Here is a 41,848-nt window from a genome sequence, read left to right as displayed (position 1 = left end):
CAGCCGCTTCAACATATATATCAAGGCTCCAACCCGATCCCGCGCAAAATCACACTGGTCACCGTCTGCACCGCCCGCTCGAACTGCATGTCCGACAGCGGCTGGTGCTCGTTCAGAATATTCACCTGATGATCGAAGTCGGCGTAGTGCTGGGTCGAGGCCCAGATCATGTACAGCAGGCTCGACGGCTCCACCGGCAGAATCCGCTGGTCCTCCACCCACTGGCGGATCTTCGCCTCCTTCATCTTTGCCCAGTCGTACAGGCTGACGTCCAGCGCCTCGCCCAGGGTCGGCGCACCGTGGATGATTTCGTTGGCCCAGACTTTCGAACCATAAGGCCGGCTGCGCGAGTGGTTCATCTTGGCGCGGATGTAGCTGCTGAGCACCACCCGTGGATCGTCGAACATCTCAAAGCACAGCGCGTCCTGTTTCCACACCTCCAGCAGGTCGAACAGCACCGCGCTGTACAGTTCGCTCTTGGTGGAAAAGTAGTAATGCAGGTTGGAGCGCGGCAGTTGCACTTCGGCGGCGATATCGGCCATGGCGGTGCCGCCGAAGCCTTTTTCGGCGAACACCTTTTCCGCCGCCAGCAGGATTTTCTCGACGTTACTGCGACGGATCTCGATCTTGTGATTGCCCATGAGGGCTCCCTGACAACGACGTTGTTGAAGACTAGCATCCGCTCTGGCCTCGGGGCGACCGCTGCAAACAAAACTTCGTATGAAGGCCGGCGCATGGCTAAACTGGCGCTTCTTTGTCCTGCCTCAGAGGTATACGCGATGCTGTTCAAGAAGGTCCTGAAAACCACTGCCCTGCTCGCTTCGCTGTGCGCCGCATCCTCCGTTTTTGCCCACGCCCACTTGAAAAGCCAGACCCCGGCCGCCGACAGCACCGTCACCGCTCCGGCCGATCTGCGCCTGACCTTTTCCGAAGGCGTCGAGGCCAGTTTCACCAAAGTCAGCCTGACCCACGACGGCGCCCCGGTCGCAATCAAACCGCTGACCACCGAAGGCGACAAGAAAACCCTGATCGTCACCCCCGCTGCGCCACTCAGTGCCGGGGAATACAAAGTTGAATGGCATGCGGTGTCGGTGGACACGCACAAGAGCGAAGGCGCCTATCAGTTCAAGGTCGGCCAGTAATTCATGAGTGAAGCGCTGGTGCTGTGCCGCTTCGTGCATTTCAGCGCGGTGTTGATGCTGTTCGGCGCCTGGCTGTTTCGGCCACTGCTGCTCAAGGCGCCAGTGCCGACACTGGATCGGCATCTGGCGCGCCGGGCGCGCTGGCTGACGGCAATTGCGCTGGTCAGCGGTGTCACCTGGGCGCTGCTGATCACCGCGAGCATGGCCGGTTCGGCGGCGGCCGCGTTCGATCCGGACACGATTGGCCTGGTGCTGGGCAATACGTTTTTCGGTCAGGTCTGGTGTTGGCATCTGCTGATCAACGCGCTGTTGCTGGCGTTGCTGTTTACGCCATGGCGATCGAGCCTGCCGCTGCGTCTGGGGTTGAGCGCGCTGCTCCTGGCGACCCTGGCGCCGGTCGGTCACGGCGCGATGCTCGACGGTCTGAATGGGCAACTGCTGATCCTCAACCAGATCGTTCACCTGACCTGCGTCGCCGCATGGCTCGGCGGGCTGTTGCTGCTGGTATTGATCCTGCGTCAACCCGGCGAAACGATGAGCCGGACCCTGCAACGCTTCAGCGGTGTCGGTTACGCCATTGTTGGCGGGCTGCTGATCACCGGCATGATCAACGTGCGCGTGCTGACCGGGCAATGGTGGCCGACGCCGCTGTTCAGTGGCTTTGCCCTGATCCTGCTGATCAAGGCGTTGCTGGTGCTGGGCATGCTTGCACTGGCGTTGTTCAACCGCTTGCGGATTGATGATTGCGAACAGCGGATAGGCGCGCTCAAGCGCAGTGTGCTGCTGGAGTGGTTGTTGGGGATGGGTGCGGTGGCGGCGGTCTCCCTGCTCGGTACCTTGCCGCCGATGATTGCGGCCTGAAAAGCAAAAGATCGCAGCCTTCGGCAGCTCCTACATTGGAATGCGATTCCCTGTAGGAGCTGCCGAAGGCTGCGATCTTTTTGCTCTTAATGCGGTTGTGTGTCGCCCGCCGCGGTGTCGATGCTGACCACCACCGACATCCCCGGGCGCAAGCGTTCCTCTTCCTGCTGATCCGGATCGATGGTGATCCGCACCGGCACGCGCTGGGCGATTTTCACGAAGTTGCCCGTGGCGTTATCCGCCTGCAACAGGGCGAACTCCGAACCGGTGCCGGGCGAAATGTGCTGCACATGCCCGGTGAACTGACGGTGGTTCAGCGCGTCGACGGTGAAGCGCACCGGCTGCCCGACGCGCACGTTGTTCATCTGGGTTTCCTTCATGTTGGCGATCACCCATTTCTGGTTCGGCACCAACGCCATCAGCTGCGCCCCGGAGTTGACGTAGGCGCCCAGGCGCACGCCGATCTGCCCGAGCTGGCCGTCTCGCGGGGCGACGATGCGCGTATTCGACAAATCGATCCGCGCCAGTTGCACCGCCGCTTCAGCGCTGGCCACCGAGGCTTCCAGCGAACCGCGATTGACGATCACCGTCTGCAGATCCTGCCGGGCGATCTCCAGATTGGCCTTGGCCTGCGCCACCGCCGCAATGCTCTGCGCATTGGCCGCGAGCGCCACGTCCATCTCGCGTTTCGACACCGAGCCGTCACTCACCAGCTCCTTGTTACGGCGCAGATCCGCCTCGCTTTTACGCAACTGCGCCTCGCTGTCGGCCACCACCGCCTGACGCAGTTTGATCGTCGCTTCGGCGCTGTTGCGTTGCTGCACCACATTGGCCAGCGCGGCCTTCTGCACCGCCAGTTGCGCCAGCGACTGGTCGAGGCGCTGCTGATAAATCCGGTCATCCAGGCGCACCAGCAAGTCGCCGGCCTTCACGTACTGGAAGTCCTGCACCGGCACCTCGAACACGTAGCCACTGAGCTGCGGGCCGATGATCGTCACCTGACCGCGCACCAGGGCGTTTTCCGTGGTTTCGACGGCGCTGCTGAACGGCGGCAGCTGCCAGGCGTAGAGCACGATCAACACGCCGACGATGGCAATCGCGGCAAAGCCCAGTGACGAGATGATCCTCACCCGCAACGAGCGCGGCTCGGTGTTCGGTGATGACGGCGGTGCCACGCCTTCCGGGGTGGCGGCGATGGCATTGGTGGTTGTGGTGGTCGGTTCGGTCATGAATGGGAGGCACCGTCAGGAGGTACGGAAGGCGCTGGGTCGACGGCTTTGGTGGTGCTCATCAGCCACAGCGCACGAATGGACAGCCAGATCATGGTCAGCACCGCAATCACGGCGATCAGCATGAACACATCGTTATAGGCCAGCACGTTGGCTTCGCGCGTGGCTGCGTTGGACAGGCTGCGAATCCCGGCGAGGTTGCGCAGACTCGGGTCGGCCAGCAAGCTGCCATAAGCCGAACCACCGCTTTGTACGCGCGCGGCCACCAGCGGATCGGACAGCGTCAGGTGCTCGACCAGATGACTGGAATGGAATTTCTCGCGCACGATCTGGAACGTGCCCAGCAACGCCGCGCCAAGCAGGCCGCCGAGGTTGTTGCAGATCCCGAACAACACCGAAAAACTCACCAGATTGCGCGGGTTGGTCAGCACGTTGCGGGTGCCGAACACCATGGTCGGTCCCAGAAAAAACGTGCTGCCGAAGGCCAGCAGGAACTGGCTGAAATACAGGTTTTGCGGGCGGGTCAGGTTGTTGGAGAAACTGTCCATCACCGAGCCGGTGGCCATCAGCGCCAGCGAGATGATCAGCGGCATCAGCAGGTGCTTGGGGTCGATGGTCAGCGCACTGGTCGCCAGCCCGGCGATGCTGCCGATCAGCATCACCACGTAGAGGCTGTGCAGTTGCTCATAACCCATGTTGAGGTTCTGCATGAAACCGACGGCGCCGGTGGACTGCTCCGAGGTGACCATGCGGATCAGGGTCACCGCCAACGCCAGGCGGATCATCGTGCCGCTGCCGAGCCAGCGGGTCATCAGCATCGGGTTGCTGCGGTTGTGCTCGATGGCCAGGCCCGCGAGGATCAGGGCAATCGAGGCCGCCAGCGCATAGCCGATCCAGTCGGCCTCCAGCCACCAGTCGATGCGCCCCAGCGACAGCACCGCGCAAAGCAGTGCCACGCCGCTGGCGAGAATGGCGAAGGTGAGAAAGTCCAACGGCTCGAAGGTTTTGAAGCGATCACCGGGCGGCAACTTGAGCAGCAGCACGCAGCCCAGCGACAGCAAGGCCATGCCCAATTCGAACAAGTACAAGCCGCGCCATTCGGCAATCTGCAGCAAGTCTTCGGAGAACAGGCGCGCCAGCGGCAGCGCCAGTTGCGAGGCACCGAGACCCAGCACCAGCGCCTTCAACCGCCACTTGGCGGGAAATGCCTGGATCATGTAATACAGGCCCAACGAACTCAAGGCCGCACCCACCATCCCGTGCGCCGCCCGCACCGCTATCGCCGAACTCAAGTCGTTGACGAACAGGTGGCCGAAGGTCACCAGCGCATACAACACCAGAAACACTTCGGTGAATGCGCGCAGGCCGAACTGCTGACGAAACTTCACCAGCAGCAGGTTCATCGACACGTTGGTCATCACGTAAGCAGCTGGCAGCCAGGCCATCTCCGCCGTGGTCGCACCCAACGCGCCTTGCAGGTAAGGCAGGTTGGCAACCACCAGCGAGTTACCCAAACCACCGGTCACCGCCACCAGCAGCCCGACCAGCGCATAGGCCAGGCGCTTGGGGTTGGAGTGCAGCGGCGTCGAGGGGGAACCGGGCAGACTGGGCTTCTCGTGCGGCTGCCAGTTGCGCGGGGCGTATCGATCCATTGAAAGACCTTGTGCTTATGTTGCCGGAAGTTTGCCGCAAATGTTGCGGCAAACCCACAATCCTCTGGGAGCTGGCTTGCCAGCGATGGCGGCAGTCGGCTCGGCAACAGGGTGACCGGCAGCCCGCTCCCACAGGTTCGCGGTGGATTCGTAAATTCTGTTTAAAGGTCTTCTCGCCCGCAACGGATTTTTCCCGCACCGGGCAACTGCCACCCTTGCAGCCCTTCTCAACCTGCAAGGTGCCCGTTATGACCACGCCCCACCGGCAACGCTCCCCACGCTTTTTAAAAAACCTTGTGGCGGCCGCCCTGCTGCTGCCGGCCCTCGCCTTCGCTCAGGAACGCCCGTGGCCGGACGGTTCGCAACTGGTGATCTCAGTGTCGATGCAATTCGAAACCGGCGGTCAGCCCGAAGGCGCGGAAAGTCCGTTCTCCGGCACGCCGCTGCCCAAGGGTTATCCGGATCTGCCGGCGCAGACCTGGTTTGATTATGGCTACAAGGAAGGCTTGTGGCGGATGCTCGACCTGTGGGATCGCACCGGCATCAAGGTCACCTCGCATGTGGTCGGCGAAGCGGCGCTCAAACACCCGGAACTGGCGAAAGCGATTGCCGAGCGTGGCCACGAACTGGCAGCCCACGGCATGCGTTGGGCCGATTCGTACAACATGAGCTACGACCAGGAAAAACAGTTCATCGGCGACGGTGTCAACGCGGTGGAAAAACTTACCGGCCAGCGCTCAGTGGGCTACAACGCCAATTGGCTGCGGCGCAGCCCCAATACGCTGAAGGTTCTGCAAGACCTGAATTTCACCTATCACATCGATGACGTCAGCCGCGACGAACCGTTCGTGACCATGGTCCGTGGACGCAAATTTGCCGTGGTGCCGTACACCCTGCGCAATAACGACATCGTGCTGATCGAGGGCCGGCATTTCTCCGCCGAGCAGTTCTATCAGCAACTGGTGCTGGAATTTGATCGCCTGTACGCCGAAGGCGCGAGCCAGCGGCGGATGATGTCGGTGAGTCTGCACGACCGCATCGGCGGCACACCGGCAATGGTCGAGGCGATGGAACGTTTTATCCGCTATGCGCAGTCCCATCCAAAAGTGACATTCATGCGCAAGGACCAGATCGCCCGGATCGTCCTGACCGAGAAAAACCCGCTGATCGACAACACAGAGGCGCTCTATAACCGGTAAACCCGCCGAAAACAGCCCTCTTTGCAGCATTTGGAGGGCTGCCAACTCGCGCAAACTCATCGTAAAAAGCCCTGTTGACTTTTGCGGAAAACCTCGCAACTATCCGCAACCATGTTGTACGACGACGTATAACAATAATAAAAACAACAAATGCAACAGGGAGCGTCACCGTGAGCACACTCGTCTGCAATTCCGTTCGCACGTCCCGTATTTCCATCCCCCGCCCGTGTTCCACCCTGAGTTTGATCGGCTGCAGCAGCCTCGCCCTGGTTTTGCCCGTGAGCGCAGACGCCGAAGGCTTCCTCGAAGACAGCAAAGCCACGCTGAACCTGCGCAACGCCTACTTCAATCGCAACTTCGTCAACCCGAACTACCCGCAGGGCAAGGCCGAAGAGTGGACGCAAAACTTCATCCTTGATGCCAAATCCGGCTTCACCCAAGGCACGGTCGGTTTCGGTCTCGATGTGCTGGGGATGTATTCGCAAAAACTCGATGGCGGCAAAGGCACCGGCGGTACGCAACTGTTGCCGATCCACGATGACGGGCGTCCGGCGGACAACTTCGGTCGCCTCGGCGTGGCGCTGAAGGCCAAGGTGTCGAAGACCGAATTGAAGGTTGGCGAATGGATGCCGGTGCTGCCGATTCTGCGCTCGGACGATGGTCGCTCGTTGCCGCAGACCTTTCGCGGTGGCCAGATCACCTCCACCGAAATCAACGGCCTGACCCTCTACGGTGGGCAGTTCCGTGGCAACAGCCCGCGTAACGACGCCAGCATGGAAGACATGTCGATGAACGGCCGCGGCGCCTTCACCTCCGACCGTTTCAACTTCGGCGGCGGCGAATACACCTTCAACGACAAGCGCACCCTGGTCGGCGTGTGGTACGCCGAGCTCAGCGACATCTACCAGCAGCAGTATTTCAACCTCAGCCACAGCCAGCCGCTGGGCGACTGGACGCTGGGCGCCAACCTCGGTTTCTTCACCGGCAAGGAAGACGGCAGCGCCCAGGCCGGTGACCTCGATAACAAGACTGCATTTGCCATGCTGTCGGCCCGCTACGGCGGCAACACCTTCTATGTCGGCCTGCAAAAACTCAGCGGCGACGACGCGTGGATGCGGGTCAACGGCACCAGCGGCGGCACCCTGGCCAACGACAGCTACAACGCCAGTTATGACAACGCCAAAGAGCGCTCCTGGCAATTGCGTCATGACTACAACTTCGTCGCCCTCGGCATTCCCGGCCTGACCCTGATGAACCGCTACATCAGCGGCGACAACGTGCACACCGGCACCATCACCGACGGCAAGGAATGGGGCCGCGAATCGGAACTGGGCTACACCGTGCAGAGCGGGCCGCTGAAAAACCTCAATGTGAGATGGCGCAACGCGACGATACGCCGGGACTTCAGCACCAATGAGTTCGATGAGAACCGGATCTTTATCAGCTATCCGATTTCATTGTTGTAACCAGATCTCTTTTTACCCTGTGGGAGCGAGCCTGCTCGCGAAGGCGCCTTGTCAGTCGATGCAAGAATTGCCTGGATCGGCCTCATCGCTGGCAAGCCAGCTCCCACAGAATTTTGTGGTGAACGCGGTCATTGAAAACAACGCTGATACCGGTGGGAGCTGGCTTGCCAGCGATGGCGGCGGCAGATTCACCATTGATGTTCATTGACGCACCGCTTTCGCGAGCAGGCTCGCTCCCACAAGGAAATTGCAGTGCAACGAAGGCCTCGCGGTGATTGAAAAGTAAATGAGCCCCTTCCGTCATTTACACCAAAAGTCGCGTTGACAAGTTCCGGAAAGCCTACCGATACTTCAGCGCAGTCATACGACAACCTACAACAAACCTAATAACAACGTGTAAGGGATTGCCATGACGTCCACCTCTACTCCCCGCACCCCGTTCAATCGTCTGCTGCTGACCGGCGCCGCCGGTGGCCTGGGCAAAGTCCTGCGTGAACGTATGCGCCCTTATGCCCACATCCTGCGCCTGTCAGACATCGCTGCTCTCGCCCCGGCCGTTGATGAACGCGAAGAAATCGTCCCCTGCGATCTGGCCGACAAACACGCCGTGCACCAACTGGTCGAAGGCGTCGACGCGATCCTGCATTTCGGCGGTGTCTCCGTCGAGCGGCCGTTCGAAGAAATTCTCGGCGCCAACATCTGCGGCGTATTTCACATCTACGAAGCTGCGCGCCGCCATGGTGTCAAGCGAGTGATCTTCGCCAGTTCCAACCATGTCATCGGCTTCTACAAACAGGATGAGCCGCTCGACGCCAGCTGCGCCCGCCGCCCCGACGGCTACTATGGATTGTCCAAGTCCTACGGCGAAGACATGGCCAGTTTCTACTTTGATCGCTACGGCATCGAGACCGTCAGCATCCGCATCGGCTCCTCATTTCCCGAGCCGCAGAACCGCCGAATGATGCACACCTGGCTGAGCTTCGACGACCTCACCCAATTGCTCGAACGCGCGCTGTACACGCCCAACGTTGGCCATACAGTGGTCTATGGCATGTCCGCCAACAAGGACGTCTGGTGGGACAACCGCTTCGCCAGCCACCTCGGTTTTGAAGCCAGGGACAGCTCCGAAGTGTTCCGCGAAAAAGTCGAAGCGCAACCCATGCCCGCCGCCGATGACCCGGCGCGGATCTATCAGGGTGGCGCGTTCGTCGCGGCCGGCCCCTTCGGCGACTGAACACCCTGACAACGACGCAAAGGAATGAGTATGCAAGCCGAATTGATCGTCGATGCTCGCAACGCCGTGGGCGAAAGCCCGGTCTGGGTGCCGCAGGAAAACGCACTGTATTGGGTCGATATTCCCAACGGCGGGCTGCAACGCTGGAGCGCTGACACCGGCCATGTGCATGCCTGGGAAACCCCTGAAATGCTCGCCTGCATTGCCCGTCACAGCGGTGGCGGCTGGGTTGCCGGTATGGAGAGCGGCTTTTTTCATCTGCATCCGCACAGCGATGGCAGCCTCGACAGCGAACGACTCGCCACCGTCGAGCACAGCCGGGCAGACATGCGCCTCAACGATGGTCGCTGCGACCGCCAGGGCCGTTTCTGGGCCGGCAGCATGGTGCTGAACATGGGCCTGAACGCGCCTGCAGGCCGACTCTACCGCTACGGCGCCGTCTCGTCAGGCGTGATCGAAGCGCAGCTCGACGGGTTCATCGTGCCGAACGGCCTCGGCTTCAGCCCCGACGGCAAGACGATGTACCTGTCGGACTCACATCCGCACGTGCAATTGATCTGGGCCTTCGATTACGACACCGAGACCGGCACGCCATCGAACCGCCGCGTTTTCGTCGACATGAACCACTTCCCCGGCCGACCGGATGGCGCTGCCGTGGATGCCGAGGGCTGCTACTGGATCTGCGCCAACGACGCCGGACTGATTCACCGTTTTGCTCCGGACGGGCGCCTCGATTTCTCACTGCAAGTGCCGGTGCAGAAACCGACGATGTGTGCCTTCGGCGGCAGCGACATGGACACGTTGTTTGTCGCCTCGATTCGTCCCGGCGACGACCGCGATCCGCAATCCGTGGCCGGCGGCGTGTTCGCGTTGAAGCCCAACGTCAAAGGCCTTGCCGAACCCTTGTTCAACGATCTGCTTTAAACCCCTCTGCTGCACCGCTGCGCCTTGAACACAACAATAACAAGACTGGAGACTCACCCCCATGAACTTCAAACGCACCTTGCTGGCCGCTGCACTCCCACTGATGTTTACCTTCATTGGCGCCGCCCAGGCCCTGCAACTCAAATTCGCTGACATCCACCCCGCCGGTTATCCAACGGTGGTGGCCGAAGAAAACATGGGCAAGACCCTGACCAAGGAGACCAACGGCGAACTGACCTTCCAATACTTCCCCGGCGGCGTGCTGGGCTCTGAAAAGGAAGTCATCGAGCAGATGCAAGTCGGCGCGGTGCAGCTGTCTCGCGTCAGCCTGGGTATTGTCGGCCCCGTGGTCCCGGACGTGAACGTGTTCAACATGCCGTTCATCTTCCGCGACCATCAACACATGCGTAACGTCATCGACGGCCCGGTGGGCGACGAGATCCTGGACAAAATCACCAACTCCGAATTCGGCTTGGTGGCGCTGGCCTGGATGGACGGCGGCACGCGCAACGTCTACACCAAGAAACCGGTACGCAAGCTCGAAGACCTCAAAGGTATGAAGATTCGCGTGCAAGGCAACCCGATGTTCATCGACATGATGAACGCCATGGGCGGTAACGGTATCGCCATGGACACCGGGGAAATCTTCAGCGCCTTGCAGACCGGCGTGATCGACGGCGCGGAAAACAACCCGCCGACCCTGCTCGAACACAACCACTTCCAGAACGCCAAGTTCTATAGCCTGACCGGTCACCTGATTCTGCCGGAGCCGATTGTGATGTCGAAAATCACCTGGGAAAAACTGAGCCCGGAACAACAGGCGCTGGTCAAGACCGCCGCCAAGGCTGCCCAGGCTGAAGAGCGCGTGCTGTGGGACAAGAAGTCCGCTGCCAGCGAAGAAAAACTCAAAGCCGCGGGCGTCGAGTTCATCCAGGTCGACAAGAAACCCTTCTACGACGCCACCGCTCCAGTGCGGGAAAAGTATGGTGCGGCGTACGCCGACCTGATCAAGAAAATCGAAGCTGTCCAGTAACGCCGCCCGCTCCGTACTCATTAACCAGGCCCGGCGTACCTGATGACTCAGGTGCGCCCGGTTACGGTGGAACCCGATGAAGAATCTGCTGCTGCGTATCAACGACAAGATCTACATGACGTGCATCTGGGTCGCTGGCCTTGCCGTCCTGGCGATTTCCCTGATGATTCCCTGGGGCGTGTTCGCCCGCTACGTCCTGGGCACCGGTTCGAGCTGGCCAGAGCCCACGGCGATCCTGCTGATGATGGTGTTTACCTTCATCGGTGCCGCCGCCAGTTACCGCGCCGGTGCGCACATGGCCGTGGCCATGCTCACCGATCGCATGCCACCGCACGCAAGATCCGCCGCGGCGATTATTTCCCAGCTGCTCATGGCGGCGATCTGCATCTTTATGACGATCTGGGGCGCCAAGCTGTGCATGTCCACCTGGAACCAGTTCATGGCAGCCCTGCCCGATCTGCGGGTTGGCGTGACCTACTTGCCGATTCCCGTGGGCGGCTTGCTGACGCTGGTTTTCGTTCTGGAAAAACTCTTGCTCGGTGACCAGAGCAAACGGCGGGTCGTGCAGTTCGATCTGGTTGAAGAAAGCGAAGGTGCCGCTTAATGGACGCTCTGATTCTGCTGGGCAGTTTTATCGTATTGATCCTGATCGGCATGCCAGTCGCCTACGCGCTGGGCGCCGCCGCACTGATCGGTGCATGGTGGATCGACATCCCGTTCCAGGCGGTGATGATTCAGGTCGCGTCGGGGGTGAACAAATTCTCGCTGCTGGCCATTCCGTTCTTCGTCCTGGCCGGTGCGATCATGGCCGAGGGCGGCATGTCCCGCCGGCTGGTGGCATGTGCCGGAGTGCTGGTGGGTTTCGTGCGCGGTGGTCTGTCGCTGGTCAACATCGTCGCCTCGACCTTCTTCGGCGCGATCTCCGGTTCCTCGGTGGCCGACACCGCGTCGGTGGGTTCAGTGCTGATTCCGGAAATGGAACGCAAGGGCTATCCACGAGACTTCTCCACCGCGGTGACCGTCAGCGGCTCGGTGCAAGCCCTGCTCACGCCGCCAAGCCATAACTCGGTGCTCTATTCTCTGGCTGCCGGTGGTACGGTTTCGATTGCCTCGCTGTTCATGGCGGGCATCGTGCCGGGGTTGCTGATGAGCGCCTGCCTGATGGTGCTGTGCCTGATTTTCGCGAAAAAACGGGACTACCCCAAAGGTGAAGTCATCCCGATGCGCCAGGCGTTGAAAATCGTCGGCGAAGCCCTCTGGGGCCTGATGGCGATGGTGATCATCCTCGGCGGCATCCTCTCGGGGATCTTCACCGCGACCGAATCGGCGGCCATCGCCGTGTTGTGGTCGTTCTTCGTGACCATGTTCATCTACCGCGACTACAAGTGGCGTGAACTGCCGAAGCTGATGCACCGCACTGTGCGGACGATTTCGATCGTGATGATCCTGATCGGTTTCGCCGCAAGCTTCGGCTACATCATGACCCTGATGCAGATCCCGGCGAAGATCACCACGCTGTTCCTGACCCTGTCGGACAACCGCTACGTGATCCTGATGTGCATCAACGTCATGCTGCTGTTGCTCGGCACGGTGATGGACATGGCGCCGTTGATCCTGATCCTCACGCCGATTCTGATGCCGGTGATTCTCGGCATCGGTGTCGACCCGGTGCAATTCGGCATGATCATGCTGGTCAACCTCGGGATCGGGCTGATAACACCGCCGGTGGGCGCGGTGCTGTTTGTCGGTTCGGCGGTGGGCAAGGTCAGTATCGAGAGCACCGTGAAGGCGCTGCTGCCGTTTTATGCGGTGCTTTTTCTGGTGCTGATGCTGGTCACTTACATCCCCGCCATTTCCCTGTGGCTACCGCACTTGGTGTTGTAACAGCCTGAAAGATCGCAGCCTCGTTTCACTCGACAGCTCCTACATGGGAATGCGATTCCTGTAGGAGCTGCCGAAGGTTGCGATCTTTTGATCTGCCAACATTCAGGCACGCAACAACATATACCCCGCCACCACCAGACACACGCTGGCAAACCCCACCTGCAACGTCCGCGCTGGCACCCGCGCACAAAGCTTGCGGCCGATGATCATGCCGACGATGCTGGCGACGATAAACGCCGTGCCCTGTGCGTCAATCCGCACGCCTGCGTGAAACGATCCGATCACGCCAATCGCCGAAATCAGGCTGATCACCATCAGCGACGTCGCCACGATCCCGCGCATCTGCACATCGGTCAGTTGCTTGAACGCCGGCACGATCAGGAACCCTCCGCCGACGCCGAGCAAGCCCGAAACCACACCCGTCACCGCGCCCAGCGCCGCAAGAGTCGCGGTGCATTTGGCGGTCCAGTCGAAGCGCCCGGTCTGTTCATTGAGCATGCAGTTCTTCTGCCCCCAGCTCGCATGGCCGTGGTCGCTCGGCCCCTCTTGCGCACGCTCGCGGCGCAACATCCGCCACGCGACCATGACCATCAGCAGACTGAAGAGGATCATCAGGATCTTCTCCGGCAACTGGTGCGCAAAATAGATACCCAGCGGCGAAAACACCGCACCGAGCGCGGCAATCAGCAGCGCCGCGCGATAACGCACCAGACCATGACGCAAACCGTCGATGGCGCCCACTGCCGCCGCACTGCCCACGGCGAACAACGCCACGGGCGCGGCCTGAGTCATGCTCCAGCCGAGGCCGAGCACCAGCGCCGGCACCGCGAGAATCCCGCCGCCCGCCCCGGTCAGTCCGAGAATCAGCCCCATCAACACGCCAAACAGACTTGCCAGCAACATAGGGAGTTCTCAGTCGACTTTGGACAAACCGGTCAGCCACTCGCGGCCCTTGAGCATGCCGTTCCAGTAGAACCACGGCAGCAGCGTCGCCTTGAGAAACCACGCCGAGCGGCGCGGCACGGTCGCATCGAGGGCGAAGGTCGGCAGCAACTTCCCGCCGTAGCCGAACTCGGCGAGGATCACCTTGCCCTTCTCCACCGTCAGCGGGCAGGAACCGTAGCCGTCGTACTTCAGTGGCAGCGGCTGCCGCTTGCGCAGCGCCAGAAGGTTTTCGGCGACGACCACGATCTGCTTGCGCACGGCCGCAGCGGTTTTTGCGTTAGTGGTGCCGCAGATGTCACCGAGGCCAAACACTTCGGGGTATCGCGGATGTTGCAGGCTGTGCGGATTGACTTCGCACCAGCCAGCAGCGTCGGCCAGCGGGCTCTGGGCGATGAACTCCGGCGCGACTTGCGGCGGCACAACATGCAGCAGGTCAAAGGTTTTCGCCTGTGTGGTGACGTTGCCGTCAGCGTCCTTGATCTCGAACCAGGCGGTTTTCGCCGGGCCGTCGACCTTGACCAAATTGCTGTTGAAAGCCAGTTGCGCGTTGTACTTTTCGATGTACTTCATCAGCGGCGGCACGAAGGTCGCGACACCGAACAGCGCGGCGCCGGCGAGGTTGAACTCGACGTTAACGTTGTTCAGCACAGCGGTTTTGCGCCAGTGATCGCACGACAGGTACAACGCCTTCTGCGGCGCGCCGGCGCATTTGATCGGCATCGCCGGCTGAGTAAACAGGGCCTTGCCGCCGTGCAGTTTCTGCACCTGATCCCAGGTGTACTGCGCATGCTGGTAGCTGTAGTTGGACGTCACGCCATGCTGGCCGAGGCTTTCCTGCAGGCCTTCGATTTTCTCCCAGGCCAGACGCAGGCCGGGGCAGACGATCAGGTTCTGGTAGTTGACGCGGCGTCGATCGTTGAGCGTGAGTTGACGGGTGTCGGGATCCACCGCTGTCACCGCCGCCTGAATCCAGGTGGCCTGACGCGGCATCACTTTGCTCATCGGCCGCGCGGTGTCCTTGACGTCATAGGCGCCACCGCCGACCAGCGTCCACGCCGGTTGGTAGTAGTGCTGAGCACTCGGCTCAATGACCGTAATGTTCAGAGTGGGATCACGCTTGAGCAGACTGGCGACGAAACCGATGCCGGCGGTGCCGCCGCCGATGACCACGATGTCTGCACTGATGGATGGGCCCCAGTGTTGATCGTTCATTGCTTGTTCCTTATTGCTGCACGCAAGGATTTTCCGGCCAATCTACAAATGCCCTGTGGGAGCGAGCCTGCTCGCGAAGGCGATGTGTCAGTAGGTCAAAGTATTGACTGATACACCGCTTTCGCGAGCAGGCTCGCTCCCACAGGGAATGTAGGGGTTGGCTGACATTTATGGGTGGCCCCAGCTCTTGAGCACCGCCCCGCAATACAGTCCGGACAGGGTCTTCATCACCTGAATCACTTCAGGGCTGGCCAGGCCGTAAAAGATGTATTTGCCTTCGCGGCGGGTCGCCACCAGGCCTTCATCGCGCAGGATGCCCAACTGCTGGGACAGCGTCGGCTGGCGCACGCCGGTGATTTTTTCCAGCTCGCCGACGTTGCGTTCGCCCTGAGTCAGCTGGCACAGGATCAACAGGCGATCCTCATTGGCCAACGCCTTGAGCAGCGCGCAGGCCTTGGAGGCGGACGCCCGCAGTTGGGCGACTTCACATTCGGTCAGACTGGATTGCATTTGCACGATGCCTTCAACGTCACTTAAGCTGCGAACATTATGTTTTTAGATAAAGTGTTGCAACCCATTTCCCTGATTCAGGTTGGTGTCCATGCCCGCGCAGATTGAAGCTTTCCTCGACCCCGCCTCCTCGACCTACAGCTACGTGGTCTATGAAGCCGATGGCGGGCAATGTGCAATCGTCGATCCGGTGCTCGATTACGACGGCGCCGCCGGTCGCACCAGCACCGTACAGGCCGACAAAATCATCGCCTTCGTCCGTGACCATCACCTGCAGGTGCAATGGCTGCTGGAAACCCACGCCCACGCCGACCACCTGTCCGCCGCGCCGTACCTGCGCCGCGAACTGGGCGGCAAGATCGCCATCGGTCAGTCGATCAGCAAAGTGCAGAATGTGTTCAAGGCGCTGTTCAATCTGGAGCCGGAATTCTGCGTCGACGGCTCGCAGTTCGATCACCTGTTCGCGCCGAACGAGTCGTTCAGGATCGGCAACCTCAAAGCCACCGCCCTGCACGTCCCCGGCCACACCCCGGCAGACATGGCTTACCTGATCGACGGCGAACAGATTCTGGTCGGCGACACGCTGTTCATGCCCGACGTCGGCACCGCCCGCTGCGACTTCCCCGGCGGCGACGCGCATCAGCTGTTCAACTCGATCCACAAACTGCTGGCCTTCCCCGCCAGCGTCAAACTCTACGTCTGCCACGACTACCCGCCCGACGGCCGCGCCGCGCACTGTCAGACCACGGTCGGTGAGCAGCGCAAGAGCAATATTCATGTGCATGACGGGATCGACGAGGCGGCGTTTGTCGAGATGCGCACCAAGCGTGACGCCGGGTTGGGCATGCCGACGCTGTTGCTGCCGGCGATTCAGGTGAATGTGCGGGCGGGGAATTTTCCGCCAGCCGAGGATAACGGCGTCGTGTATCTGAAGGTGCCGATCAACAAGCTTTAAAAGCAAAAGATCGCAGCCTTCGGCAGCTCCTACGCAGGGCACGCATCAGCGGTATACCTGTAGGAGCTGCCGCAGGCTGCGATCTTTTGATCTTCAGGACCCGAGGGTCAATCCATTCGCTGGCAACGGCAACGCCGTCTTGTAGCGCACCTGCTTCAAGGCAAAACTCGACCGAATGTTCGCCACCCCCGGCACCTTGGTCAGAAAGTCCATCATGAAGCGCTCCAGCGCCTGAATCGTCGGCACCAGCACGCGGATCAGATAGTCCGGGTCGCCGGCCATCAGGTAGCACTCCATCACCTCGGGGCGGTCGGAAATCGCCTCTTCGAAATGCTGCAACGCCTCCTCGACCTGCTTCTCCAGACTGACGTGAATGAACACGTTCACATGCAGCCCCAGCAGATCGGCATCCAGCAGCGTCACCTGCTCGCGAATCAGTCCTAATTCCTCCATTGCCTTGACCCGGTTGAAACACGGCGTCGGCGACAGGTTCACCGAGCGTGCGAGGTCGGCGTTGGTGATGCGCGCATTCTCCTGAAGGCTGTTGAGAATGCCGATGTCGGTACGGTCCAGTTTGCGCATGAGACAAAACCACCTGTTTTTTATGTTTATGCAGAATTTCTATCTGCAAATCGTCTCCAGCGCAACGAAACAGAGAGAAATATTCTTCTGGCCCGGGCCTATGATTGTTGTAGGACAAGATTTCTTTCACCCAAGAATGATTGCCAGCTCACTACAAGAAATTCACAAGATCGAGCGTAGAAGCCATGACCCAAGCGTATGAACCGCTGCGTCTGCACGTCCCTGAACCCTCGGGCCGCCCAGGCTGCAAAACCGACTTCTCCTACCTGCATCTGACCGATGCCGGCACGGTGCGCAAACCTTCCATTGACGTAGAACCCGCCGACACCGCCGACTTGGCGCGCGGGCTGATTCGGGTGCTCGACGATCAGGGCAACGCCCTCGGCCCCTGGGCTGAAAATGTGCCGGTCGAGATCCTGCGCAAGGGCATGCGCGCCATGCTCAAGACGCGGATCTACGACAACCGCATGGTGGTCGCCCAGCGCCAGAAAAAAATGTCGTTCTACATGCAAAGCCTTGGCGAAGAAGCCATCGGCAGCGCCCAGGCCCTGGCCTTGAACATCGACGACATGTGCTTCCCGACGTACCGCCAGCAAAGCATCCTGATGGCCCGCGAAGTGCCGCTGGTCGACCTGATCTGCCAACTGCTGTCCAACGAGCGCGATCCGCTCAAGGGCCGGCAGTTGCCAATCATGTACTCGGTCAAGGACGCCGGTTTCTTCACCATCTCCGGCAACCTCGCGACTCAATTCATTCAGGCCGTCGGCTGGGGCATGGCCTCGGCAATCAAGGGCGACACCAAAATCGCCTCGGCGTGGATCGGTGACGGTGCCACCGCCGAATCGGACTTCCACACCGCCCTCACCTTCGCCCACGTTTACCGCGCGCCGGTGATTCTCAACGTGGTCAACAACCAATGGGCAATCTCGACCTTCCAGGCCATCGCCGGAGGTGAAGCCACCACCTTCGCCGGACGTGGCGTCGGTTGCGGCATCGCCTCGTTGCGCGTCGATGGCAACGACTTCTACGCAGTCTACGCCGCCTCCGCCTGGGCGGCTGAACGCGCCCGGCGCAACCTCGGCCCGACCATGATCGAGTGGGTCACCTACCGCGCCGGCCCGCACTCGACCTCCGACGATCCGTCGAAATACCGTCCTGCCGACGACTGGAGCCACTTCCCGCTGGGCGATCCGATTGCCCGCCTGAAGCAGCACCTGATCAAGGTCGGCCACTGGTCGGAAGAAGAGCACGCCGCCGTCAGCGCCGAACTAGAAGCCGAGGTGATTGCCGCGCAGAAACAGGCCGAACAGTACGGCACCCTCGCCGGCGGCCAGATTCCAAGCGCCGCGACCATGTTCGAAGACGTCTACAAAGAGATGCCGGAGCACTTGAAGCGCCAGCGTCAGCAGTTGGGGATCTGACATGAACGATCACAACAACAATATTCAGTTGGAAACCGCCATGACCACGACCACCATGACCATGATCCAGGCCCTGCGCTCGGCCATGGATGTGATGCTTGAGCGTGACGACAATGTGGTGGTGTTCGGGCAGGACGTCGGCTACTTCGGCGGCGTGTTCCGTTGCACCGAAGGCTTGCAGACCAAGTACGGCACCTCGCGGGTATTCGACGCACCAATCTCCGAAAGCGGCATCGTCGGTGTGGCGGTGGGCATGGGCGCCTACGGCTTGCGTCCGGTGGCCGAGATTCAGTTCGCCGACTATGTCTACCCCGCTTCCGATCAGATCATTTCCGAAGCCGCCCGTCTGCGTTATCGCTCGGCCGGCGAGTTCACCGCGCCGATGACCCTGCGCATGCCCTGCGGCGGCGGTATTTACGGCGGCCAGACCCACAGCCAGAGCATCGAGGCGATGTTCACTCAGGTCTGCGGCCTGCGCACCGTGATGCCCTCCAACCCGTACGACGCCAAAGGCCTGCTGATCGCCTCCATCGAAAACGATGACCCGGTGATCTTCCTCGAGCCTAAGCGCCTGTATAACGGCCCGTTCGACGGCCACCACGACCGCCCGGTAACCCCGTGGTCGAAACACCCGCAAGCTCAGGTGCCGGACGGCTACTACACCGTGCCGCTGGATGTTGCCGCCATCACCCGTCCGGGCAAGGACGTGACGGTGCTGACCTACGGCACCACCGTTTACGTCTCGCAAGTTGCCGCAGAAGAAAGTGGCGTGGATGCCGAAGTCATCGACCTGCGCAGCCTGTGGCCGCTGGACCTGGACACCATCGTCAAATCGGTGAAAAAAACCGGTCGTTGCGTGGTGGTGCACGAAGCCACCCGCACCTGCGGTTTCGGCGCCGAGCTGGTAGCGCTGGTTCAAGAGCATTGCTTCCATCACCTGGAAGCGCCGATCGAACGCGTCACCGGTTGGGACACACCTTACCCGCACGCGCAAGAGTGGGCGTATTTCCCAGGGCCGTCCCGAGTGGGCGCGGCGTTGAAACGGGTCATGGAGGTCTGAATGGGCACGCACGTTATCAAGATGCCGGACATCGGCGAAGGCATCGCAGAAGTAGAGCTGTCGCAGTGGCACGTCAAGGTCGGTGATCTGGTGGTTGAAGACCAAGTGCTGGCGGACGTGATGACCGACAAGGCAATGGTCGATATTCCGTCACCGGTACACGGCAAAGTGATTGCCCTCGGCGGTCAGCCGGGGGAAGTGATGGCGGTCGGCAGTGTGCTGATCAGCATCGAAGTGGAAGGTGCCGGCAATCTGAAGGAGTCGGACAAACCGGCGCCTGTTGCGGCGAAAGAAGCGCCAGTCGCACCCAAAGTTGAAGCTGTCGTTGAAAGCAAACCTGCCGCCGCTGCCGCACCGCGTCCGGCGGCTGCCGTTTGCCAGGGCCCGATGGTTGCCCGCGAAGCCGATGAACGTCCGCTGGCCTCGCCGGCGGTGCGCAAACATGCGCTGGATCTGGGCATTCAGTTGCGTCTGGTGCGCGGTTCCGGCCCGGCCGGCCGTGTGCTGCACGAAGACCTCGAAGCCTATCTGGCGCAGGGGCAGTCGAACGCTTCGGCACCGCTCGCCGCCGCTTACGCCCAGCGCAACGACGAAGAACAGATTCAAGTAATCGGCATGCGCCGCAAGATCGCCCAACGCATGCAGGACGCCACGCAGCGTGCCGCGCACTTCAGCTACGTCGAGGAAATCGACGTCACCGCCATCGAAGAGCTGCGTGCGCACCTCAACGAAAAACACGGCGCCAGCCGGGGCAAGTTGACCTTGCTGCCGTTCCTGGTGCGCGCGTTGGTCGTGGCCCTGCGCGACTTCCCGCAGATGAACGCCCGTTACGACGATGAAGCCCAGGTCATCACCCGCCTTGGCGCGGTGCATGTCGGCGTCGCCACGCAAAGCGACGTCGGCCTGATGGTGCCGGTGGTGCGTCACGCCGAAGCACGCAGCCTGTGGGACAGCGCCGCAGAAATCTCGCGTCTGGCCAACGCCGCCCGCAATGGCAAGGCCAGCCGCGACGAATTGTCCGGCTCGACCATCACCCTGACCAGCCTTGGTGCGCTGGGCGGCATCGTCAGCACGCCGGTGCTGAACCTGCCGGAAGTGGCCATCGTCGGCGTGAACAAAATCGTCGAACGGCCGATGGTCGTCAAAGGCCAGGTGGTGATCCGCAAGATGATGAACCTCTCCAGCTCCTTCGATCACCGCGTGGTCGACGGCATGGACGCGGCGCTCTTCATCCAGGCCATTCGTGGTCTGCTCGAACAACCCGCGACCCTGTTTGTGGAGTGACGCCATGCAAACCTTGAACACCACGCTGCTGATCATTGGCGGCGGCCCCGGCGGCTACGTCACGGCGATTCGCGCCGGGCAACTGGGCATTTCGACGATTCTGGTCGAGGGCCAATCGCTGGGCGGCACCTGCTTGAACATCGGCTGCATTCCGTCGAAAGCGCTGATTCATGTAGCCGAGCAGTTTCACCAGACTCAACACCACAACCAGCATTCGGCGCTGGGCATCAGCGTTTCCGCGCCGACCCTCGACATCACTAAAAGCGTCGAGTGGAAGGACGGCATCGTCGATCGCCTGACCACCGGTGTCGCCGCGCTGCTGAAAAAGAACAAGGTCCAGGTCATCCATGGCTGGGCCAAAGTCATCGACGGCAAAACCGTCGAGGTCGGCGATACACGCATCCAGTGCGAGCATCTGGTGCTGGCCACCGGTTCGACCAGCGTCAACCTGCCGATCCTGCCGATTGGCGGGCCGATCATCTCCTCCACCGAAGCGCTGGCACCGAAGTCCGTGCCCAAACGTCTGGTGGTGGTCGGCGGCGGTTATATCGGTCTGGAGCTGGGCATTGCTTACCGCAAGCTCGGCGCCGAAGTCAGCGTGGTCGAGGCGCAGGATCGCATCCTGCCGGCCTACGACGCCGAGCTGACGCAACCGGTGCACGAAGCGCTGAAACAACTGGGCGTGAAGCTCTATCTCAAACACAGCGTGCTGGGTTTCGACGGCACCTTGCAGGTGCGTGACCCGAACGGCGACACCCTCAATCTGGAAACCGATCAGGTGCTTGTGGCCGTCGGTCGCAAGCCGAATACGCAGGGCTGGAACCTTGAAGCGCTGAACCTGGACATGAACGGCTCGGCGATCAAGATCGACAGCCGCTGCCAGACCAGCATGCGCAACGTCTACGCCATCGGCGATCTCAGCGGCGAGCCGATGCTCGCCCATCGCGCCATGGCTCAGGGCGAAATGGTTGCCGAGCTGATCAGCGGCAAATCCCGCGAATTCAACCCGACCGCCATCGCCGCCGTGTGCTTCACCGACCCGGAACTGGTGGTGGTCGGCCAGACCCCGGACGAGGCCAAGGCTGCCGGGCTGGACTGCGTCGTTTCCAGCTTCCCGTTCGCCGCCAATGGCCGGGCGATGACCCTGGAATCGAAAAGCGGCTTCGTGCGCGTAGTCGCGCGTCGCGACAATCATGTGATTGTCGGCTGGCAGGCAGTCGGAGCAGGTGTTTCCGAATTGTCGACCGCGTTTGCGCAAAGCCTGGAAATGGGCGCGCGCCTGGAGGATATCGGCGGCACCATTCATGCGCATCCAACTTTGGGTGAAGCGGTGCAGGAAGCAGCGCTGCGGGCTTTGGGGCATGCGTTGCACCTGTGATGGTGGGTGGCTGTAATGGCCCCTTCGCGAGCAGGCTCGCTCCCACAATGGGAATGCATTTCAAATGTGGGAGCGAGCCTGCTCGCGAATTCTCAGGCGCAACCGGAATTATCTGTCTGTCATCCGATAGTCCGGGCTGCGAAACCGCTCCAGAATGAAGTATTGTTGTGCCCATCCAAAAAAACGTCAGAAGCCTTGAACCGTTTCGACGGTTGTTCAGTGATAGAGGGTGTCATGGGTAACGAAAGCATCAATTGGGACAAGCTGGGTTTTGACTACATCAAGACCGACAAACGCTATCTGTCGTACTTTCGCAATGGCGAGTGGGACAAAGGCACCCTGACCGAAGACAACGTGCTGCACATCAGCGAAGGCTCGACGGCCCTTCACTATGGCCAGCAGTGCTTCGAAGGCCTGAAGGCTTATCGTTGCAAGGACGGCTCGATCAACCTGTTCCGTCCCGACCAGAACGCCGCGCGCATGCAGCGCAGCTGCGCCCGCCTGCTGATGCCGCACGTATCGACCGAGCAGTTCATCGAAGCGTGCAAAGAAGTGGTTCGCGCCAACGAGCGCTTCATCCCGCCATACGGCACCGGCGGCGCGCTGTACCTACGTCCGTTCGTGATCGGCGTGGGTGACAACATCGGCGTGCGCACCGCGCCAGAGTTCATCTTCTCGGTATTCGCGATCCCGGTCGGCGCCTACTTCAAGGGCGGCCTGACCCCGCACAACTTCCAGATCTCCAGCTTCGACCGCGCCGCGCCACAAGGCACTGGTGCGGCCAAGGTCGGTGGCAACTACGCCGCCAGCCTGATGCCGGGCTCCCAGGCCAAGAAGGCGCACTTCGCTGACGCCATCTACCTGGATCCGCTGACCCACAAGAAAATCGAGGAAGTCGGTTCGGCCAACTTCTTCGGGATCACCCACGACAACAAATTCGTCACCCCGAACTCGCCCTCCGTACTGCCAGGCATCACCCGCCTGTCGCTGATCGAACTGGCGAAAACCCGTCTGGGCCTGGAAGTGGTGGAAGGCGACGTGCTGATCGACAAACTGTCGGACTTCAAGGAAGCCGGCGCCTGCGGTACCGCTGCGGTGATCACCCCGATCGGCGGCATCAGCTACAACGACCACCTGCACGTGTTCCACAGCGAAACCGAAGTCGGCCCGGTCACCCAGAAGCTCTACAAAGAGCTGACTGGCGTGCAGACCGGCGACATCGAAGCGCCAGCGGGCTGGATCGTCAAGGTTTGATCTGACGGCTGCAGATGCACAAAAGCCCCCCATCGAGTGATCGATGGGGGGCTTTTTATTGGAAGCAAGATCAAAAGATCCCAGCCTGCGGCAGCTCCTACACAGATCTCCTGTAGGAGCTGCCGCAGGCTGCGATCTTTTGATTTTCTATTTCAGCGCAATCCGTTTGCCGGCTCGCGCAGCAATCCCGCTGGCCTGACCGTTCTGTTGCTTGCCCGTGCGCGCCTGGGTAATCAATCCGGGAATCAACTCCCCTTCCGGCAGATTCTTCCAGAAACGCACCGGCAAGTGCCCTTGCATGACCTTCTCGTTCAACCGCGCCGGGTTGAAGATGTGGCTGTAGTACGTCAGCCACAACTCGCCGTGCGGGTCATCGACGTTCTGCGCCAGTTGCTGCCATTCCAGCGGGCATTGGCGTTGATGGATCAATTGCTCGCCATCGTAATAAACCCCGTCACGCGGGGTGGCGATCAACCAGCGATGCCGGCCCATGCGCCCGATGAAATGCTCGCTGGCGCTGTGCAGGATGTCGTGGGCCGGCTCGTGCCATGCGACGTATTGCGGGCCCGGCTGATCCTGCGGGCGTTCGATGAAACGCACGAACGCATGCAAATGGTGGGCTTCGCGGTGTACCTGCTTGATGCGCCGCTGCAACTCGCTGCCGAGTTTATCGCCGGCCATCATCGCTGTGCGGTCGCCGTGGCTGACTCGCCACAGCACTTCATACAACAGACTCCAGCGCTGGTCGCCCCGGTAGCGTGCGGCTTGCTCCAGGGTGTCAAGCAGTGCGCGGGGGATGCGTGCCTGAAAAGGCCCCTGCCCCTCCGGCACATGTACGTCACTGGCAAACAGATCGCTCACCCCTTCCGACGCCCAACTCACCAGACTCGGGTCGACTTCATGGCTGAGCAGCCAGCGCGCCTGTTGGCGCCAGGTGTCGAACAGGTCGTCGCAATCGAGATTGATCATCCCCACAATCCCATCTGCTGCGGCTGCGGCCGGTCGCGCAGTTGCTGATAGAGCATGTGGCTGGTGACTTCAGCCTGCTGCGGGTGGTAGTCGCTGGTGATGATGAAGGGCTTGGCCTTGGCCAGCACACAGCGCATGCGTGCCACGTCTTCGTAGCGAATGCGCCGTTGCTGGCGCAATTGCACCAGACGTTCGGTGGTACGCAGGCCAATGCCCGGGATGCGCGCGATCAGCGACGGCTCGGCGCGGTTCAGGTCCAGCGGAAACACTTCGCGATTCTGCAGCGCCCAAGCCAGTTTGGGGTCGATGTCCAGCGCCAGATTACCCGGGCCCTTGAGCAACTCATCAGCGTTGTAGCCGTAGCTGCGCAGGAGGAAATCGGCTTGATACAGACGGTGTTCGCGCATCAGCGGTGGCGCGGCCAGCGGCACGCTTTTCGGGCTGTCGGGAATCGGACTGAAGGCCGAGTAGTAGACGCGGCGCAAGCGGTAGTTGCCATACAGCGACTGAGCGCTGTGCAGGATCGTGCTGTCGTCGGTGTCATCGGCGCCGACGATCATTTGCGTGCTCTGCCCGGCGGGAGCGAATTTCGCCGAACGCGGTTCGTTGAGCACCGTTTGCACGCCGGTGTAAATGGTGTTCATCGCTTGCTTGATCGAACCGATCTGTTTCTCCGGCGCCAGGGTTTGCAGGCTGGCATCGGTGGGCAGTTCGATATTGACGCTGAGGCGATCGGCATAACGCCCGGCCTCCTCGATCAATGCCGGATCGGCCTCGGGAATGGTCTTGAGGTGAATGTAGCCGCGAAACTCATGCTGTTCGCGCAACAGTTTTGCCACGCGTACCAGTTGCTCCATGGTGTAATCCGCCGAACGGATGATCCCGGAACTGAGAAACAGTCCGCTGACGCAGTTGCGCCGGTAGAAATCCAGGGTCAGCGTGACCACTTCCTCGGGGGTGAATCGTGCACGCGGCACATCGCTGGAGCGGCGGTTGACGCAGTACTGGCAATCGTAGAGACAGAAGTTGGTCAGGAGAATTTTCAGCAACGACACACAACGACCGTCCGGCGTGTAGCTGTGGCAGATGCCCATGCCATCGGTCGAGCCCAACCCGCTCTTGCCTTCGGAGCTGCGCTTGGGCGCACCGCTGCTGGCGCAGGAAGCGTCGTACTTGGCGGCGTCGGCGAGAATGCTGAGCTTGTCGATGATTTGCATGGCGGAGACTCGATACTGGTTATGCGTACAGTATCGAGTCTATTGGATTGACACAAGGTGCAAAACGGGATCGAAAGATCGCAGCCTTCGGCAGCTCCTACAGGGACTGGGCAGGGCCGAGAATTATCGGGTGTACGCGATTACTGCAGGAGCTGCCGCAGGCTGCGATCTGTTGACCTTCGCGTCGAACGGCAACTCAAGACCAAACCGCGTACCCATTGCCTTGCGCCCCGCCACGGTCAGTGCCAACGCCCGACTATCAAGATCCTGCGTCACCCACTTGCGTTTCAACGCCATCTGCAACAACGCCGCGCCCAACGAACCGCCCAGATGCGGCCGACGCATGCTCCAGTCCAGGCACGGGCAAGCGAACTTGCGGCGCAAGGTACTCAAGTCCTGCACCTCAATACTCAAACCCACGAACAGCGCCTCGCCACTCTCGCTCAAGCGATAAGCCCGCTCGTCGGTTTCCACCAGCCATCCCGCCGTGAGCAAACGGTCATGCAGCAATACCGCCAGCGTGCCAGCCATATGGTCATAGCAGGTGCGCGCGAATTGCAGACGATCTGGAGTGTGCGGCTTGAAGCTCGGCGCGGCGTTCTGGCCGATCACCATCAACGCTTCCAGCGCCTGCGCCACCCGTTGATCGGCGAGGCTGTAATAACGATGGCGGCCCTGTACGTGCAAGCGCACCAGCGACAGACCCTTGAGTTTGGCCAGGTGCGCGCTGGCAGTGGACGCGCTGACCTCGGCAACGGCGGCCAATTCAGTGCTGGTGCGGGCGTGGCCGTCCATCAGCGAGCAGAGGATTTTGGTGCGTGCCGGTTCGGCGATGGCGGCTGCCACCTGCGAAACGCCGATGTCTTGATGTTCTGCGTGCATATTTCGCTCCCCGACGAATCGTCCTCGCTGCGAACTGAAGATACTCGCATCACTTTCCCGACGACAAGGTTGTGAACCATGGACCCGATCATCGCTGCGACGCATGCCGATCCCTACCCTTACTACGCCAAACTGCGCGCCGAGGGCGGACTGACCTTTGATCATGGATTGAAACTGTGGGTCGCCAGCAGCGCCCGAGCGGTGCGTGCGGTGCTGACGCATGCCGATTGTCGGGTGCGGCCGCTGCAGGAACCGGTGCCCAAGGCGATTGCTTCGGGGACGGCCGGCCAGGTATTCGGGCAGTTGATACGGATGAACGACGGCGAACGTCAGCGCTGCCCACGCTCTGCGGTGGAACCGGCGCTGCAGTTGATCGATGACGATCAGGTACGCGCATTGGTGGCAGCACGGCTGATGACCGCGGACGCCGACGGCTTGTATAAGGCGATGTTTCGCGGCCCGGTGTGCGTGGTCGCGACGCTGCTCGGCTTCACCCCGGCGCAAAGCCGGGCGATCAGTGAGCTGACGGCGGATTTCGTCGCCTGCCTGTCGCCGTTGAGCAATGACCTGCAACTGGCGGCGGCGCATGTGGCGGCTGAGCAATTGCGCGGTTATTTCATCGAGTTGCTGGCTGAAGCCAACAGCGACTTGCTCCAGGCTATCGAGCAGCGATTCGCAGGGGACAAAGAAACCCTGATCGCCAACCTGATCGGTCTCTGCTCGCAGACATTTGAGGCGACTGCCGGGCTGATCGGCAATGCACTGATAGCGCTGCAACGTCAGCCCGAGTTGCGTGACGCCTCTGTGGACGCACTGTTGGCCGAGGTTCAGCGCTTTGATCCGCCGGTGCAGAACACTCGGCGCTTTGTCGCACAGACTTGCGAGATCGATGGCGTGCGGCTCGAGGCTGGCGAGGTGATTCTGGTGCTGCTGGCCTCGGCCAACCGCGATCCTTTGTTAAATGCAGAGCCCGAGCGGTTTCTGCTGGATCGTCCTGACCGGCGCAGTTTCAGCTTTGGCAGCGGCCGGCATCAGTGTCCGGGGCAGACACTGGCGCTGAGCATTGCCGCTGCGACTGTCAGAAAAATCCTTGATCAGGGTATGAATCTGCAACAACTGACGTGGCATTACCGCCCTTCCCTCAACGGGCGGATTCCACTGTTCAGCGCAGTGCGACCTTAAGCGCTGCGCAACTCAATGGTCAGGTGCGACAACTCATGCACTGGCGCCAGCCGTTCGCGGATCGCCTCCGCCGTCACGCCCGCCGCCGCGACCACACTGACAATCGCCGCCCGCGCCTGCGGGCCGACCTGCCAGACATGCAGATCGCTGATGCGCACATCGTCGGAGGTTTCCAGCAACTCGCGGATCTCCGCTGCCACCGGTTCGTCGGTGGTGTCGAGCAGCACCGCGGCGCTGTCGCGCATCAGGTTGTACGCCCATTTCGCGATGACAATCGAACCGACAATCCCCATCGCCGGGTCCAGCCATACCCAACCGAGATAGCGCCCGGCCAGCAACGCGGCAATCGCCAGCACCGAGGTCAGGGCGTCGGCCAGCACATGGACGTAGGCCGAGCGCAGATTGTTGTCGTGATGGTGATGATGATCATGACCGTGGTCATGCTGATGGCCGTGGTCATGGCCGTGATGGCCCATCAACAGGAAGGCGCTGAGGACGTTTACGCCCAACCCGACAATCGCAATAACAGTGGCTTCGCCAAACGCCACGGTGGTCGGTTCGAACAAACGAAAAATCGACTCGCCGGCAATGCCCAGCGACACCAGCCCCAACACCATCGCCGAAGCAAATCCGGCCAGATCGCCGACTTTGCCGGTGCCGAAACTGTAGCGGCGGTTGTTGGCATTGCGCCGGGCAAAACCATAGGCTGCCGCGGCGATACCCAACGCGCCGGCATGGGTCGCCATGTGGAAACCATCGGCCAGCAGGGCCATGGAGCCGGTGATGTAGCCGGCGGCGATCTCGCCGATCATCATCACGAACGTCAGCGCCACCACCCACAAGGTGCGGCGGGCGTTTTCGTCGTGAGATGCGCCGAGAAACTGGTGATCGTGGCTGAAACGCTCAGCGCTTGGGGTCAGGCTCATGATGCTGATGCTCTATTTGGAATAACGGCGGATGGCTTGCAACAGATCTTCGGCGCCCTGGGCGCGCTGTTCGTCGGTGAGGTCGGGATGCGCCACGTGCTCACGGGTGTGGGCCTCGATGAACTGCTCCATCAACCCGTTGACCGCCCCGCGAATCGCCGCCACCAGGTGCAAGGTCTTGGCGCAATCGGCATCGCCTTCCAGCGCTTTCTCCACCGCCTGCACCTGCCCGGCAATCCGCCGCACGCGGTTGAGCAACTCGCCTTTGTGTTCGTGAATGTGCGACATACCTATACCCCCTACCCCTATATGGCGCGCATAATCGCCGATGGCTTGGGCAATCGCAAGTTCGGTGAGCATTCAAGGGATGAACGGGAAACGGAAAGTGACTTCACTCCCACTGCGGGAGCAAGCCTGCTCGCGCAGGAGCCCTCTCTACTATCGAATATCCGAAGGTCAAACCCGGGAAAAAAGGCTGATCCATGAAGAGTTACTCACCCGAATCCAAGCGCTTTTTCAAGCGTCTGCTTGCCTAACTGATGCGCACACTTACTCAGTCAAGCCTCGACGATTTACTTAACGGTTGGATGGGTTAATTAAGCTGCGATACCACAAACTTGATTTTTTACATTTGTAACAATCACTTGGATTTCAGACCCTTCCTACAGCTATAAAAAGCACCTTCATATAGCGTCCGCATCGCTTTCAAAAACGATGTAACAAGGACGCTGATGGTGCGTAAAAAAGATATGCCCCGTGTTCAAAACCCACCGGCTGGTGACGGTCACCACATTACCAGCCGCTACATGACAACCAGCGAACTGGCGGAGCGGGAGGCAAGACAATCTGCTTATGACGATATGCTGGCCAGGCAGCAGGCGTATGAGGATCGATTGATCAAACAACCGCTAAAGTATCAGCGCGATGTTAAAGGCTGTGTGTTTACCAAAAGCTGCAAACTCCCTGATGGTGTTATCAATCACACAAGCCCCGCCGGGTTTATACCGGTAGAGAGGCTGGCCGACTTTGGAGAGTTTTCCCTGCTAGGCGGCCGCGAACGAGACGCCGTCGGAAACATACCACTGAAAAAAATCCACGGCAGGCACTTGCCCAACTCAGCAGGAACGCTTGCTCTAGGGCTGACTGCCGTAGCAGGCACAAGTGGTAGCGCAGTGAACGGTGCAGCCTTGGCGACGGGAGGTTTAGGTGCTGGAGCATTACTCGGAATAGTCGCACTGCTGTGGCCATCGAGTTTGGGCGACAGTTCTCTGTACACAGAAGAACAACTCAAATCACTCGACAAAGGCCGAACTCGTGTCCGACTGCACGTAGAACAACAGCCTGACGGCACTCTGAAAGGGTACGGATATAACACCCAGACGCGCAGTGATTGGGAGATGATTCCTGTCGTAAAGTTCGTCGAGCAAGGAACGCAACAAGTTGCGGACTTCGGTAATGGGGCAGCACTGATCTGGACTCCCGTTGTTGACCCTTCCAGTACCACGGGAATCCCGCCACTGGAAAGCGCGCCGCAAGCGCCACAGATATGGATTTATCCGCCGACAGAACAGGCGGACAAAATCATCGTCAACCCGATTTATCCGCCGCAATATCAGGACTTCATTCTGGTGTTCCCGGCCAACTCAGGGATCAAACCGCTTTATATTGTCCTGGCGCTTGAATTCGACGCGGCGAGTTACCACGGAAAAAAAGATACACCCGTCAAAAGTAAGGGGCCTACCAATGGTCAGGAAGCATTGGAAAACTCTGTTCAGGTAAAGCCCACATCGCCCCGCCGAATTGGTGTCGATCCGGATACAAATGAGCTAGTTGTCTTTGACCGCACGGGCGGAGATATCTACCACGGCCACGTACGGGCATGGGATAAACTTCATCAAGATATGAAAAATGCACTGATCAAAGCCAAAAAAGTAGACAACAAAGGCAATATCCTCGGAGCAAAAAAATGAGCCTCATTTATCAAGACCCATCACTCAGCCATGATGAAGCCATAAGACGCCTCGCCAGCGACTTGGACGAAAGTGTCGTTTCCGCTCTGGTGTCTATCGGTCTGAACGAAACCGACAGAGCCTGGGCTCAAGACACCTGCCTGAAATATCTCACCAACAAAACTGAAGCGATTGTGGCATCTGCGATTACCGCTCTCGGCCACATCGCTCGCCGCCATGGCGAAATGAATACCGAAACCGTCCTGCCCGCGCTCGAAACCGTTCAGAGGAGGTTCCCCGCTCTGAAGGGCATCATTGAGGACACGCTTGACGATATCGACACATTCACCTGACCCGCCGGACGAGTGCTCAAATTACAGAGATTGGGATGAGGGTCCCCCCTCATCCGGACAGTTTCGACACTCGCTACCCTCAATCCTCCCGCGTCAAAACCTCCAGCAACTCAATCTCAAACACCAGATTCGAATTCGGCGGAATCTTGCCCATCGTTCGTTCGCCGTACCCCAGATGCGCCGGCACCAGCAGTTTGCGCTTGCCGCCGACCTGCATGCCCATCAGCCCCTGATCCCAGCCCTTGATCACCCGGCCCGTGCCAATCACGCACTGGAAAGGTTTGCCTCGGCTGTGGGAGGAATCAAACTCGCTGCCGTCTTCCAGCCAGCCGGTGTAATGGGTGGTGATCAGTGCGCCTTTGACGGCGGCCTTGCCCTCGCCCACCTGGAGATCGATTACCTGCAGTTCATCATTCATGCCATTCACTCTATTGTTCAGCTGGCCGCCGTTTTCCCAGAAATGGCGGCTGTTCGCAACTCATTAACGAAGATTGGCGCTGTATCCGAAGTGACTGACAACCCATTAAGATAGCCAACCGCCATTACTTCACGGATCGATTGTTCATGCTGGCAGTTCCCGAATGACTGACCTCTGGATCAGCCTTGCCCTTGGCGTTGTCATGCTTGGATTGATCGTCGTGCTGATCTGGCGCGAGCGCGGTTTGCGCAAGCAACTGGACGAATACCGCGAGCTGCTGACCCGCGCCGCCGAACGCCAGAACATCCACCAGGACGGTGACGCCGAGCGTTTCAAACGCAGCCAGTACTTTGCCCGCATCGGCACTTGGGATTGGGAAGTCGACACCGACCGGCTGTACTGGTCGGACGCGATCTACGGCATGTTCGGGTTCAAGATCGGCGAGATCACCCCGTCTTATGCGCTGTTCTGCGCCTGCGTGCACCCGGACGACCGCGTCAGGGTGCGCGAGGGTGAATTGCGTTGCCTGGAGACCGGTGAAAACCACGACGAGGAATACCGCGTGGTCTGGCCCGACGGTACGATTCGCTGGCTGCGGGAAACCGGCAATGTGGTGCGCAACGACCACGATGCGGTGATCAAGATGATGGGTGTGGTGCGCGACATCACTGAGGAAAAAGCCTCGGCGAGTTACCTTCAGCACCTCGCCCACTTCGACCCGTTGACCGGTCTGCCCAATCGTCTGGTGCTTGAAGAGCGTTTATCCGAAGCACTGGAACAGGCGCGCCGCAGCCTGACCCGCGTGGCACTGGTGTTTATCGATCTCAATGGCTTCAAGGCGATCAACGACCATTACGGTCACGCCGCCGGCGACCGCGTGCTGATCACCACTGCGACGCGTCTGAAACGCATCCTGCGCGCCACCGACACCGTCGCACGGATTGGCGGCGACGAATTCGTGGTGATCCTGCAAGGCCTGGCCCCGAGCCTCAACCTGCAGGAGGAAGCCCGCAGCATCTGTCAGAAGATTTTCATCGAACTGTCGCCGCCGATCAGCATCGGCAACGACCAGCGCCACATCGGCACCAGCCTTGGCGTCGCGGTATTTCCCGACCATGCGCCAACCATGGACCGACTGCTGCACATTGCCGACCTGGCGATGTATGAGGCCAAGCGCAGTGGGAACAATCAGTATCGGTTGGGGGGTGGGCAGGTATTAAATCAGGGTCGAGTGGATTTGCTCAGTCAGGAGGCAAGCCAAACACAACGCCATTGAAAGTATGGGTACAACAATGGCAATAGGGTTTCATCTCCTCGGCCTTCAAACCCGGGTTGACGATTTGCAGACGTTTTTGCTCATCGACGTACAGGCCATTGAAGTAACTCGACTCACCCAGTCGCACGATCTCCTCGCGATCGTCGTCATGGATGGACACTATCCAGAACACTGGCTCCGGACGATCCAGGCGCGCCACCGCCTCACTGAAAATCTCATCCCAGTTGCCTCCGACACGAGAAAGCAGAAAGCGAAATAGTGGGGTGTAATCGTAGCCGTGATGCTTGATCCCGTGCATCGAACCCCGCGTTGCCTCGCTGCGCCTCTCGGCTTTGGTATTGCGCTCATACCGATAGTGGCTGCCCTGATTGTTGCGCCAGACGTTGTGGGCAGTGGTATTTACCTTGCGATAAAGCGGTTTCTTTTCCAACGATTGCTCCTGACATCCAGTCACTCGAAACGCCTTTCGGGTTTTACTCGAATGGTGCCCGAATGCAATCGACCGTCCATGGCCAATTGTTGCCGAAGTGCTTAACGCTCGACAGGCTGCATCTCGACAATGGTGCCGTTGGTGATCATGACCATCACGTACTTGTCGTTGATCTGCACCCACTGCGCCTGGTCGACCGGTGCTTTCAAGCCTTTCTGTTTCCAGTTTTTCAAAGCTTTGTCGCTGCGCTGATAAATGTCTGGAGCGCGGTCGTTGACCTTCAATTCACGGTCGCTGGTCGGTGACTGGACGGTGGGTTCGCTTGAGGTTTGCGCCGCTTGAACAAGTGGGCTGATCCCGGCAATGCCGGCGACGAGGGCCAGGCTGGCGATTAGGGTTTTGCTGTTCATCGGTGAACCTCCTTCAGGTGTGTGATGCCTGTACTCCGACTGCGGAGGACTGGAATCATTCCTTGTTTTTTGCGTGGACTGGCCGGGGATTGTAGTTGTCCGTGAGGCCGCTATCGCTGGCAAGCCAGTTCCCACAGTTTTTCTTGGTGTTGCAGGAACAGCGGGTACACCAAAAAATTGTGGGAGCTGGCTTGCCAGCGATGGCGTCGGCACATTCAGCCTCTTCATGACCTGACACACCGCTTTCGCGAGCAGGCTCGCTCCCACAGGTTAGACGGTGTTTTCAGGATTGATCCGCTTTGCGCATCAATCCATGCCAACAATGCAATTAACATCCTGTTACAGCTGCGCGACCATCCGCCGCAATAACAACCGTGCGCCGCTTCCACGTCGCGCACGTCATAAAAGCGGTGGAGATCTTTTCTATGACAGCCTCAATCCCACACGGCGGCTCGCGGGCCGGCGCCATTTTCCGGGTGACCTCGGGCAACTTCCTCGAACAGTTCGACTTCTTTCTGTTCGGCTTCTACGCCACGCAGATCGCGGCGGTGTTCTTCCCGGCGAGCAGTGAATTCGCTTCCCTGATGATGACCTTTGCCGTATTCGGCGCAGGCTTTCTGATGCGTCCGCTGGGCGCTATTGTGCTTGGCGCCTATATCGACGACGTCGGTCGTCGCAAGGGGTTGATCGTTACGCTGTCGATCATGGCCAGTGGCACGATCCTGATTGTGCTGGTGCCCGGATACGAGACCATTGGTCTGTTTGCGCCAGCGCTGGTGTTGGTCGGACGGCTGTTGCAGGGCTTCTCCGCCGGTGCGGAATTGGGCGGTGTTTCGGTGTACTTGTCGGAAATCGCCACACCGGGCCGCAAAGGTTTTTTCACCGCCTGGCAGTCGGCCAGTCAACAGGTGGCGATCATCGTCGCGGCGGCGCTGGGCTACGCGTTGAACGCTTGGATGGCGCCGAGCGTGGTGGCCGATGGGGGCTGGCGGATTCCGTTTTTCGTCGGCTGCCTGATCGTGCCGTTCATCTTCCTGCTGCGCCGTAACCTGGCGGAAACCGAAGAATTCGCCGCACGCAAACACCGTCCGAGCATGAAGGAAGTGTTCCGCACCCTCGGCCAGAACTGGGGCGTGGTACTCGGTGGCATGTTGATGGTCGCGTTGACCACCACCGCGTTCTACCTGATCACCGTGTACGCGCCGACCTTCGGCAAAACCGTGCTGCACCTGAGCACCTCCGATGCGTTGCTGGTGACCTTGCTGGTGGGCGTGTCTAACTTCTTCTGGCTGCCGATTGGCGGCATGTTGTCCGACCGCATCGGCCGGCGTCCGGTGTTGATTGCGATGTCGCTGCTGGCGCTGGCCAGCACCTACCCGGCGCTGTCGTACCTGGTGCAGGCGCCGAGCTTCAGTCACATGTTGCTGTCGCTGTTGTGGCTGTCGTTCATCTACGGCATGTACAACGGCGCGATGATTCCGGCGCTGACCGAGATCATGCCGGTGGAAGTGCGGGTGGCCGGCTTCTCCCTCGCCTACAGTCTGGCGACCGCGATTTTCGGTGGTTTCACCCCGGCGATGTCGACCTTCCTGATCCAGTACACCGGCGACAAAGCGGCGCCGGGTTACTGGATGAGCGTCGGCGCACTGTGTGCGTTGGGCGCCACGCTGTACCTCTATCGCCGCGCAGGCGGCCGTCTGCAACCGGTTGCCGCATAAGGAGCAACACCTTGAAAAAACTGATCAATCTCAGCGCCATCGCCCTCTTCGCGTTCAGCGCCCTGGCCCATGCTGAACAGCTGAACGTGATGACGTCGGGCGGCTTCACCGCGGCCTACAAAATCCTCGGCCCGAAATTCGCGGCGGCCACCGGCAACACCCTCGACACCCAGCTCGGCCCGTCGATGGGCAAGGCGCCGGAAGCGATCCCCAACCGCCTCGCCCGTGGCGAACACGCCGACGTGGTGATCATGGTCGGCTACGCCCTCGATGACCTGATCAAACAGGGCAAGGTCGACCCGGCCTCGCGGGTCGAACTGGCCGATTCACGGATCGGTCTGGTAGTGCGTGAGGGCGCGCCGAAGCCGGACATCAGCAGCGTCGAAAACCTGAAGAAAACCCTGCTCGACGCAACATCGGTGGCCTATTCCGACAGTGCCAGCGGCGTGTACATCGAGAAGGAGTTGTTCAACAAACTCGGCGTAGAAGATCAGCTGAAACCTAAGGCGAAAATGATCCCGAAAGTCCCGGTCGGTTCGGTGGTTGCCACCGGCGATTATCAACTGGGCTTCCAGCAGGTCAGCGAATTGCTGCCGGTGCCGGGGGTCAGTTTTGTCGGCAAGATTCCGGAATCGGTGCAGTCGGTGACGCGTTTTGCCGCCGGCATCCCGGTCGGTGCGCAACATCCAAAAGAGGCCAAGGCCCTGCTCGACTACCTCGCCGCGCCTGCCGCTCAGGCTGACGTGCAGGCCACCGGGCTGGATTCGGTCAAGCGCTGATCGTTGGCGGCTGGACTTTCATTTCCACCACCAGCCGTTCCAGCTCCAGTGCTGCCGGGGTCAACGTGCGACCCCGGCGCTTGATGATGCCGACACTGCGCATCACTTGCGGATCGGTCAGCGGCACCCGGGTCAGGATCGGATGATCCGGCCCGGGCATCGCCATCAGCGGCACCGCCGCCACGCCAAGCCCCGCTTCCACCAGACCAATCATCGTCGTCACATGCCGCGTCTCGCAGATGCTCTGGCGTTGCGGCACCACTCGGCTCAAGGCCTGATCGAGCAGAAACCGGTTGCCGGACGTCTTGTCCAGCGAGATGTAATCCTGCTGATAGAACTCGTCCCAGCTCACGCTGCTGCGCCCGGCCAACGGATGATCACGGCGACAGGCGACAACGTAGCACTCCTGCACAAGCGGTTCGAAATCGACTTTGGCATCCTGTGTGCCGATAAAGCTCAAACCGAAATCCGCCTCGCCATTGACCACCGCACTGAGCACGTCGTGGGCGCTGGAATCGAGGACTTTGACCTTGATGCGGGGGAATTGCCGGTGATAGCGGGCGACCACGCGCGGCATGAAGTAGTACGCCGCCGACGGCACGCAGGCCACGGTGACGTGGCCCATTCGCGTCGAAGCGACTTCGCTGATGCCCAGCAACGCCACATCCAGATCATCCAGCAAACGCTCGACGCTGGGCATGAAGCCGCGCCCGGCCTGAGTCAGGCTGACTTTGCGCGTGGTGCGCTCGAACAGTTTTACGCCGAGGGCGTCCTCGAGCTTTTCGATGCGTCGGCTCAAGGCCGGTTGTGACAGGCGCACGGTGTCGGCGGCCTTGCGGAAGCTGCCCTGCTCGACCACCGCGCGAAAAGCCTGCAGGTCGTTGAGATCGAAGTTGATGGCCATGGCGGACTCGGAAAGACTGATTCGCGAAGGCTATCAATGTAACCATTTGATGCAAATAATTACAGATTTACACTGGCTCACTGTAGGAGCTGCCGAAGGCTGCGATCTTTTGATCTTGTTTTTGAAGATCAAAAGATCGCAGCCTTCGGCAGCTCCTGCACGGGATCTTCGGTGGATCTTGAATCGTTTCAGCCTTTATCCTTGTCACCCCCCGCCGTACCGCTGTCAGGAGTCAACCCATGCCCCATGAAGGCAACCTGTTACAAGCCGCTGTCGTGTTTCTGTTCGCCGCAGTGCTCACCGTGCCCTTGGCCAAACGTCTGCAACTGGGCGCAGTGCTCGGTTATCTGTTGGCGGGGGTGATCATTGGCCCGTCGGTACTCGGTCTGATCGGTAATCCGCAAAGTGTCGCGCATATTTCCGAACTGGGCGTGGTGCTGCTGTTGTTCATCATCGGCCTAGAACTGTCGCCGCGGCGCTTGTGGGTGATGCGCAAGTCGGTGTTCGGCGTCGGTCTGGCGCAGGTGCTGCTGACAGCGGCGGTGATCGGCGTCCTGGCGTTGTATGTGTTCGGTCAGCCGCTGAACAGTGCAATTGTGCTCGGCCTTGGCCTGGCGCTGTCGTCCACCGCATTCGGCCTGCAGAGCCTGGCCGAGCGCAAGGAACTCACCAGCCCGCATGGGCGGCTGGCGTTTGCGATTCTGCTGTTTCAGGACATCGCCGCGATCCCGTTGATCGCGCTGGTGCCGATGCTCGCCGGCAGCGCGCATGCCACCAGCAACGCGGAAAGCCTGAATCACGGTTTGCAAGTACTCGGCGGGATCGCCGTGGTGGTGGTCGGCGGGCGTTATCTGTTGCGTCCGGTGTTCCGCGTGGTGGCAAAAACCGGTCTACCGGAAGTGTCTACCGCCACCGCATTGCTGGTGGTGATCGGTACGGCGTGGCTGATGGATCTGGTCGGCGTGTCGATGGCCCTCGGGGCTTTCCTTGCCGGCCTGCTGCTGGCGGACTCCGAATATCGGCATGAGCTGGAAGCGCAGATCGAGCCGTTCAAGGGCTTGCTGCTCGGGCTGTTTTTCATCAGCGTCGGCATGGGCGCCAACCTGAGTCTGCTGCTGAGTGCGCCGATCACCGTACTGGGCCTGACGCTGTTGCTGATCGGCTTGAAGTTGCCGCTGCTGTTTGTGGTCGGGCGCCTGGCTGGTGGGCTGACCAAGGTCAGTGCGATTCGCCTGGGTATCGTGCTCGCGGCCGGCGGTGAATTTGCCTTTGTGGTGTTCAAGATCGGGCGCGATCAGGGCCTGTTCGAACCGCGCCTGTATGACTTGCTGGTGCTGACCATCACCTTGTCGATGGCCTTGACGCCGTTGCTGCTGCTGATCTGCGCACGGCTGGTCAGCCCGAAAGTGCAGCCGGTGGAAGTACCGGAGAAATTCCGCGAAATCGACACCGAGGCACCGCGCGTGGTGATCGCCGGCATGGGCCGGATGGGGCAGATCGTGGCGCGGATTCTGCGGGCGCAGAACATCAAGTTCGTAGCGCTGGACACTTCAGTGGAAACCATCGAACTGTCGCGCAGTTTTGGCGGCGTACCGGTGTTCTACGGCGACCCGATGCGCCCGGAAATCCTCAATGCGGCAAAGGTTGGCGAGGCGGAATACTTCGTGATTGCCACGGACGATCCGGAGACCAACATCAAGACCGCCGAGATCGTGCGCAAGCTGTATCCGCACATGAAGATCATCGCCCGCGCACGTAACCGTCAGCACGTGCACCGCCTGGTGGATGTCGGCGCCGAGCCGATTCGTGAGACCTATTACTCCAGTCTGGAAATGAGCCGCCGCACCCTGGTCGGCCTGGGTTTGACCCAGGCTCAGGCCGATGCGCGGATCAAGCGCTTCAAGCACCACGACGAGCAGGTGCTGGAGGCGCAGCACGCCGTTTACGACGACGCGGCGAAAGTCCTGCAGACCGCTCAGGAAGCCCGTGCGGAACTGGCGCGGCTGTTCGAATCGGATCAGTTGGAAGAGGAAGCGCGCAAGGTCTGACCTCCTTGCACAGATCCAAACTTCAGGCCGACAGGACTGACGCCTTCGCGGGCAAGCCCGCTCCCACAGATTTTGTGAACGACCGAAAACCCTGTAGGAGCTGCCGCAGGCTGCGATCTTTTGATCTTGATCTTAAAAAAACAAAATCAAAAGATCGCAGCCTGCGGCAGCTCCTACAGGGGATTGGATCAGGCCAGCTCTAACTCCAGCGCTTGCTTGACCGGCGCCACCTCAAACCGATCCGCGAGGAACGGTGTGATATCCAGCGGCAGCGCTTCCTGGTTGACCAGTTTGTCCAGCAGCACCCCGGTAATCGCCGAGGTCAGGATACCGGTGCGGAAGTGTCCGCAGGCATTCAGATACCCTTCCACCCCACGCATCGGCCCGAGGATCGGCAGTTCATCCGGCGAGCCCGGACGCAATCCGGCCCAGGTGCGCTTGAGGTTGACGTCCTTGAGTTCCGGCAGGCAGCGCACCGCGCCCTGCACCAGTCCGGCGATTTCCGGGTAGGTGGTGGTGACGTCGAAGCCTTTGTCTTCGGTGGTGCTGCCGATCAGGATCTCGCCGTTGTCCTTCTGCGCCACATAGCAGTCGCTGGTAGTCAGGCAACCGTTGAGGATCTTCGGCATGCGTTCGGTCAGCAGGATCTGGCCCTTGACCGGCTTCACCGGAATCCGCACACCGGTGGCCCATTCGCTCAAATCCGCCGCCCAGGCGCCGCCGGCGTTGATCAGGGTTTTGCAGTGGAACACGCCCTCTTCGGCCGTCTGCACGCCGGTCACGCGGCTGCCGTGGTGCAACACGCCAGTGACGTTGGTATTGACGAAGATGTCGACGCCGTTCTGCCGCGCACCTTCCATGTAGGCATCGGCGAGACGGAACGGGCTGACCTGGTGGTCGCAGAGAAACTCCAGCGCGCCCCGGGCCTCAAGGCTGACGCTCGGCTCGGCTTCGCGCAATGCAGCCTGATCAAGCCAGCGCACCTGATCGGCCAGATGCGGAATGCAGCTGACAATGTGCTCGGCGTAGAGCCGGTCTTCGTCGTCATAAATGACGAACTTCAGCCCGGTCTTTTCGAACTTGAAATCCATCCCGTGCTTGTCCTTCAGCTCGCGATGCAACGCCGGGTACAGCGCGTTGGACTGCAAGGCGAAATCGAAGAACGACTCCGGCAGGATATGCGGCGTGCTGGCGTCCACCGCGACGGCCGCGCCCTGGGTTTCGCGTTTGCGGTTGGCCGACATCATCCGGAAGAAAATCACCCCGCAGCCCAGTCCCACCGACTCACCGATGGCCCACAAGCCGCCGGCCGAAGCGCGGGTTGCGTTGCCCGGGCGTTTGGCGTCGATCAACGCCACCTTGAGGTTCTCGCGCTTGGACAATTGATAGGCGCAGGACGCCCCGATCACGCCGCCGCCGGCAATGATCACGTCATAGAACTTACTCATGGGAAACGGCCTCCGTGCCGCCGGACTGGAACGCGGAAAAAGGAATCGGATCGATCGGGAAACGCGGGCGCAACCAGCCGACGTCCTTGCGCCCGGTCGCCTGGCGCAGGCGATCGCTGCAGTAGCCGACGCACATCCGGCCCTGACAATCGCCCATGCTGACGCGGGTGCGCATCTTCAGGCTGGCGATGTCCTGCACGCCTTGCTCCAGCGCCAGATCAATGTCCGCGCGGGTCGCATGTTCACAGCGGCAGATCACCGTATCGGCAGCCGGCAAAGCGGTCTGGCCGACACCGCGTTCGGTGTAGCGGTCGACAGCCGCACGAAAGCGCACGATGGATTTGAGTTTGCCCAAATAACGGTCGCGGCGTACCCGTGCCAGATCCTCTTCGATAATCCCGCGTTGCAGCAGGATCGAGGTGGCAGCGATTCTGCCGGCGAGCATCGCCGCTTCACCGCCGCGAATGCCGCCCATGTCACCGGCCAGGTGCACATGCGGCTCGTTGCTTTGTTGCCAGCTGTTGGCATTGGCGCGCAGGTAACCGTCGTCGCTGAAACCGTGGTCGAGGCCCATCTGCTGACTGAGCTGGGTGCGCGGGATGAAGCCGTAACCGACCGCCAGGGTCTGCGCTTCGAAGCGCTCGATGCGTGTCAGGTCCGGCTCCCAGGTGGCCGAGTACGGTGCCACGCTGACGCTTTTCAGCTCGCCGTCGCCATGAGCTTCGACCACGCCCCAGCCGTAGTTCATCGGGATGCCGTGCAGTTTCAGGTAAGCGAGCATGCTCAAACCATCGAGGAACAACTGCGGCTTGTTCAGCAACGCCAGGCTTTCGCGGGCGATCTTGCCGAAGGCGCAGGCTTCGTACACACCCGCGACTTTGACGCCGGACGCGTGCAGCTGCGTTGCCACCAAGGGCAGCAACGGCCCGGTACCGGCGATGACCACCGGTCCCTGCGGCTTGACCACACCACTTTTGATTTGCAGTTGCAGGCCGCCGAGCATGATCACGCCCGGCAGGGTCCAGCCGGGAAACGGCACGCTGCGTTCGTGACAACCGGCGGCCAGCAGCAATTGCGGATAATCGATCTCATGCAGTTGCTCATCGCCATCCAGCACCACGAGTGCACGGGTGCCTTCGGCGCCGACCACGCGATGATTCAGGCGCACGTCAATCAGCCCGGCCTGTTGCTGAAAATCACCGTGCAGTTTGCTCAGGGCTTCGGAATAGCGTGGCCCGAGGTAATCCAGTTGCACGCCGTCACGCAACGGCCCGCGATAGACCACCCCACCGAGGCGCGAAGCCTCTTCGAGCAAGGTGCAGCGCACGCCATGGCGCGCCAGTTCGATGGCCGCCGCCATCCCCGCCGGACCACCGCCGACGATCACCGGTTGCAGGCTCATACAACCTCCTGCTCGTTGATGCGGTTGACCTGGGTTTCAACCCGCATACCGTCGCGCACCACCGTCTGGCAGGCTCGGCGCTTGTGCCGACCGTTGATTTTCACCAGGCAGCACTGGCACACGCCCATGCCGCAATAGGCGCCGCTGATCTGGTCATGATCGTTACGTGCGACCTGGCGCACACCGAGGGACTGGATAACGCTGAGGACTGTTTCACCGATGGCCGCGCTAACCGGTTGGCCGTTGATGTGGACAGTCATATCCGCCTGGGTCAGCGGCTGGATATCAAAGGTGCGTTCGAGGCAGTGCATT

Annotated in this window: 42 protein-coding genes; 23 read left to right on the top strand and 19 right to left on the bottom strand. The window is 60.7% G+C overall.

The annotated features are described in order from the left end of the window. Positions 1–20 precede the first annotated feature (20 nt). Positions 21–641 carry a TetR/AcrR family transcriptional regulator gene (locus ACM6HV_RS21050; protein WP_064587091.1) on the bottom strand — a complete coding sequence of 207 codons (621 nt, stop codon included), beginning with the start codon at positions 639–641 and terminating at the stop codon, positions 21–23. Between the two features lie 138 nt (positions 642–779). Here ACM6HV_RS21050 and copC point away from each other — a divergent pair, with 138 nt between their 5' ends. Beyond that, positions 780–1,142 (top strand): copper homeostasis periplasmic binding protein CopC, encoded by a 363-nt coding sequence (gene copC, locus ACM6HV_RS21045; protein ID WP_414905210.1) that lies wholly within the window; start codon positions 780–782, stop codon positions 1,140–1,142. A 3-nt stretch (positions 1,143–1,145) separates the two neighbouring features. Beyond that, positions 1,146–2,003 carry a copper homeostasis membrane protein CopD gene (gene copD, locus ACM6HV_RS21040; RefSeq protein WP_414905209.1) on the top strand — a complete coding sequence of 286 codons (858 nt, stop codon included), beginning with the start codon at positions 1,146–1,148 and terminating at the stop codon, positions 2,001–2,003. Between the two features lie 86 nt (positions 2,004–2,089). Here copD and ACM6HV_RS21035 read toward each other — a convergent pair whose 3' ends face one another. Both ACM6HV_RS21035 and ACM6HV_RS21030 read right to left on the bottom strand, forming a co-directional pair. Beyond that, on the bottom strand, positions 2,090–3,232 hold the full coding sequence (locus ACM6HV_RS21035; RefSeq protein ID WP_414905208.1) for an HlyD family secretion protein: 1,143 nt from the start codon (positions 3,230–3,232) through the stop codon (positions 2,090–2,092). After that, positions 3,229–4,884, bottom strand: coding sequence for an MFS transporter (locus tag ACM6HV_RS21030; protein WP_414905207.1), 1,656 nt, complete (start codon positions 4,882–4,884; stop codon positions 3,229–3,231). Before ACM6HV_RS21030 ends, ACM6HV_RS21035 begins: the two co-directional genes overlap by 4 nt. Before the next feature lie 248 nt (positions 4,885–5,132). Between ACM6HV_RS21030 and ACM6HV_RS21025 the strand changes: the two genes are divergently transcribed. The 8 genes from ACM6HV_RS21025 to ACM6HV_RS20990 all read left to right on the top strand — a co-directional run bounded on the left by ACM6HV_RS21025 (position 5,133) and on the right by ACM6HV_RS20990 (position 12,624). Continuing rightward, complete coding sequence (locus tag ACM6HV_RS21025; protein WP_414905206.1) at positions 5,133–6,083, top strand: polysaccharide deacetylase family protein; 951 nt, start codon at positions 5,133–5,135, stop codon at positions 6,081–6,083. 170 nt (positions 6,084–6,253) lie between these two features. Then, on the top strand, positions 6,254–7,549 hold the full coding sequence (locus ACM6HV_RS21020) for an OprD family porin (protein ID WP_414905205.1): 1,296 nt from the start codon (positions 6,254–6,256) through the stop codon (positions 7,547–7,549). Between the two features lie 58 nt (positions 7,550–7,607). Further along, positions 7,608–7,757, top strand: a complete 150-nt coding sequence (locus tag ACM6HV_RS21015) for a hypothetical protein (protein WP_414905204.1) — start codon at positions 7,608–7,610, stop codon at positions 7,755–7,757. A gap of 201 nt (positions 7,758–7,958) precedes the next feature. Then, the gene (locus ACM6HV_RS21010; protein ID WP_145595464.1) at positions 7,959–8,783 is read left to right on the top strand and encodes an NAD-dependent epimerase/dehydratase family protein; all 825 of its coding nucleotides are present in this window, start codon (positions 7,959–7,961) and stop codon (positions 8,781–8,783) included. Between the two features lie 30 nt (positions 8,784–8,813). Then, entirely contained in the window at positions 8,814–9,707 is an 894-nt protein-coding gene (locus ACM6HV_RS21005; protein WP_414905203.1) for an SMP-30/gluconolactonase/LRE family protein, read from the top strand. A 61-nt stretch (positions 9,708–9,768) separates the two neighbouring features. Further along, positions 9,769–10,740: a TRAP transporter substrate-binding protein gene (locus ACM6HV_RS21000; protein ID WP_414905202.1), complete on the top strand. Its 972-nt coding sequence runs from the start codon at positions 9,769–9,771 to the stop codon at positions 10,738–10,740. Between the two features lie 76 nt (positions 10,741–10,816). Further along, a complete protein-coding gene (locus tag ACM6HV_RS20995) occupies positions 10,817–11,344 on the top strand; it encodes a TRAP transporter small permease (RefSeq protein WP_145595459.1) in 528 nt (175 codons plus the stop codon). Further along, the gene (locus ACM6HV_RS20990) at positions 11,344–12,624 is read left to right on the top strand and encodes a TRAP transporter large permease (RefSeq protein ID WP_047601545.1); all 1,281 of its coding nucleotides are present in this window, start codon (positions 11,344–11,346) and stop codon (positions 12,622–12,624) included. Before ACM6HV_RS20995 ends, ACM6HV_RS20990 begins: the two co-directional genes overlap by 1 nt. A gap of 102 nt (positions 12,625–12,726) precedes the next feature. On the opposite strand, the gene ACM6HV_RS20985 is transcribed toward ACM6HV_RS20990, so the two are convergent. The 3 genes from ACM6HV_RS20985 to ACM6HV_RS20975 all read right to left on the bottom strand — a co-directional run bounded on the left by ACM6HV_RS20985 (position 12,727) and on the right by ACM6HV_RS20975 (position 15,291). Next, entirely contained in the window at positions 12,727–13,527 is an 801-nt protein-coding gene (locus tag ACM6HV_RS20985; RefSeq protein WP_253150938.1) for a sulfite exporter TauE/SafE family protein, read from the bottom strand. Between the two features lie 9 nt (positions 13,528–13,536). Then, positions 13,537–14,781 (bottom strand): FAD-dependent oxidoreductase, encoded by a 1,245-nt coding sequence (locus ACM6HV_RS20980; protein WP_414905201.1) that lies wholly within the window; start codon positions 14,779–14,781, stop codon positions 13,537–13,539. A 168-nt stretch (positions 14,782–14,949) separates the two neighbouring features. After that, positions 14,950–15,291: an ArsR/SmtB family transcription factor gene (locus ACM6HV_RS20975; RefSeq protein WP_041073332.1), complete on the bottom strand. Its 342-nt coding sequence runs from the start codon at positions 15,289–15,291 to the stop codon at positions 14,950–14,952. A 91-nt stretch (positions 15,292–15,382) separates the two neighbouring features. Here ACM6HV_RS20975 and ACM6HV_RS20970 point away from each other — a divergent pair, with 91 nt between their 5' ends. Then, a complete protein-coding gene (locus ACM6HV_RS20970; protein WP_414905200.1) occupies positions 15,383–16,246 on the top strand; it encodes an MBL fold metallo-hydrolase in 864 nt (287 codons plus the stop codon). A 93-nt stretch (positions 16,247–16,339) separates the two neighbouring features. Here ACM6HV_RS20970 and bkdR read toward each other — a convergent pair whose 3' ends face one another. After that, positions 16,340–16,828, bottom strand: a complete 489-nt coding sequence (gene bkdR / locus ACM6HV_RS20965) for a Bkd operon transcriptional regulator BkdR (RefSeq protein ID WP_027613216.1) — start codon at positions 16,826–16,828, stop codon at positions 16,340–16,342. A 185-nt stretch (positions 16,829–17,013) separates the two neighbouring features. On the opposite strand from bkdR, the gene ACM6HV_RS20960 reads away from it, so the two are divergent. The 5 genes from ACM6HV_RS20960 (at position 17,014) to ACM6HV_RS20940 (ending at position 23,225) form a co-directional block, all read left to right on the top strand. Continuing rightward, on the top strand, positions 17,014–18,249 hold the full coding sequence (locus ACM6HV_RS20960) for a 3-methyl-2-oxobutanoate dehydrogenase (2-methylpropanoyl-transferring) subunit alpha (protein ID WP_003224001.1): 1,236 nt from the start codon (positions 17,014–17,016) through the stop codon (positions 18,247–18,249). A gap of 1 nt (position 18,250) precedes the next feature. Beyond that, a complete protein-coding gene (locus tag ACM6HV_RS20955) occupies positions 18,251–19,309 on the top strand; it encodes an alpha-ketoacid dehydrogenase subunit beta (RefSeq protein ID WP_041073339.1) in 1,059 nt (352 codons plus the stop codon). Then, positions 19,310–20,593 (top strand): dihydrolipoamide acetyltransferase family protein, encoded by a 1,284-nt coding sequence (locus tag ACM6HV_RS20950; RefSeq protein ID WP_414905199.1) that lies wholly within the window; start codon positions 19,310–19,312, stop codon positions 20,591–20,593. A 4-nt stretch (positions 20,594–20,597) separates the two neighbouring features. Then, positions 20,598–21,971, top strand: coding sequence for a dihydrolipoyl dehydrogenase (gene lpdA, locus ACM6HV_RS20945; RefSeq protein WP_145595448.1), 1,374 nt, complete (start codon positions 20,598–20,600; stop codon positions 21,969–21,971). 234 nt (positions 21,972–22,205) lie between these two features. After that, positions 22,206–23,225: a branched-chain amino acid aminotransferase gene (locus ACM6HV_RS20940; protein ID WP_047293591.1), complete on the top strand. Its 1,020-nt coding sequence runs from the start codon at positions 22,206–22,208 to the stop codon at positions 23,223–23,225. Positions 23,226–23,372: 147 nt separating this feature from the next. On the opposite strand, the gene ACM6HV_RS20935 is transcribed toward ACM6HV_RS20940, so the two are convergent. The 3 genes from ACM6HV_RS20935 to ACM6HV_RS20925 form a co-directional block, all read right to left on the bottom strand. After that, positions 23,373–24,194 (bottom strand): TIGR03915 family putative DNA repair protein, encoded by an 822-nt coding sequence (locus ACM6HV_RS20935; protein WP_414905198.1) that lies wholly within the window; start codon positions 24,192–24,194, stop codon positions 23,373–23,375. Further along, positions 24,191–25,411 (bottom strand): putative DNA modification/repair radical SAM protein, encoded by a 1,221-nt coding sequence (locus ACM6HV_RS20930; protein WP_145595444.1) that lies wholly within the window; start codon positions 25,409–25,411, stop codon positions 24,191–24,193. The genes ACM6HV_RS20935 and ACM6HV_RS20930 overlap by 4 nt, the downstream gene beginning before the upstream one ends. A 123-nt stretch (positions 25,412–25,534) precedes the next feature. Next, the gene (locus ACM6HV_RS20925) at positions 25,535–26,293 is read right to left on the bottom strand and encodes an ArsR/SmtB family transcription factor (protein WP_414905197.1); all 759 of its coding nucleotides are present in this window, start codon (positions 26,291–26,293) and stop codon (positions 25,535–25,537) included. A gap of 78 nt (positions 26,294–26,371) precedes the next feature. Here ACM6HV_RS20925 and ACM6HV_RS20920 point away from each other — a divergent pair, with 78 nt between their 5' ends. Then, a complete protein-coding gene (locus ACM6HV_RS20920) occupies positions 26,372–27,475 on the top strand; it encodes a cytochrome P450 (protein WP_414905196.1) in 1,104 nt (367 codons plus the stop codon). Here the strand turns inward: ACM6HV_RS20920 and dmeF are convergent. Both dmeF and ACM6HV_RS20910 read right to left on the bottom strand, forming a co-directional pair. Next, entirely contained in the window at positions 27,472–28,401 is a 930-nt protein-coding gene (dmeF, locus tag ACM6HV_RS20915) for a CDF family Co(II)/Ni(II) efflux transporter DmeF (RefSeq protein ID WP_041073355.1), read from the bottom strand. The two genes, ACM6HV_RS20920 and dmeF, sit on opposite strands and share 4 nt — an antisense overlap. A gap of 12 nt (positions 28,402–28,413) precedes the next feature. Continuing rightward, positions 28,414–28,689, bottom strand: coding sequence for a metal/formaldehyde-sensitive transcriptional repressor (locus ACM6HV_RS20910; RefSeq protein WP_145595436.1), 276 nt, complete (start codon positions 28,687–28,689; stop codon positions 28,414–28,416). A 443-nt stretch (positions 28,690–29,132) separates the two neighbouring features. On the opposite strand from ACM6HV_RS20910, the gene ACM6HV_RS20905 reads away from it, so the two are divergent. Both ACM6HV_RS20905 and ACM6HV_RS20900 read left to right on the top strand, forming a co-directional pair. Further along, positions 29,133–30,371, top strand: coding sequence for an S-type pyocin domain-containing protein (locus ACM6HV_RS20905; RefSeq protein ID WP_145595433.1), 1,239 nt, complete (start codon positions 29,133–29,135; stop codon positions 30,369–30,371). Then, entirely contained in the window at positions 30,368–30,703 is a 336-nt protein-coding gene (locus ACM6HV_RS20900) for a hypothetical protein (RefSeq protein ID WP_145595431.1), read from the top strand. Before ACM6HV_RS20905 ends, ACM6HV_RS20900 begins: the two co-directional genes overlap by 4 nt. Positions 30,704–30,782: 79 nt before the next feature. Here the strand turns inward: ACM6HV_RS20900 and ACM6HV_RS20895 are convergent, their stop codons facing one another. Then, positions 30,783–31,121: an FKBP-type peptidyl-prolyl cis-trans isomerase gene (locus ACM6HV_RS20895; RefSeq protein ID WP_041073359.1), complete on the bottom strand. Its 339-nt coding sequence runs from the start codon at positions 31,119–31,121 to the stop codon at positions 30,783–30,785. Positions 31,122–31,284: 163 nt separating this feature from the next. Here ACM6HV_RS20895 and ACM6HV_RS20890 point away from each other — a divergent pair, with 163 nt between their 5' ends. Continuing rightward, positions 31,285–32,397 carry a diguanylate cyclase domain-containing protein gene (locus ACM6HV_RS20890; protein WP_414905195.1) on the top strand — a complete coding sequence of 371 codons (1,113 nt, stop codon included), beginning with the start codon at positions 31,285–31,287 and terminating at the stop codon, positions 32,395–32,397. Here ACM6HV_RS20890 and ACM6HV_RS20885 read toward each other — a convergent pair. Both ACM6HV_RS20885 and ACM6HV_RS20880 read right to left on the bottom strand, forming a co-directional pair. Next, the gene (locus ACM6HV_RS20885) at positions 32,363–32,827 is read right to left on the bottom strand and encodes a hypothetical protein (protein WP_414905194.1); all 465 of its coding nucleotides are present in this window, start codon (positions 32,825–32,827) and stop codon (positions 32,363–32,365) included. The two genes, ACM6HV_RS20890 and ACM6HV_RS20885, sit on opposite strands and share 35 nt — an antisense overlap. A 101-nt stretch (positions 32,828–32,928) precedes the next feature. Next, complete coding sequence (locus ACM6HV_RS20880) at positions 32,929–33,237, bottom strand: RcnB family protein (protein ID WP_027613230.1); 309 nt, start codon at positions 33,235–33,237, stop codon at positions 32,929–32,931. A gap of 425 nt (positions 33,238–33,662) precedes the next feature. Between ACM6HV_RS20880 and ACM6HV_RS20875 the strand changes: the two genes are divergently transcribed. Together ACM6HV_RS20875 and ACM6HV_RS20870 are read left to right on the top strand one after the other, a co-directional pair. After that, a complete protein-coding gene (locus ACM6HV_RS20875; protein ID WP_414905193.1) occupies positions 33,663–34,955 on the top strand; it encodes an MFS transporter in 1,293 nt (430 codons plus the stop codon). An 11-nt stretch (positions 34,956–34,966) separates the two neighbouring features. After that, the gene (locus tag ACM6HV_RS20870) at positions 34,967–35,734 is read left to right on the top strand and encodes a substrate-binding domain-containing protein (RefSeq protein WP_414905192.1); all 768 of its coding nucleotides are present in this window, start codon (positions 34,967–34,969) and stop codon (positions 35,732–35,734) included. Here ACM6HV_RS20870 and ACM6HV_RS20865 read toward each other — a convergent pair. After that, complete coding sequence (locus ACM6HV_RS20865; protein WP_041073367.1) at positions 35,724–36,638, bottom strand: LysR family transcriptional regulator; 915 nt, start codon at positions 36,636–36,638, stop codon at positions 35,724–35,726. The genes ACM6HV_RS20870 and ACM6HV_RS20865 overlap by 11 nt on opposite strands. 239 nt (positions 36,639–36,877) lie before the next feature. On the opposite strand from ACM6HV_RS20865, the gene ACM6HV_RS20860 reads away from it, so the two are divergent. Next, entirely contained in the window at positions 36,878–38,686 is a 1,809-nt protein-coding gene (locus ACM6HV_RS20860) for a monovalent cation:proton antiporter-2 (CPA2) family protein (RefSeq protein ID WP_041073369.1), read from the top strand. A 188-nt stretch (positions 38,687–38,874) separates the two neighbouring features. Here the strand turns inward: ACM6HV_RS20860 and hcnC are convergent, their stop codons facing one another. From hcnC to hcnA, 3 genes are read right to left on the bottom strand one after another with little or no spacing between them, the layout of a single operon-like run. Further along, positions 38,875–40,134: a cyanide-forming glycine dehydrogenase subunit HcnC gene (gene hcnC / locus ACM6HV_RS20855; protein WP_414905191.1), complete on the bottom strand. Its 1,260-nt coding sequence runs from the start codon at positions 40,132–40,134 to the stop codon at positions 38,875–38,877. Further along, a complete protein-coding gene (gene hcnB, locus ACM6HV_RS20850) occupies positions 40,127–41,536 on the bottom strand; it encodes a cyanide-forming glycine dehydrogenase subunit HcnB (RefSeq protein WP_047293569.1) in 1,410 nt (469 codons plus the stop codon). The genes hcnC and hcnB overlap by 8 nt, the downstream gene beginning before the upstream one ends. Continuing rightward, complete coding sequence (gene hcnA / locus ACM6HV_RS20845) at positions 41,533–41,847, bottom strand: cyanide-forming glycine dehydrogenase subunit HcnA (protein ID WP_145595416.1); 315 nt, start codon at positions 41,845–41,847, stop codon at positions 41,533–41,535. The genes hcnB and hcnA overlap by 4 nt, the downstream gene beginning before the upstream one ends. Position 41,848 lies beyond the last annotated feature (1 nt).

Source organism: Pseudomonas sp. IT-P260, from assembly GCF_949768395.1.
Classification (GTDB): Bacteria; Pseudomonadota; Gammaproteobacteria; order Pseudomonadales; family Pseudomonadaceae; genus Aquipseudomonas; species Aquipseudomonas parakoreensis.
The sequence above is the reverse complement of the archived record's forward strand: the minus strand, read 5'-3'. Positions and strand labels throughout refer to the sequence as shown.

Coding starts and splice junctions, on each gene's coding strand:
- ACM6HV_RS21050 (WP_064587091.1), bottom strand. CDS start 641: ATGGGCAATCACAAGATCGAGATCCGTCGCAGTAACGTCGAGAAAATC.
- copC (WP_414905210.1), top strand. CDS start 780: ATGCTGTTCAAGAAGGTCCTGAAAACCACTGCCCTGCTCGCTTCGCTG.
- copD (WP_414905209.1), top strand. CDS start 1,146: ATGAGTGAAGCGCTGGTGCTGTGCCGCTTCGTGCATTTCAGCGCGGTG.
- ACM6HV_RS21035 (WP_414905208.1), bottom strand. CDS start 3,232: ATGACCGAACCGACCACCACAACCACCAATGCCATCGCCGCCACCCCG.
- ACM6HV_RS21030 (WP_414905207.1), bottom strand. CDS start 4,884: ATGGATCGATACGCCCCGCGCAACTGGCAGCCGCACGAGAAGCCCAGT.
- ACM6HV_RS21025 (WP_414905206.1), top strand. CDS start 5,133: ATGACCACGCCCCACCGGCAACGCTCCCCACGCTTTTTAAAAAACCTT.
- ACM6HV_RS21015 (WP_414905204.1), top strand. CDS start 7,608: ATGCAAGAATTGCCTGGATCGGCCTCATCGCTGGCAAGCCAGCTCCCA.
- ACM6HV_RS21010 (WP_145595464.1), top strand. CDS start 7,959: ATGACGTCCACCTCTACTCCCCGCACCCCGTTCAATCGTCTGCTGCTG.
- ACM6HV_RS21005 (WP_414905203.1), top strand. CDS start 8,814: ATGCAAGCCGAATTGATCGTCGATGCTCGCAACGCCGTGGGCGAAAGC.
- ACM6HV_RS21000 (WP_414905202.1), top strand. CDS start 9,769: ATGAACTTCAAACGCACCTTGCTGGCCGCTGCACTCCCACTGATGTTT.
- ACM6HV_RS20995 (WP_145595459.1), top strand. CDS start 10,817: ATGAAGAATCTGCTGCTGCGTATCAACGACAAGATCTACATGACGTGC.
- ACM6HV_RS20990 (WP_047601545.1), top strand. CDS start 11,344: ATGGACGCTCTGATTCTGCTGGGCAGTTTTATCGTATTGATCCTGATC.
- ACM6HV_RS20985 (WP_253150938.1), bottom strand. CDS start 13,527: ATGTTGCTGGCAAGTCTGTTTGGCGTGTTGATGGGGCTGATTCTCGGA.
- ACM6HV_RS20980 (WP_414905201.1), bottom strand. CDS start 14,781: ATGAACGATCAACACTGGGGCCCATCCATCAGTGCAGACATCGTGGTC.
- ACM6HV_RS20975 (WP_041073332.1), bottom strand. CDS start 15,291: ATGCAATCCAGTCTGACCGAATGTGAAGTCGCCCAACTGCGGGCGTCC.
- ACM6HV_RS20970 (WP_414905200.1), top strand. CDS start 15,383: ATGCCCGCGCAGATTGAAGCTTTCCTCGACCCCGCCTCCTCGACCTAC.
- bkdR (WP_027613216.1), bottom strand. CDS start 16,828: ATGCGCAAACTGGACCGTACCGACATCGGCATTCTCAACAGCCTTCAG.
- ACM6HV_RS20960 (WP_003224001.1), top strand. CDS start 17,014: ATGACCCAAGCGTATGAACCGCTGCGTCTGCACGTCCCTGAACCCTCG.
- ACM6HV_RS20955 (WP_041073339.1), top strand. CDS start 18,251: ATGAACGATCACAACAACAATATTCAGTTGGAAACCGCCATGACCACG.
- ACM6HV_RS20950 (WP_414905199.1), top strand. CDS start 19,310: ATGGGCACGCACGTTATCAAGATGCCGGACATCGGCGAAGGCATCGCA.
- lpdA (WP_145595448.1), top strand. CDS start 20,598: ATGCAAACCTTGAACACCACGCTGCTGATCATTGGCGGCGGCCCCGGC.
- ACM6HV_RS20940 (WP_047293591.1), top strand. CDS start 22,206: ATGGGTAACGAAAGCATCAATTGGGACAAGCTGGGTTTTGACTACATC.
- ACM6HV_RS20935 (WP_414905198.1), bottom strand. CDS start 24,194: ATGATCAATCTCGATTGCGACGACCTGTTCGACACCTGGCGCCAACAG.
- ACM6HV_RS20930 (WP_145595444.1), bottom strand. CDS start 25,411: ATGCAAATCATCGACAAGCTCAGCATTCTCGCCGACGCCGCCAAGTAC.
- ACM6HV_RS20925 (WP_414905197.1), bottom strand. CDS start 26,293: ATGCACGCAGAACATCAAGACATCGGCGTTTCGCAGGTGGCAGCCGCC.
- ACM6HV_RS20920 (WP_414905196.1), top strand. CDS start 26,372: ATGGACCCGATCATCGCTGCGACGCATGCCGATCCCTACCCTTACTAC.
- dmeF (WP_041073355.1), bottom strand. CDS start 28,401: ATGAGCCTGACCCCAAGCGCTGAGCGTTTCAGCCACGATCACCAGTTT.
- ACM6HV_RS20910 (WP_145595436.1), bottom strand. CDS start 28,689: ATGTCGCACATTCACGAACACAAAGGCGAGTTGCTCAACCGCGTGCGG.
- ACM6HV_RS20905 (WP_145595433.1), top strand. CDS start 29,133: ATGGTGCGTAAAAAAGATATGCCCCGTGTTCAAAACCCACCGGCTGGT.
- ACM6HV_RS20900 (WP_145595431.1), top strand. CDS start 30,368: ATGAGCCTCATTTATCAAGACCCATCACTCAGCCATGATGAAGCCATA.
- ACM6HV_RS20895 (WP_041073359.1), bottom strand. CDS start 31,121: ATGAATGATGAACTGCAGGTAATCGATCTCCAGGTGGGCGAGGGCAAG.
- ACM6HV_RS20890 (WP_414905195.1), top strand. CDS start 31,285: ATGACTGACCTCTGGATCAGCCTTGCCCTTGGCGTTGTCATGCTTGGA.
- ACM6HV_RS20880 (WP_027613230.1), bottom strand. CDS start 33,237: ATGAACAGCAAAACCCTAATCGCCAGCCTGGCCCTCGTCGCCGGCATT.
- ACM6HV_RS20875 (WP_414905193.1), top strand. CDS start 33,663: ATGACAGCCTCAATCCCACACGGCGGCTCGCGGGCCGGCGCCATTTTC.
- ACM6HV_RS20865 (WP_041073367.1), bottom strand. CDS start 36,638: ATGGCCATCAACTTCGATCTCAACGACCTGCAGGCTTTTCGCGCGGTG.
- ACM6HV_RS20860 (WP_041073369.1), top strand. CDS start 36,878: ATGCCCCATGAAGGCAACCTGTTACAAGCCGCTGTCGTGTTTCTGTTC.
- hcnC (WP_414905191.1), bottom strand. CDS start 40,134: ATGAGTAAGTTCTATGACGTGATCATTGCCGGCGGCGGCGTGATCGGG.
- hcnB (WP_047293569.1), bottom strand. CDS start 41,536: ATGAGCCTGCAACCGGTGATCGTCGGCGGTGGTCCGGCGGGGATGGCG.
- hcnA (WP_145595416.1), bottom strand. CDS start 41,847: ATGCACTGCCTCGAACGCACCTTTGATATCCAGCCGCTGACCCAGGCG.